We start from the raw sequence: 57,107 nt of genomic DNA, 5'->3' as shown, positions 1-57,107 counted from the left end.
TGGCGGGTGAGTCGGCCGCCGACGGCGGCAGGATGTACTGACAGCTCGCAACGACGATCGCGGCGAATGGCCAGAAGAAGGCAAATGCGAATCCTGTGTAGGCACAGAACTTCAGAACCCGCGGATGGAAGCCGTCGGTGCGCACGTCAGTCTCCTGGTTGTAAGGGCGGTCTCGGCAGGGGCACACCCGGCCCCGGGCAGGTCTTACCATCGGCTCCCGAAGCACACATGTCGTTGACCAGGTAGGACGGATAGCCCTCCGGGAACGGACCCGAGTGCAGGCCGAAGAACTGCTGCGGAATCATGTACAGCAGAACGAAACTCAAGTGGATAGCGCCGTAGATCGCAAAGAACTTCACGAATCGCCGTCCCTTGAAGCTTAGCTTCAGGGTGTTGATCGCGCGCTCGACGAACGTCTGGCCGCGATCGTCGCGAAAGTGGCTCAGACAGGCGATTGCCCCGAGTCCGAAGCCTCCGAAGAGCAGGGTCTCCGACAGCGGTATCTGATAGGTCTCGCCGGCGAACAGGGTGATGGCACGAATCCCACCGGGATAGGCGTAGACCCCGGTCCGTAACACGAGGCCTTCGACGAGTGTGTCGCTGATCGTCAGACCGACCACGATGGCGCCCACGATCCCGGCCACACCCAGCCCCGGCCAGCGAGCCCGGACCTTGCGGATCAGCCAAAGAACAATGATCACTTGGGAATACACCAGCACCGTGTACGCCGGCGGGACGATCAGCAGCGGCTCGGGAAGACGATTCGCGTTCGGGCTGATCCACGTAGGCCAGGCTCCATTGGCCCACGCACCACGATTGATCAGGTGCGAGTTGTAGAACAAGGTCACCGACGTGTAGTTCATGACCATGTCCCAGAAGAACACCGTCGATGCGGCGAGAGCGATCATCGCATCTGTCGTCAGATAGCCGTGCTTATGCCAAGGCCGGATCACCCACAGGTACAGCAGGACCACCGCCCCGATCGGAATGACGATCTGCAGCGCAGTCAGGGTCGCTGATTGCCACGTCGGAATCGGGTCCGGTCCGGGATCCGTGGAGACGAAGTTCGGGCCGAAGATCCAGCTGCCCATGACGTAGACCTGAAATGCCAGCAGGAGCCCACCCACGGTGGCCCACCAGACCACGGGACGCGGGTTGGTTGCCTTCGATTCGACGACGACGCCGTCGACAGGGGCCTGCCCACGTTGGATCGTCGCCACAGTCAGTCCAATCGATCGCAGCCAATGCAAGTGCCGCTTGCATTATGAGCTGCTTCGGCTCACAAATGCAAGTGCCACTTGCGCCGGTGCCGGGTCGGCCGAGTTCAACCCAGGCGAGCTGCCGTAAGATCGGCGCATGCAACAGGGCGCGGGCCATAGCACTTCTCGTAACGGCACCCGGGCCCGGACACTTGCGGCGGCGCGAACACTCTTCACGGCCAACGGATACAAGTCCACGACGACCAAAGAGATCGCGGCAAAGGCCGGGATCGCCGAGCCCACGCTGTTTCGCCAGTTCGGCTCGAAGTCCGATCTGTTCGAGGCGGCCATCATCGAGCCGTTCTCTGAATTCATCGACGGCTGGATTCGGTCGTGGCACGAGTTCAGTACCGACTCCTCGGTCGAGCAGCTGGCCGAAAGCCTGGTCGACGGACTGTTCAAACTCGTGCAGCAGGACCGTCGGCTGTTCCAGGAGCTGATGGAGGCCCGGGCCGATCCCGGCAACACGCTGCACCACTCTGCGCTATCCATCAGCGCGCGCCTTCGCGAAGGCCTCCGCGGAGTGCACGACGCGGGTCTCGAGATCGCCAGCGGCCACCACCTGGACCGCCTCGATCCGCCGGCGACGATCGCGTCGGTGGCCGCCATGGTCATCGGCGCCGTCGTCCTGGAGGACTGGATCGTTCCTGTCGGCTTTCGGTCCCCGAGCCGGACACGGATGGTCAAGGAGATCACGATGATGGTCACCTACGGCATCAGCGGCAGACCCAGCTGACTGCCCGTCAGAGGACGAAGTACACCGTGAGCATTGCGGTGCACACGATCACGCAGTGCATTTCGAACAACGCACGCAGTCGCCGCGGCGCATCGCGTAGTTCCATAAAGTACAGGCCGACGAATCGGACCTTGACGAAGGCCACGATCAAGATCAGGGTCGTCACGACATGATGGTTATGCACGCCATGGTCGGCACCGAGGTACCAGGAGAGCAGCGTCGCGCCGATCAGGCCCAGCCAGACGATGGCGAACGGTCCGCGAAGGAGTTCGCGGAAAGTCACTGCGGTGGAGTCGATCACGGAGTTCTCACCTCACGAAGTACAGCAGCGGGAAGAGCACGATCCACAGCAGATCCACCATGTGCCAGAAACACGCGCCACCTTCGACGTAGGCGAATTCTTTGACACTCAGCGACTGCTTCCGCGACTTGACCATCATGTAGATGAGCAGGCACATGCCGACCAAGAGGTGGAAGAAGTGGAGGCCGGTCAGGATGTAGAAGTACATCCAGAACTCGTTGGTGGTGGGCGTGATCCCGTGGTTGACCTTGTTGGAGTACTCACTGATCTTCAGCACTGAGAAGCCGAGTCCGCACAAGAACGCGCCGGCGAAGCACCTCGGCGCGATTCGCAGCGCTCGTCTCCGAATGGCCCGCAAGCCCGCGACCACCAGCATCGAGCTGGTCAGCAGCAGCAGGGTGTTGATCACGCCGTAGAGCTGCGTCAGCTGAGCTGACGAGGCATTGAACAGCCCGACGTCGCGGGACCGGTACACCAGATAGGTGATGAAGAACCCCGAGAACACGCTCATGTCGCCGAGGATGAAGATCCACGTACCGTCTTCACCGGGGGTGTGCGGAACCGCCGCCCTCCGCGATGTCGCCCGGCTGATCGTGATCACGCCGCGCCGCGCCTACGGTGTGGTGAAGGCCGGCTGGTCGCGCGCGTTGTCTTCCTCAACCCACGCGACCCCGGGCACCCCCGCCTCGGCATCAGCTTGCAGCCTTGCGGCCTGCCGGTTGATGACCTTCAACGACACCGCGATCATCACCACGATCTCGCCGAAGAAGATGACGACCGGGAACCAGAACGCAAGCACGCCGTTGTAGGCGAACGGGCCGTCCTTCCAGAAGACGATCAGGGCCGCCGGAAAGATCAGGAACCCACACCACAGGTTGAAGTAGCCGACCCAGCGGGGATAGATGGTCGGGACATTGTGGTCCTTGAAGATTGCGACGGCGATGACGAAGAACCAGATGGCGAACGGCGGCCACGTGAAGAGCCAGTCGAACCACACCCAGTCGTTGGCGAATTGGATGATCTGGGGGTCCATCTCGTCTGCCCGGTAGGCGCAGACCGCCCAGGTCATCGGGATGAAGAGGAAGAACACGTACCCGCCGCCGACCAGCGCGATCGAGGCATAAGTCAGGAAGGGGTAGCCGCGCTCCATCTTCCGCATGAACGTCGTCACCACGATGCCCCACGTCGCCCAGAAGCTCCACGCGATGATCTGCAGGACGGACCCGATCTGGATCTCGAACCGGCGGTCGATAAAGACCTGCCGCAACTCCTCAGCGCTCAGCGTCGGCCTCGGCGCAGGCAGGAAGTGCATCAGAAAGCCCTGCGCCACAAGCAGTCCGACGATCACCACGACCGCCGACCAGGTGAACGCCTTGGCGACACCCTTGTCCATCTCGACCTGTCTGATCACCGGTCTCCTCCATTCGCACCCGGCGCCGCCTCTTTGTGAGACGTATCACTTCATAAATAGAGTAGGTCGCCGCATTGGCATAAGCAAGTGTCACTTCTCAATATAATGAGCGGTACTCATTCCTGAACCGGGTTCGGCGATCGCATCGAGCATGATTCGCCGCAACCGGTGTCCACACCTCTCTTGACACTCGCGCGCAACACTGCCTTGAATTAAGGTGTGCCGCTCACTAGAGAGGCCCCAGGGCAGCAGCTACGCACGTGATGCATACCCACCTATCGAGGACGCCACCATCACTCGTGTCCCGCCCTGTTCCGGAGTGCCTAGAGCCCAGATCACCTGCAAACCAAGGAGATACATTGACGACCAGACCCACATCCCACGCCGCAGGACCGCACACCGCTAGCGCGCAGATCGAGGGCATACGGTCAGGTATCGCCCACCCGGATTCTCCGATGGAGATGCGGGTCCAACGCGTCCTCATCTGGTCCGGCGTAGCCATGATCGTGCTTTGGCTAGGTGCGTTTCTCTTCATCGCCGGCTTCATCCCGCCTTCTGCACCCAGCAGTACCGCCGACGTCATCGTGAACCTCTACAACAACCGCAGTAACGGCATCAAGCTGGGGATGGTGATTTCGATGCTCGGCTCGGCGCTGTTGGTGCCCTATGCGGTGGCAATCTCCGGTCAGCTCAAGCGAATCGACGGAGCACGGGCACTAGCCGACATCCAGATGGTCTCGTGTGCGCTCCTGTCTCTGGAATTCATCACTCCCATCGGGGTATGGATGGCGGCCAGCTTCCGTGGAAGACCTGAATACATCACCGAGGCACTACACGATCTGGGCTGGATCCTCTTCATGACGGTGATCTGGTCACTATTTGTCCAACTCGTCGCGATCGGGGTGGCAATTCTGATTGATCGGCGCCCAAAGCCAATCCTCCCGCGCTGGCTCGGCTACCTCAACCTGTGGGTTGCACTCTTGATCATCCCCGCCGGTTGTGTCCTCTTCTTCAAGAACGGACCACTGGCCTGGAACGGATTGGTCGGCCTCTACGTCCCACTCACCGCATTCGTCGTGTGGTTCGCCACGATGACGTTCGCGATCCATAGGAATCTCACCCGACAGATCGAAGAGGCAGAATGCCGTCCGGCCCATCACGGGAACCAGTGATACCGCGGTTCGAGTCATCAATCAGACCGTTAGGCTGTTCCGCACAGACCGGCATCAGCGGCCGCCGCGTGAGACAACGGGAGGTGAGTGCCACTGACTAGCCACTCCGGCTCTACTCGAAGGAGTAGCCGTCGAGCCACCGACGAGGTGCGTGGCCTCATCCTCAAGACTGCGCACCACCTGTTCACGACTCAGGGCTACCATTCGACGACGACTCGCCAGATCGCCGACGAAGCCGGCGTCGGCGAGTCGGTGATCTTTCGGCACTTCGCTTCGAAGGCAGGACTTTTCGAAACGACGATCCTCACCCCCTTCAACGAGTTCGTCGATAACTGGGCCAACACATGGGATGCGAAGACAACTGCCGCAACCGACCCGATTGAGATCGTCGAAGCATTCGTCAAGGGCTTCTACGACCTCGCAGACGAACACCAGGCACTCTTGCGTACGTTGATCGCGGCACGCGTCGGCGGTGACCCGGGACTGACAGAGGTCGCCACACGGGTTGGCGGAAAGCTCGCGAACAGTCTCGGAATCGTCCGGCGCGTGCTGGTCGAACATGGGGCCGCGCGTCACTTCCGCGCACTCGATGCGCCCGTCACCGTTGCCGTGTCAGTGGGCTCAGTCCTTTCGCTGGTGCTCCTCGACGACTGGCTGTACTCCCCCGATCAACGGCGTCCTGGCAAGGGTCGACAGATCAAAGAAGCATCGCAGATGTTGCTCTTCGGCGTCATGGGCCGCAGCAACGACTAGAGGACGCCTGACGGAAGTCGCTCCGAGATCCGTGCCGTCACCTGGTCGCGTCGACTGGAGCGCTGGTGGCCCGCTCGGCCGCGAGCAACCGGTCGAGATCTGCTCGCATGCGGTCGATTTCAGGCGGTGCGTCATCGGCCATCGTGTCGACGGCCCTGGACAAGAAGATGGGATTGATGATCATCCAGGTGGCGAAGACCGCCAGCGGCAGGTACCACGCGATGATCCCGTTCCACGCCAGCGGCCCGTTGTGGAAGAACACGTTGAACGTGCCCGGCATGAACATCAGCGCAACCCACAGGTTGTAGTACCCGAGCCAGCGCGGGAAGATCGGCCGTTCTCGCCGATCCAACAGCACCGCGACACCGAAGCAGGCGACCTGGACCACAGCGGTCGACGTCAGGCCGACGAACGGAATCCACGCCATGTCATTGAGCAGCTGGATCAGCTCTGGAGCCCGGTCCACCCGGAAAGTCGCTGTCTGCCAGAAGAACAGCAGATAGATGAACTCCAGAACGAAGAGTGCGCCCAGGCCGAACTGGATCATTGCCAGTGCCGGAAACCGGCCCTCGATCCGGCGCATGTGGGTGGCCATGGACACCGCGTACGTCATCAACAGCGACGAAGCGAACATGCAGACGATCACGCCCCACCGGATTCGAGTCCGGTTGTCGATGATGAATTGCGCTGTTTCCGCTGCGGTTTGGCCTGGTGATCGGGTCGGCACAAAACCGGCGATCGCGACGAAACCGATCACCATGAGCAGCAGGCACAGCGTGCCGCTCCATGCGCAGAACTTGTGGACCGTGCGATTCACCGTGGCCTCCTAGGCAAGCAGATACATTCCGACCAGTAGTCCCAGCAAGACGACGCAGTACCCCTCGAAGATTGCGCGCAGCGCCATCGGTGCTTCCCGCAACTCCATGAAGTACAAGCCCACCAACCGGATCTTGAAGACTGCGACCACGAAGATGACCAGGCTGGCCGGAACGTGTCCGCCACCACCCAGTCCGTGCTGGGTGCCCAGCATCCACGAGATGACGGTCAGCGTCGTCAGGGCCAACCAGGCGGCCGACGCATTGCTCCGTACCAGAGTCCTCATGATCACCGCACCAGGAACAGCAGAGGGAAGATGACGATCCACAGCAGATCGACCATGTGCCAGAAGCACCCGCCGCCCTCGAAGAAGGCGATGTGTGTGCGCGAGGGCTCCGGCTTACGGGCCAGCCGCGACAGCGCCAGGAGCACCGCGAGTCCGATGACCACATGCGCCAGGTGTAGACCGGTCAGCACGAAGTAGTACATGAAGAACTCGTTGGTGCTGGGAGTGATACCCGCGCTGATCTTCTCGTGGTACTCGAAGACCTTGACGATCACGAAGCAGCACCCGACGGCGAACCCCGCCAGAGTCAGCCGCGGCGCGAGCGGGCGCAGCCGCTCGGACCGCAACGCGGCGACAGCGAACACCACCAGCACGGAGCTGGTCAGCAACACCAGGGTGTTGATGGCGCCGAAGTTCCGGTTCAGGGCGTTCTGTGACTCGGCGAAGAGCTCGCGGTTCTCGCCGCGGCGGTGCAGGTAGACCACGAACAGCACGGTGAAGACGAGCATGTCGCCAAACAGCAGCACCCAGATACCCGGTTCGCCGGGGACGTGCTTGCCAGGTGCGGCAGACTCGGTGGCGGCGGCCTCCGGCTGTCCGATCACCTCCGATGCGGACATGCGCCCCGCCTCCTCTTTCTTTGAGATTGCTTGTCTCATATTCTAATTGTGGCCGTTAACACAGTCAATATACGGCGAGTGGTTCTATCACTCCGAAGCGGCCGACGATCCTTGACAGCCGTCTCGGACACGTCCTATTTTTGAGATTAACCATCTGAAATTGGTCTAAGGAGCCGAAGCCATGACCACCAGTCGGAGCCGTTTCTCAGAGCAGAGCCAACGTGCCATCTTGTGGTGGGGCATCGCGCTGGCCGTCATCTACTTCTTGGCACTGCTGTTCCTGCTCCAGCAGGTACCCACCAAGAACCCCGCATGGAGCGCCGAGCAAATCGCGCAGTGGTACGCCGCCAATCAGACCAAGATCAAATGGGGTGCGGTGATCTGCAGCTGGACAGGCGCTTTCATGATGCCGATCCTGGCCGTCATCGCCGTGCAGATGGCGCGGGTCGAGACCGGCGGCTGGAAGATATGGAGCGCGCTCTCCCTGGTCAGCGGCGCGATGATGTCGTTGTTCCTGATGCTTCCGCCGATGTTCTGGGGTGTGGCCGCCTATACCGCGCCCCGCAAGGACCCCGAAGTCACCGCCTTGATGCACGAACTGGCGACCTTGACGCTGACGACGACCGACCAGTACTACATCTTCATGTGGATCGGCGTCACGGTGATCTGCCTGCGCCCGGCCACCCAATTGGTCAAACACAATCCGTTCCCACGCTGGTGGGGCTGGATGTCGTTGTGGATCACCATCATGTTCGAGGCCGGCGCCATCGCCTTCATTCCGCGCAGCGGCCCGTTCGCCTGGAACGGCCTGTTGGTGTTCTGGTCTCCGTTGACCTTGTTCGGTGTGTGGATCACGGTGCAGAGCTTCCTGACCTTCCGCGCCATCCGGCAGCAGTCGGCCGATCCCGAGCCGGCACCGGTCAGCGACTCCCGTGAGGCCGCAACGGTCTTCTAGGGCTCAGGCGGTGAGCTGCTCCCACAGGGCAACCTCATCGACGGCGAGCGCCACCGCCCCGAGTCGCGCGCACCAGCGAAGCTCCGACTGATCCGCATCGCGCTGCGCCCAGAGTGACCGGGTGTAGCGGTGCAGGCCGTACTCGGTGGTGATACCGACCGCGCCGTGCAGTTGATGCGCGATGCGCGCTACCGCCGTCGCGCATTGCGCCGCCGCGATACGCGCACTCGCCACGGCCCCAAGGCGTCGCAGATCCGTCGCGCCGGGGTCACACGTGATCGCCAACGCCCGACGCAATGCCGACTCTGCCGTGCGGATACCGACGACAATGTGCGCCAGATTGGTTGAGACCGAGGAGATCTTGATCAGCGCCGCGCCGAACTGGTGCCGTTCGATCACGTACTGCTTGGTCATGTCATAGGCGCCCCGGCACCCGCCGATCAGCGCCGCCGACCGCGCCAGTGCGAGCCGCTCCATGACAGCGTCCGGAGTGATCGCCGGGTGGGTGCAGGGCGCGTCGGTGAGGCGCACGTGTCCGGCCGGGCGGCCCGCGATATCCACCACCGGGACGATGTCGACGTCGGCGAGTTCGAATACCGCAACATCGGATGCGCCGACGACGACGGCACGGCGGGCTGACGGCGCGAACGTGACGATCCCCAGACCGGAATCGGCACTGACCGTGACGGTGTCGAATAGGCCCTCACCGGCGGGACCGACGACGAATGCCGCGGTCGCCGCTTCGACGATGGGGGTGTCGATTCCGGCGCGGGCGAGCTCACGGACCACCACCAGCAGATCGCTCAGCTCGCCACCGGATCCGCCTGACTCCTCGGCGATTCCAATTCCGGCGAGCCCCAGCTCCCGGACCTTCGGCCAGACGTCGGACAGCTGCCCGTCCACGGCAGGTGCCGCATCCTTGGCGAGATCGCGAACCAGATGGGTCAATTCGTCGGCGAATTCGCTCATGGCGCGGTCTGACTCCTGACTTCACTCTTGGCGATGATGGACAACAACACGTCGGACGAACCGCCGCGGATGCTGAAACCCGGGGCCGCGCACAGGGCCTGAGCAAGTGAATCATCCTGTGCTAGACCGAATCCGGTGCGCCGGGCAAACTCGACAACATCGACCTCGAACTTCGTGCCGAGGTACTTCAGACTGGCGGCCTCGGTGATCGGCGCACGACCGTCATCCAGTGCTTCGGCGATCTCCCAGCACTGACGGCGCAGCACCGAGAGCCGGGCCACCAACTCACCCAGTTCGGCGTCGAACCGGCCGTCACCCGCTTCGCGAAGCTGCTGCATCACTTCGCGCAGCAACGGATAGGTGCTCAAAACCCGCTCGGGGCCGCCGCGTTCGAACGACAACTGCTCGGTGACCTGACGCCAGCCGTTGCCCAGCTGACCGATCAACCGGCCATCCGGCACGAAGACGTCGGTGAACGACACCTCGTTGAAGTGGTGCTCGCCGGACATGTCCCAGATCGCCGACACCTCGACCCCGTCGCTGGCCATGTCGACCACGAACTCCGACAGGCCTTCGTGTTTGCGGCCAGCGGCGTCGGTGCGGGCAAGAAGGTAGGCGTGGGTGGCGTGGTGTGCCTGGCTCGTCCACGTCTTGCGGCCGTTGACCCGCCAACCACCGTCGGTCTTCACGGCCGTGGTGTGAACCGCCGCGAGGTCTGAGCCTGCCTCGGGCTCACTCATTCCGAGGCAGAAAAGGTATTCGGCGGCAACGATTCCCGGTAGCAGCTCATGTTGTAACTCAGGCGTGCCGTACCGCAGAATCGTCGGGCCGATCTGCCGGTCGCCGATCCAGTGCGCGGCCACCGGAGCCCCGGCACGCAGGAGTTCCTCGGTGACGGCCAACCGTGACCTGGCATCGAGCCCGGCCCCGCCGAATTCAGTCGGCCAGGTCAGCCCGATGAGCCCACGCGCAGCCAACTCCCGCGAGAACTCGAGGTCGAAGGAGCGCAGCCAGCAGTCGCTGCGCGGTACATAGCGCCCCGCGGCCAGCCACTCACCGGTGAGGTCGCGAACGGCCTGCCGAAGCTCGGTGACGGTACGGGCGGGATCGAGGACGCTCATCGGGCCGTGAAGATCGGGGCGCGGCGTTCGGTCGACGCACGCACACCTTCGGCGAAGTCCGCGGTGTCGCGCAGCCAGGACTGTTCTGCGCGTTCATGTTCCGTCGCGGCGGCGATGGCGTCCGCCAGGCCCGCACGCAGCGTCGCGCGGATGCTGCGGACCGCCAGCGGGGCGGCCGTGGCGATCTCGCCGGCGAACGCGATTGCGGTATCCCGAATCGCGTCATCGGTATCGACGAGTCGGTCGGCCAGTCCGATCCGGTACGCCTCAACACCGTCTATCCGTCGCCCGGTGATCAATAGATCGGCAGCGTGCTGAGCGCCGACCACACGGGGCAAGGTCACAGTCATGCCGAACCCGTGGTGCAGACCGATACGGGAGAAGTTCGCGGCGAACCGAGACGCCGGGCCCGCGACACGGAAGTCCGCAGCCAGCGCCAACCCGAGCCCGCCACCGACGGCTGCTCCCTGAACGGCCGCCACCATCGGCAGCCCGGCCTCGAAAAGCCGCACCGCCGCCGTGTACAGCCGCCGCGCGCCCTCGTCAGCCGACACTTCGGCCGCACCGCTGACACCTCCGAAATCCGCACCGGCACAGAAGTTCTTACCCTCGGAGGCAAGTACCAGAACGCGGGCCACATCCGACTGCGCCAGTTCGTGTGCCGCCGAGGCGATCGCTTCGATGAGATCGGCGTCGAAGAAGTTGTTCGGCGGCCGACGGATCTCCAGCAGGCCGATTCCGCCGGATAGCAATTCGATACCGAGATCGGTAGTCATGACTGAACCCCAAACTATTTTGAGTTAACTCGTCTCAAATAATAGTCACGGGTGTTGGTGCGGTCAATCCGGTCAATCCCGGTCACACACCGTCCGGCAAGATCAGCGATACGGCCACGCACGCAATGTGTTCGATCTCGATACCGTCTTCGGGCCGATACCAACGCGACACCCACAGGCACATCCCGAGCAACAGCCGGGTGGTCGTCCCGACATCGGCTGTTTCGAGGACGCCCTCGGTCATCGCCTCGTTGACGCAGTCGCGCCACGTCGATTCGTAGTCGCGGCTCCACGCATGCCAGCGCTCGAAGACATCTGCGGGCAAACCTTCGCCACCGAAGAACACCGGCATGTAGCCACGCATCCTGACGGCCGCTTCGACCTGCATCTCGATGAGGTGGATCAGCCTGTCTCGCACCGAGACATCTGATTCCACCACCTCTGACATGACCTCGGTCTGGTGCTTTGTGGCCCGCTCGAACATGATCCCGACCAAGTCTTCCTTGGTCGGAACGAGCCGGTACAGGGTGGCGCGTGACACGTCGAGGCGTTCGGCTGCGCCGACGATCGAAATCGCTTTCTCGCCGCCGTCGATGACGAGGCCGGCCACCGCGTCGGCCACCGCATCGAGGTCGATCACCGTACGAGGGCGCCCCCGTGGGCGCGGAGTGTCCGCAGCCGTGTCGTCAGGGCGCTGCCCGGGCATGCTTCGACTTCCTCCATCTAATCTGAGACTGATGGACTCAGAATAGATGACGATCGGCCGCCCGGATGCTTAAGCGTCTTGCCAGACCGGCGGACGCTTTTCCACGAACGCTCGGGCACCCTCGGCCGCGTCGGCCGAGTCACGCACCGGATCGGTATACCGGCGCTGCAGGGCAAACCCGTCGGAACCATCCCAATGCACCGCGTTGACGGCCACCGCCTTGGCGGCCCGCACCGCCATCGGTGCATTGGCGGCGATCGTCCGGGCGAGCTCGACGGCGCCGGCCAATGCGGTGCCCGCCGGCACGACCCGGTTGACCAGGCCGATCTCATACGCCCGGGCCGCGGAGATCGGCGAACCGGTCATGATCATCTCCAGCGCCACCGCCCTGGGCACCCGGCTGGGCAGCCGCAGCACACCGCCGGCAGTGGCCACCAGCCCGCGGGCGACCTCGGGCAAGCCGAGCTTGGCGTCCTCGGCGACGACGATGACGTCGGCCGACAGGGCGATCTCCAGGCCACCGCCGAGGGCGGCACCTTCGATGGCCGCGACCAGCGGTTTGGCCGGCGGATTCGCCACAATTCCGAACGCACCGCGAGTCGCCGTGATCGGCCGCTGGTTCGTCGCGGTGAACGCCTTGAGGTCCATCCCTGCACTGAAGAAGCCGCCACGCCCGGTGATGACGATCGCCCGGATCTCCGGTCGGGCTTCGACATCATCGAGCGCGGCCGCGATCTCCTCGGCCGTCGGCAGGTCAATCGCATTCCGAACCGCGGGCCGGTTGATCGCGAGGATGCCGACGTTCTGGTCGACCTCGATCTCGATGTTCACCGCGGCGCCATCCGGATCGCGCCGTCCAGCCTGATCGTCTCGCCGTTGAGCATGCCGTTCTCGATGATGGCCAGCGCCAGGTGAGCGAACTCATCGGGATCACCCAGCCGGCTCGGGTGCGGGACGGTCGCGGCAAGGGAATTGCGCACCTGCTCGGACAATCGGGCCAGCAACGGCGTGTCGAAGGTTCCCGGAGCAATGGTGTTCACCCGAATCTGTTTGCCTGCCAGATCGCGCGCCGCGACGATCGTCATCCCCACCACGCCGGCCTTGGACGAGGCGTAGGGAATCTGACCGATCTGGCCTTCGAACGCGGCCACCGATGCCGTCATGATCACCACGCCGCGGTCACCATCGACGGGTTCATTGGTCGCCATCCGCGCGGCTGCCAGCCGAAGCACGTTGAACGACCCGATCAGGTTCGTGGTGACGATCTCGGTGTAGAGCTCCAGCGAGCCCGGTTCACCGTTCTTGTCGACCACCCGGACCGGCCCACCGCGGCCTGCGCAGTGCACCACCGCGCGAACGGGTCCCGCCTCCGCCGCGAGGTCCAGTGCCGCGGTGACTTCGTCCGTGCTGCGGACGTCCGCGGCGGAAAACCGTGCGCGGGGACCGAGTTCGGCGGCCACGGACTCCCCCGCCGATGTCGGCAGGTCGGCGATCACCACGTGAGCTCCGTGGTCGAGAAGTCGTTTGACGGTGGCCAGGCCGAGACCCGATGCGCCGCCGGTGACCACCGCGGATGCGCCGTCAATGTTCATGCTGTGCCTTTCACTGTGGTTGGACGGCCCGCACACGCCGACACGCCGATCCGGCAGTGCTTCTACCGGACCGGCGGAGTTCGTGGCGGAAGTCAGGCCCGGCTGGAGAACCCGGCGTCGACGCGGAACTCGGTGCCGGTGATGTACTGACCGGCATCGGAGACGAGGTGCATGATCGAGTTGGTCACATCCTCGGGCTCCAAGAGCCCGTTGGGCAGTGGGAACGGATTCTGCATGATCGCGGCGACCTCGGGATACTCCTGGACGAACCGCGCGAACGCCTCGTTGGCAACCATGGGCGAATTGACCCCGGTCGGGTGCACCGTGTTGACCCGAATCCCGTCCTTGGCAAGTACATTCGACCACCCTCGCATCAAACCCACCACACCGTGCTTGGCGGCGATGTAGCCCTGGATACCGGGCGAGCCATCGGATAGGCCGCCGGTCAGGCCGGCCGTCGAACTGGTGATGACAATGGACCCACCGCGTCCGCCGGCACGCACATGAGGGATCGCCGCCTCGACGGTGTTGTACACACCGTTGAGCATCACGTCGATACCGACATCCCAGGCGGCACGGCGCAGCCGGTGCTCACCGGTGATCGCCATGACGCCCGCGTTGGCGAGCACGATGTCCAGCCGGCCGAGTTGCGCGACACCGGAGTCGACCACGTTCTTCACGGCGTCGTAGTCGCGGACGTCGGCGACCTCCAGGATCGCCGTCCGCCCGAATTTCTCGATGAGAGCGCGGGTTTCGTCGAGATCGGCCGGGGTGGCCAGTGGATATTCGACGGCATCGTCGTCGGCGCAGATATCGAACCCGATGATGTCGGCACCTTCTTCGGCAAGGCGCACGGCGTGAGAACGTCCCTGCCCACGCGCCACTCCCGAGATGAATGCGACCTTTCCTTCGGCCAGCCCCATATCCCGATCTCCTTGTTCCGGACTCATTTTTAAGTCGTGCTGTCTCATAATTGCCTACCGCGGCGGTCCGTGTCAACGCTCACAGCTCACTTCGTATGGAAACGATCGTTACCGGTCGGACTACGCTGAACCCATGCCCGAACGCTCCGATTACTACGATCCGCGCGAACCCTGGTGGTTACCCGCAGGCGATACCGACGCCGACTGGCTGTCCTGGGTCCACAGGCTGCCATTCTGCGCCGACCTGGGACTGCGGTGCGAGGAGTTCACCCGCGACGTCGCCGTGTTCCGGATGGCGCGACCGGTCCTGACACCCAACCCGAACGGCGCCGTCAACGGCGGCATCGTCGTCGCCGCGGCCGATCAGGTCATGGGCGCGATGGCCATGCGGGTCAGTGATCCCGGCCAGTTGCCCGCCACTGGTTCCTTGCACATCCAATACCACCTCCCAGCGCTCGCACCGTTGCTGTTCCGGGCCACCCCGCTCGGCGGTGGCCGGCGGATGAAGTTCATCGAGGTGGTCGTCGAGGATGCCAATGGCAATCGGTGCGCCACCAGCCACGGAACGATGGTTGCGGGCGGTTCCTCGGCCGTCCGGCTGGACTGAGGCGCATTGCTCTTCGATTACTGAGACGCTAGTGTCCTAAAATCGCATCGCCGAGAACACGAGGTGTCTTCATGCCAGAAGCAGCGGCCAACCCACGCCAGCTCGTCACCGATTTCTACACCGCGCTTGCCGCCGCCGATACCGAAACGATCGTGCGCACCGTCGAGAGCCGGTTCGCCGAAAACGCGGCCATCGAATGGCCCCCGTCGTTACCGCACGGCGGCCGGGTTGAGGGTGCCCGGCGGTTGCGTGCGGTGTTCGTCGCATCGGCTAATCCCGATTCCCCTGCCGGTGCCAAGAATCTCCGACTGGTCAGCGCGATCGGCGAGGGCGACGAGGTGGTCGCCTGGATCACGTTCGACTGGCTGCAACCGGGAAGTGCTGCCCCCGTGGCCAACCAAGCTCTGGAACTCTGGCGGTTCTCCGACGGGATGGTGCAGGAGATCCGGGCGTTCTACTGGGATTCCGACGCGATCTCCGCACCGCAGCCCGCCTGACCTCCTACACCGACTCGACTAGAGGAGAACCATGACACGACAAGCCGTCATCATCGACGCGGTCCGCTCCCCGATGGCAAAAGGCAAGGCGCCCAAGGACGGTAAGCCCGGCGGCGCGCTGTCCGGCGTCCATCCCGTCGAGTTGCTCGGCCAGGTCATCGCGGCGCTGATCGAGCGGACCGGGATCGATCCGGCAACCGTCGATGACGTGATCGCCGGGTGCGTCAGTCAGGTCGGCGAACAGTCCGGCCCGGTCGGCAGGTGGGCCTGGCTGGCCGCCGGCCTACCCGAGACGGTGCCATCGGTGGCAGTTCACCGGGCCTGCGGCTCGAGCCAGCAGGCAGCCGACTTCGCCGCCCAGTCGGTCATCGCCGGCGCATGCGACATCGTCGTCGCGGCCGGGGTGGAGTCGATGAGCCGAATCCCGATGTTCACCGCCCGGATCGGCCAAGACCCCTACGGCCCGTCGGTCGCCGAGCGCTACGCCCCCGGCCTTATCCCGCAGGGTGTTTCGGCGGAGCTGATCGCCGCCCGGTGGAAGCTCGACCGGGAAGCGCTCGACGAATTCTCGGCCCGCTCGCACCGCAACGCCGCGGCGGCCGACTTCAGCGCCGAGATCGTCGGAATCACGACGCCCGACGGCGTGGTGAGCAGCGACGAGACCGTCAGGCCGGCCACCACCGTCGACGGCCTGGGCGCCTTGAAGCCGTCGTTCTATTCCGACGAGATGGCGGCACGATTCCCCGAAATCACCGACTGGTCGATCACGGCGGGCAATTCATCGCAGCTGGCCGACGGCGCGGCCGCGGTGCTCATCATGTCCGACGACACCGCCGAGCGCCTCGGGCTCACCCCACGGGCACGGTTCCACGGCTTCGGCTTGGCCGGCGATGATCCCCTGACCATGCTGACCGGCCCGCTGCCCGCGACCGAGAAGGTGCTGCGGCGAACCGGTTTGACGATCGACGAGATCGATCACTACGAGATCAACGAGGCGTTCGCTCCGGTGCCGATGGCGTGGGCGCAGCATTTCGGCGCCGATCCCGACAAGCTCAATCCCCGCGGCGGAGCGATCGCGCTGGGCCATCCGCTCGGCGCATCCGGCGCCCGGCTGTTGACGACGATGCTCAATTCGCTGGAAAGCACCGGCGGGCGCTACGGGCTGCAGTCGATGTGCGAAGCCGGCGGGATGGCCAATGCCACGGTGATCGAACGGCTGTGACTGCGCTGGCACGGCGGCCGGATCCGACGTCCGACCACGCAGCCTTCCGGGAGAGCGCGCGACGGTTCGTCGCCGGCGATGTCACACCGCACCTGGATGCCTGGCGGCACGGCGGCACCGTCTCGCGCGAGGTATTCACCACCGCCGGGTCGCACGGCTTCCTCGGTACCTGCGCACCTGAACAGTTCGGCGGCGGTGAGGCGGGCGACTATGCGTTCCTCGCCGCACTGATCGAGGAGACCGTCGACGCCGGATCGATCGGCTTGGCGCTGTTGTGGGCGCTGCACGCCGGTGTGGTGATCCCTGCACTACTCGACCATGGCAGCCCGGAAATCCAGCGACGGCTGCTGCCCGCGCTGATATCCGGCGAGTCCATCGCTGTCGCGGCGGGCGACGTCGACGGGCATGCGGTGATCGGGGCTCGACTGGCGGATCTCGTCCTGATGACCGGCGGCGACCAGACGAGCCTGCTGTTCGCCACGGCCGCGGGCGTCACGACGATCCCGTCGCCGGCCGGCCTGGCAGCGCCCGAAACCGGCTGCGCCGACATCGTGGTCGCGTCGGCCGGCCCGGACACACTGGCCCCGCTGCGCGACTGCGGTGTCAGTGCCCGCAGAGATATCGACCTGTGGATCGCCGTGGTGGCCCTGGCCGCCGCCCGCCGGTCGACGGAGTTGGCGATCGACTACGCCGAGAGCCGGCGGGTGTTCGGAAGGCCCCTCGCCGAGTTCGAGAACACGCAAATGCGCCTGGCCGAGATTGCGGCCGAAATACGCTCGGCCACACACTATGTCGACCACTGCCTGACGGCTCGCTCGGCTTCCACCCTGGGCCCCGTGGACGCCGCCGCCGTCCGCGAGGTTGCTGTCCAGTTGGCCGGCCGGGCCGCCGATCAGAGCCTGCAGCTCCACGGCGGATACGGATACATGCGGGAATACCCGATCGCCCAGGCGTTCGCCGACACCCGGTTTCTGTCCACCGCGGCACGGGGATTCTCCGACTCGCGCCGGGTGGTGGCGGCCGGACTGTTCAGCGGCCGGTGAACTCCGGGGCCCGGCCCTCCTGGAACGCGGCGATCCCCTCGAGAAGATCGCTACTGGTGAGGGTCTGATCCTCCAGCTCGAAGGCCAGCTCGACAACCTCTGCGGCGCGCTGCTTCGCGAGATGGTTGAGCGCTTTCTTGGTGCCCTGCACAGCCATCGGCGGCAATGCCGCGATGCGCGCAGCGATCTGCCGGGCGCAGGGCAGCGCCTGATCCGGCTCATCCACCAGGTCGGTGACGAGTCCGATCTGGTAGGCGGTCTCGGCGTCGAGCGGGTCGCCGGTCAGTAAGTGGCGCTTGGCGCGAAGCAGGCCGGCGGCATGCGGCCACACCAGGCAACCACCGTCGCCGGCGACCAACCCGATCTGGACGTGGGTGTCGGCGAGCTTCGCGCGTTTGGCGGCGACGACCACGTCGCACATCAACGCGACCGTGGCACCAAGCCCGATCGCCGCTCCCTGGACTGCAGCGACGACGGGCTGGCGCAGATCGAGAAAGGCGGCCAACAGATCCCGGCCCGCCGCCACCGTGTCGCTGCGTACCACGGCGTCATCATGGGCCGCGCGCATCAGCGCGAAATCACCGCCCGCGGAGAATGCCGGGCCGGTCGAGCCAAGGACGATCGCGCGGACGCCGTCGTCATCGCCCAGGCGGCGCAATGCGGTGGCGAGCTCGATCTGAAGCAGGTTGTCGAATCGGTTGCGCAACTCGGGGCGGGTGAGCGTGATCTCCCATACCCCGGCACCGCGGTCGGTCAGCTCCAGGCCGTGGAAGTCCGGATTCATCGGCACCTCTTCCGTATTATTAAGACGAACTGTATCATTATTTCGAATGGAGGTGGCACGGCGTATGCCCATGATCGACGTGGAAGACAAAGTGCGCGTTCATGTTCAGGATCTCGGCACGGGCCCCGCTGTGGTCTTCATCTCCGGCTTCGGACTTGACCACGAACTCTGGGACCGCCAGGTGCGGGTGCTGACCGCAGCCGGATATCGCACCATCTGCATCACACAACGCGGTCACAGCCACTCCGACCACCCCCTCGACGGCTACGACATCGACCGGCTCAGCGGTGACGTCGTGGCCGTCCTCACCGCGTTGGGGGTCGATTCGACGGTGATCGTCGGCCATTCGTTCGGCGGGCAGGTCGCCTTCCACACCGCTGCCCTGGCACCCGAATTGGTGAGCCGGCTGGTGCTCGTCGGCTCCAATGCGGTGCGGGCGAGCCGAAGTGCGGACTTTCCCTTCGGTGCGCCGCCCGACGATGTCGTCGCGCAGATGGTCAAGGCCGAGGAGACCGACCGGGTGGCGGCCCGATACCAGCTGATCCAGACGAACTTCGCATCGGAACCCGATCCCCGAGTGGTCAATTGGTTGATGGGGACCTGGATGCGGATGCCGACCTGGTCGGCGATCGCCTGCTACCACACGCTCTTACGAACGGATCTGATCGCCGAGATCGCGACCGTTCGCCAGCCGGTGCTTCAGATCAACGGCACCGCCGACCGGGTGCACTCGACCAAGGGATCGCACTGGCTGAAGGCACAGCTGGCGGACTCGACGATGGTCGAACTCGACTGCGGCCACTTCCCGATGCTCGAGTCCCCCGACGAATTCGACAAGGTTCTCATGGCGTTCCTCACGGAATAGCCCACGCGTCGAACGTGCGGGTTGTTGTCGAAGATCATTCGCACAGTCGCCGGCAGGGCACACGCTCGGCGTATCACTCGGACGCTAACCACCGTCCAATGCCTGCAGGGCAGTCAGGCCGAGCTTCACCAGCAGTTCTTGTGCATACGGAGCGCCACGCCCGCTCGGTGGCCGAAAGGCCTCTGACAGCAACAGCAACTGGACGCCGCGGGTCGCGGTGACGAGTTCGTCGGTCGAAGCTCCGGGATAGCAGCGGCGCAAACAGCTCACCCACCGTTCGGTCACCCGCTTCTGCCTGCGGTCATGCTGGTCGCGGTATCGCTGTGCCAGCGAACGCTGTTCGCGCATCCAGATAGCGACCAGTCGCTCGTGACTGGCGACCAGGCCGGCGAACGCGCGCAGCAATCGGTCCAGATCGACGGACGGATCGTCGGCCGGTTCGCCGATCCGTAGCAGCAGGGTGTCGAGCACCTCGTCGAACAGTGCGGCCAGGATGGCGTCCTTGTTCGGGAAGTATCGGTAGATCGCGGACCCGCTGGTGCCGGCCGTCCGGCCGATCTCGTCGACACCGACACCGTCAAAGCTGCGTTCGAAGAACAACTGCTCAGCGGCCGCGAGGATCTGTGCTTCGCGTGTGGCAGTGGTCTTGGGGGCCAACCGTGCGGAGCCCATGGCTCACAGGCCCAGATCCTGGCCGATGATGACCTTCATGATTTCGCTTGAGCCACCATAGATTCGGCTGACCCGGCCGTCGAGGAAGGCGTTGCCCATCGGCGAGTCGCTGTCCCACACGCTCCCGGGATCCCACAGGCCCAGGCAACGGTCGACGACCCGGCCCTGCATCTCGGTGCAGTACAGCTTCGCCACCGCGGCGTCCCGGCTCGTCAGCCGGTCAGCAATATGATCCGCCAGCGACTGATCGATGAGCGCCTGCCCCGCTGCGACCTCCGACGAGCTCTGCGCCAGCGTGAACTTCGCCTCTTGGCCGAGGTCGCCACGAGATCGGCGCTCCCGCAGCATCTCTGCCGTCCAGGCGACTGCCGCGGACGCGGCAGCTTGAGAGTTGATCGCGATGGACAACCGCTCCTGGGCGAGGTTGGACGTCAGGTAGGCGAACCCTTCGTTCTCCCTGCCCAGCAGGTTCTGCACGGGCACCGCCATGTCGGTGAACGACATCTCGGCGAGGTCCTGGGCTTTCAGGCCGAGCTTGTCGAGCTTACGACCGCGTTCGAAACCCGCCGTATTGGTGTCGACCAGGAGCAGGCTGATTCCATTGCGGCCCGCCTGCGGATCGGTCTTCACCGCGAGGATCACCAGATCGGCTGCCGCACCGTTGGAGATGAACGTCTTGGCGCCGTTCACCACGTAATGGTCACCGTCGAGCTCTGCGCGCGTTGCCATGGCCTTCAGGTCCGAACCCGCCCCGGGCTCGGAAAGACCGAGCGCGACGATCGCCTGCCCGGAGGCCAGCTTCGGCAACCATGCCTGCTGCTGCGCCGGCGAACCGTGATGCAACAGATAGGGCACACAGATATCGGTCTGAACCCGCAGTCCGCCGATCGCCATCCCGAGCGCCTGGATCTCTTCGGTGACGACGGCGCTGTGCCGGTAGTCGGACCCGGGCAGGCCGCCGTATTGCTCCGGGATCCCGATGCCGAGGATGCCCAGCGCGGCAGCGCCCGCCCAGAACCGGCGAGACGGCTTCCCCTCGTTCACCCAGTCGGGATAGTCCGGAAGCACCTCACGGGTGAGGAACTCACGAACCGCAACGCGAAACCGCTGCTGGTCCGCGGTGAAGATCGGGCGCTCGGCCTCGATGGTCATCTCAGCGGCTCCTTCTGTGGGTCCAGAACACAATAACGATCGTTTACGGGGTACGGAGCAGTTGAAGCCTGCCCGTCCCCGTCGACGCCGATTGACCGTGTCCCGCCTGAAGACTTACTATTTGAGACAATCTAGCTCATAAATTGCGCTCCGTGATGAATCGTTCTCGGGAGGTACCTGTGGAAGCGTTGTCGCTCACCGAAGAGCAGCGCGAGTTCGCCGCGGCGATACGCGAATTCGGCCGGCGCGAGTGCGGAACGCGGGAGCAGCGCGACGCCCTGACCGATCACGGTGCCGAGCAACACCACGCCGGCGTCTACCAGAAGCTCGCAGACCTGGGCTATCTGGGCGTATCGATCCCGGAGGAATACGGGGGCAGCGGCGGCGGCCTCACCGAGCAGGTGATCCTGTTCGAAGAGCTGTGGCGCGCCCTGGTCCCGGTGCACGGCGCAGGCACCTCGCACACGGTGGCCGGGATCTACAAACGCTTTGCCAGCGAGGAGCAGAAAACGTCCGCCCTCGGATCGATCTGCGCCGGCAATGTCTGGTCGATCAGCATCTCGGAGCCCGGAGCGGGTTCGGATGCCGCCGCGGTCAGCTGCCGAGCCGACAAGGTCGAGGGCGGATGGCGGGTGAACGGGCAGAAGACCTGGTGCTCGGACGCGCAGTTCGCCACCGCGATCCTGGTCGTGGTGCGCACCTCGCGGGGCACTCGACCCCATGACGGACTGACCCTGCTGGAAGTCCCGACCGACACCGAGGGTCTGCGGATCAGCCCCATCTCGACGATGGGCGGCAGTGAGGTCAACGACCTGTACTTCACCGATGTGTTCGTTCCCGAATCAGCACTCGTCGGCGTCGAGGGCGGCGGCTGGAAGCACGTCATGGCGGGCCTCAACGGCGAGCGGTTGGTCTGCGCCGCACAGGGTCTCGGGATGGCACAGCGGGCATTCGACGACCTGCTGGCGTATGTGACGCAGCGGCAGCAGTTCGGCGCCCCGATCGGCTCGTTCCAGGCGCTGCGCCATCGGATCGCCGATCTCGCCATCGAGATCGAGGCCGCCCGGGCTCTGACCTATGCCACCGTCCACCACATCGAGAACGCCATCGGCACGCCCGAGGACTGGGTCCGTGCGACCTCGATGTCGAAGGTGAAGGTGACCGAGACGGCCAAGAAGGTGGCGCTCGAGGGCGTGCAGATGATGGGCGGCTACGGCTACTCCTCCGAATTCGACATGGAACGCCACCTGCGCATGAGCATCGCGCCGACCATCTATGCCGGTACCAACGAGATCCAGCGCGACATCATCTCCTCGACCTTCGGGCTGCGCCCGTCGACTCGCTGAAAGCGGCTCTTGCGATCCTGTGATGCTTGACACTGGACAGAGCATTCTTCAATAATTGAGATTGATTGCCTCATATTTACGCCTTGGGAAAGTACCCAGGTCAGCGCCACCTTTGGTGAGGAGCAGGAAATGACTGTCACACAGCCCGAACTACGGGTACTCGACGCCGAGACCTACGCGAACGGCGACCCGACCACGTTCGGTCTGCCGCTCGACCAGTACGCCTGGCTACGGGATAACGAACCCTGCTATCTGCAGGAGTTCGACGACCCGATGCTCATCGACCGCGCCTGGGTGATCAGCCGCAACGCCGACATCTGGAGCGTCGACCGCAACCCCGAGCTCTACACCACGGCCCGCGGCGGCGTGAACATCTGGCGGGTCACGCCGCTGGACGCCGAAGCGGGCGGCAAGCCGGCCATGCTGACGATGGACGGTGCCAAGCATCGCGAACAGCGCGGGGTGATGAGCAAGGCGTTCACGCCGCGATTCGTCCGCGGTCTCGAGGAGAAGTTCCGCGGGTACGCCGTCAACATCGTGGATGAGGCGCTGGAGAAGGGCACCTTCAACTTCGTCGACGATATCGGCAACGCCATGCCCATGGAGGCGCTCGGCGACGTGCTCGGTGTGCCCGCGGGCGACCGGGCGAAATTCTTCGAGTGGGTCGACAAGTTCGCAGCACCGTTCGATACCCGGATCACCCCGTCCTTCGAGGTGGTGTTCATGTCGATCATGAACCTGTTCAACTACGCGGTCGAGCTCGGCGACCTCAAGCGCCAAGAGCCGGGCGACGACGTGATCACCCAGCTGGTGCAGGCCGGTGCCGACGTGATCTCCCAGGACGAGCTGATGGGCAACGTCGCGCTGCTGGCCAGCGGTGCCGCGGAGAGCACCCGGACCGCGCTGTCACACGGCATGCACGAGCTGATGCGCAATCCCGAGCAGATGGCGTGGTTGCGCGAGCGTGCCGACGACATCCCCGACAGCGCGATCCAGGAGATCGTGCGGATCGCTTCGCCGTTCACCCACCTGGTTCGCACCGCGACCGCCGATCACGAGTTCCATGGCAAGGAAATCAAGGAGAACGACAAGGTGCTGATGCACTTTGCCGCAGGCAATTTCGACGAACGGGCCTTCGGCGACCCGAACTCCTTCGACCTCTCGCGGGAGAAGAACCCGCATGTGAGCTTCGGCCGCGGCCCGCACCAGTGCCTCGGCAAGCACGTCGCGTCGCTGGAGATGAAGATCCTGCTCGAAGAACTGCTGCGGCGGACCAAAACCATCGAGCCGGCCGGCGACATCGTCTACGTCCGGGACGCGTATTCCCGTGGCGTATACCAGCTTCCGGTGACGATCACAGGAGCGTGACAATCCATGCGGGTCATCGTTGACAGCGACCGCTGCGAGCTGCACGGCGAGTGCATGGTCGCCGCCCCCGACGTGTTCGACATCGGAGATGACGACGAGGTCGTCACCGTGCTCAACGCCGAGCCCGGCGAGCATCTGCGCGCGGCCGTGGAACAGGCCGTCTTGATGTGTCCGCTCGGCGCGATCAGAATAGAGGGTTGAAAACGTGACCGCCATCAAGGATCCCGCCGAGACCGGGACAGTCGTCGAGGTGCGCAATCCCGCCGACGGCTCGGTGGTCGGGGTGGTACCCGATATGACCCCCGACGCAGTCGGCGCACTGGCCGACCGACTCCGTGCCGCGCAACCGGCCTGGGCTGCGATGTCACCGCAGGCACGCGCCGGGCACCTGCGTCGCTGGCTGGATTGGATCGTCGACAATCAGGACCGCATCCTGGGGCTGGTGCACCGCGAGGCCGGCAAGTCCTGGGGTGACGCCCAGATCGAGCTGCTGGTGTGCATGGAGGTCATCAACTACTACGCCAAGCACGGCGCCGAGTTCCTCGCCGACGAGACCCGCCGGCCACACGGTCCGGCATCGTTGACCAAGAACCTCCGAATCCGTTATTCGCCTTATCAACTCGTCGGCGTCATCACGCCGTGGAACTATCCGCTCGGGATGCCGATGATGGACATCCCCGGCGCCCTGATGGCCGGTGCCGCGGTGCTGAGCAAGCCGTCGGAAGAGACGCCGCTGGCGTGGGCCGAAGTGGTCCGGGGATGGAACGAGGAGATCGGCGCCCCGCCGGTACTGGGCTGCGCGACCGGGCTCGGCGGTACCGGAGCCGCCGTCGTGGACGCCGTCGACATGGTGCAGTTCACCGGATCGACGGCGACGGGACGGCGCATCGGCATGCGCTGCGCCGAACGCCTCGTCCCGGTGAGCCTTGAACTCGGCGGCAAGGACGCGATGATCGTGCTCTCCGACGCGCCGCTGCACCGCGCCATCCGCGGCGCGATCTGGGGCGGCTTGTTCAATGCCGGGCAGTCGTGCATCGCCGTCGAACGCATCTATGTCGAAGCGCCGATCTACGAGGAGTTCGTCGGCGGTTTGGTGGATCAGGTCAACGCCCTGCGCCAGGGACACGACTCGCAGGGCGACTTCACCGCCGAGTTCGGCGCGATGGCCACCGAGAATCAGATGCAGATCGTCGAGCGCCACGTCGCCGATGCGGTGGCCAAGGGCGCCCGGGTGCTGACGGGCGGTCAGCGCGCGACAAGTGGGTTGTTCTATCCGCCAACGGTTCTGGTCGACGTCGACCACACCATGCTCTGCATGCGCGAGGAGACCTTCGGCCCGTTGTTGCCGATCATGAAGGTCCGTGACGAAGACGAAGCCGTGCGTCTGGCGAACGACAGCCCGTACGGCTTGGCCAGCAGCGTCTGGACGTCATCGCCGCGGCGCGCCGAACGAGTCGGCACTCGCATCGAGGCCGGCGGGGTGAACATCAACAACGCGATGATCAATGTCTTCCAGTTTCCGCTGCCCATGGGCGGCTGGAAGCAATCCGGTCTCGGCCACCGGTTCGGTGGCCCGAACGGTGTGCGCAAGTTCTGCCGTCAGCAAGCCTTCGTCAGCGAGAAGGTACACCTCGAAACCGAAACCCATTGGTATCCCTACTCACGCCGGAAAGCACGGGTGACGGCTGCGGTGCTGCGACTGGTGGAGATGAACGATTGGCGCCGGCGTCTCGGGTTGCGCCCGCGGTGACACACGGAGGGCCTCTCACCGGGGTCAAGGTCATCGAGTTGGCCGGTATCGGCCCCGGGCCCTACGCGGCGATGCTGTTGGCTGATCTGGGCGCCGAGGTGATCCGCGTGGAGCGTCCAGGGCCGGCAGCCAGTGAGGTACCGCCGGAACTCGATGTGCTGCGGCGTAATCGGCGCTCCATCGTGGTCGACCTGCGCCATCCGGAGGGCAGGCAGACCGTCCTGGCGCTGGTGGCCAAGGCCGACATCCTGATCGAGGGGTTCCGGCCCGGTGTCACCGAACGGCTCGGACTGGGCCCCGACGATTGCCTGGCGGTCAACCCGCGCATCGTGTACGGCCGGATGACCGGGTGGGGCCAGACCGGGCCGCTGGCACCGGCCGCCGGACACGACATCAACTACATCGCGATCACCGGAGCGCTCGGCGCGATCGGCCGCTCCGGCGATGCGCCAGTCCCGCCGGTGAACCTGGTGGGCGACTTCGGCGGCGGTTCGACCTTCCTGGTGATCGGCGTTCTCGCAGCACTTTTCGAGGCAACGAACTCCGGGCACGGACAGGTGGTGGACGCGGCCATCGTCGACGGCGCGAGTTCCCTGACCGCCCTGCTGCACGGGCTGCTCGCCGCGGACCGATGGATCGACCGACGCGGCGAGAACTTCCTCGACACCGGCGTCCCCTGGTACGACAACTACCGGACCTCGGACGGCGAATGGATGTCGGTCGGCGCGCTCGAGCCGAAGTTCTACGCGGAATTCACGACACTGCTCGGCCTAGACCCCGAGACCGCCGCACTACGTGCCGACCCTTCGGGATGGCCACGGCTGCGGGCGGCGATCACCGATGCGTTCGCGGCGCGCACCCGGCAGCAGTGGGCGGACGTGTTCGAGGGCACCGACGCCTGCGTCGCCCCGGTGCTGTCGCTCTCCGAGGCCGCGAAACACCCTCATCTGGCCGCGCGCGAGACGTTCATCGATGTCGGTGGGGTATCCCAGCCGGCGCCGGCGCCCCGGTTCAGCAGGTCAGTCCCCGGCCACCCGTCGCCACCGCCCGCCGTGGGCGCCGATGGCCGGCAGGTGTTGTCCGACTGGGGAATCCACGACGCCGATCGGCTGATCGAAGCCGGCGTCATCGTCTGCGACTGACGCCCGCCCTTCCCGGGTCAGCCGGTCAACTCGCCGGCGTCGACCATCACCTCGTGGTAGTCCGCGCGGTCGAACGGCAACAACAACCGCCAGTAGTCGATGTACTTCCACGGGCCGGTGACCACAATGCGGCCGAACTCGTTGCGGTAATAGGTCGTCATGCCGGGGTGCGACCAAATGCAATGCGACAGAGCCTCGTCCAGCTTCGCGTTGTAATCCTCGAAGCGATCCCTATCCACCTCGATGACCCCGGACGGCGTCTGCAGCAACGCGCTGATCGCCTCCATGACATAGCGCACCTGGAACTCGGTGGCGTGAATGGCGCTGCCTCCATGTCCGGCATTGGTGTTCGGGCCGTTGAGAATGAAGAAGTTCGGGAAATCGGGCACGGTCACACCGAGATAGGCGCGCGCGTCGTGCACTCCCCATTGCTCACGCAGCGTTATGCCCGAGCGGCCGATGATGTCCATCGGCCAGAGAAACTGCAGGATGTTGAACCCGGTGGCCAGCGCGATCACATCGGCATCGCAACCATCGCCCGACACCGCGACGACGCGGTTGCCGTCGATCTTTGCGACCGCCTCGTCTACCAACGTGACGTCATCGCGCGTCATCGTGCGATACCAGTTGTTGTCGATCAGGGGCCGCTTGCCGTACGGCGGATAGTCAGGCAAGCAAGCGTCGATCAGATCGGTCCGGTCGCCGAGTTGCTCCTTGATGTACTTGGTCAGGAACACCCGGTGCCGCTCGTTGGTCGCGTTGACCGAGCGTTCCGGATGCTCCCAGTCCGGATCGATCTGCAGCGACGAATGCAGCCGGTCGCTGAAGTTCCAGAATGCCCGCAGCCGATACCACTGCAGGTAGAACGGGACCTCTCGCATGAGGAACTGGACGCTCGACGGGACGTCTCGATGGTAGTTGGGGTGCGGCACCGCCCATTGTTTGGATCGCTGGAACACCGTCACGTGTGCCGCATCGTCGGCGATCGACGGCACCAGTTGCATCGCGCTGGCGGCACTGCCGATCACCGCCACCCGCTTGCCGGTCAGGTCGACTGCGGGATCCCATGCGGCGGTGTGCAGTACGGGACCGGGAAAGTCCTCCAGCCCAGGCAGTTCCGGGATCGACGGGCGATTGACCATGCCCACAGCGCTGACGACCACATTGGCGCGAATGGTCTCGCCACTCCCCTTCGCACGGGTGTCGATGCTCCAGCGGCCGTCTTCCGACTCGTAGCGGACGGTGTCCACTTCTGTCCCGAATCGGATGTGCCGCCGCAGGTCGAACCGGTCAGCGAGGTGCTGTAGGTATGCCTGGACCTCGGCGCGCGGGGCGAAGTAGCGGGTGATGTCCGGATTAGGCGCGAACGAGAACGTGTAGAGATGCCCAGGGGTGTCGACACCGCAACCGGGATAGACGTTCTCCAGCCAGGTGCCGCCGAGGTCGTCGTCCTTTTCCAGGATCGTGAAATTGACTCCGGCAGAGGCGAGTTGGATGCCCATGGCGAGGCCTGACAGTCCGGCTCCGATGATCACCACCTGGAAGCGGGAATCACGTGCCTCGTCGGGCAGCGTCACGTTGCGGGAGATGAAACCCATCTCCTCTGAGAGGAGTTCGCCATATTCGGCGGGCACGTCCTCGACCATCGCGCAGGCCAGCATCTCGGCGACCGCCTCAGGTGCGGGTTGCACCGGGGTGAGCCGGCCTTCCCGATAGGCGATCACCGCATCGAGGACCGCCTCGCGCACCTCCTGCTGAATCTCGGCCGGCAGTTCACCAGAGTCGTTGTCGTCCAGTGGTTTACCACGGGACGGTCGATATGGATCCGCGGTCCACTTCGGATCGCCGGTGAGATGGCGAAGCACCATCAACAACGTCGGGACATTACCGTCGGGCAGAGCCTCGCGGATCGCATCAACCCATTCCCGAGGTGCCGCCGAGGGCACCTGATACGACGTCTGCATGACCCCAACCTTCGTGCTGCAGTGGGCCTGACCAGGCCACCATGTTTTTGAACTTATGCGTCTCAATATAGCGGGGGGTCTGAGAACGCGCAATCCTGCTGCGAGATCCCTTGCACTGTCCGGCGATCGCACCCGCGCACGCGGGCACCACGCACCCATCAGTGCAAGTACTGGTCTCAAATGGCCGCCATTGTCAGCGACACCCGGTGGGCTGGAGTCAGGCCTTCGGGAGCTTCAGCCGCAGCAGGGTGATCGCCGAATCCGCGATCTGCTCAGCCGTGATCTTCTCGCTCGGCCGGTACCACCGCGACACCCAGATGATCATGCCGAGGATCAGCCGGGTGGCCACGACGGGATCCGTCTTGTCCAGGCAGCCCTCGTCCATACACGCCGCGACTACGCTCGACCAGCGCTTTTCGAATTGCCGACTCCATTTGCGCCACCGCATGAAGACATCCGGTGGCAGGCCGCCGCCACCGAAGAACACCGGCATGTAGCTACGCATCTGGATGGCCGCGTCGGCCTGCAGCCTGATGAGTTCGACGAGTTGCTCGTCGGGTTTCGAGACCGAGGCCAGCACGGCATCGGTGCGCTCGGTGAGTTCGCGAGTGCTCCGTTCGAACAGAATGCCCAGCAGCTCTTCCTTGGTGGGCACGGTGCGGTACAGCGTCGCCCGCGAGACCGACAGCTTTTCGGCGGTGTCGGCGATCGACACCGCTTCGATACCGCCTTCGGCGAACAGCTCGGCAACCGCGTCAGCGACAGCGTCCCGGTCGATCTCCAGCCGCGGGCGGCCTCTGGATCGAGACGCGCGACCGCCGTTCACATCGGTTGACATCGGCACCTCATCAGATGGGGGAACGCACCGGCCCAGAGACCGGCGCTGTCATGGCGTCGATTTTAGAGGCAGGCTGCCCCGAAATCCCGGATGGGCCCAGCGTCGTCGCGCCGCTGCGCAGCCGAGCGACGAGGATCGTCACGCAGACGAGCATCACGAACGCCGTGACCCCCACCGTCAGGTACTGCCAGGTGGCGAAGAACGGCCCATAGAACGTCACGGTGACGCCCCACCACAGCACCACCATCGCGGCGAAACACCCGTACATGAGGGCATGTTGGGCAACCGCCGACCGGCGCCGGAGGATCAGCGCCGTCGTCGCGACAGGCAGCGCGAACAGGGTGATCGCGGGAGCCGCCTGGTAGAGCGGGTCACCCCACAGTGCTTTGAGGTACTCCCACAAGACGACCATCGCCACCGCGCCGGCGATGACGAGGCCGGCCCAGGTCCCGGTTCGGCCGTCGGGCAGGTACTCGCGGCGGCCGACGGCGATCGCCTGGTAGAGGAACACCAGCTCGAGCAGCAATGCCGTCAGCAGCCCGATCCAGAACAGCTTCAGGAACCAGTTGTCGTAGGTGTTGAACCAGGTGTCGAACCGGGCCACCACGCCCAGATCGTGGGCGAACCACAGGTAGGTGCACGGCAGCGGAATCGATATCCAGCCTTCGCGCCGGGTCATCACGACCGCGGTCACCATGGCGATGTTCTGCAGCACCATCGCCAACCCGAATCCGATCAGAATCGGGATCTTGTGCTGATCTATCGCGGCGAGAATGATCTGCGGGTCGTACATGACCCTGATTATGATACGAATCGTCTCGATATAGGAAGGGCTGCTGAGCCACCGCTACCCCGTGGGTGCGCTGACCCCGGCAGGCAGGAAGGCCGGCAGCACGAATGACCGCAGCAGGATGCGGTGGCCCGGGTCGTCGGCGCGCGAGAAGTCGAGGCGACCGACCAGAATGAGCTGAACCAAGGCCAACCACTCGGCGACGTCACCGATCGCCAGATCGTCGCGGATCTCGCCACGTTCGGCGGCTGCCTGCAGGATCGGCTCCCACATTTCGGCGGTCAGCGCAGCGGCCAGACCGGCCCCGCCGACCAGCGTGGTGGCCATCTCCATACGTTCGGGACTGACCAGGATGCGCACGATCGGATCCCTGCGGCCATGATCGACGAGATAGATCAGACCCTCGACGAGCTGCTCGGCAAAAGTCTCGTGACTGGCGATGAAGGCGCGGGCGCGTTCGAACAACATTCGCGACCGCCGCTCGATGAGCGCGCCCAACAGTGCATCGCGGTCCGCGAAGTAGCGATAGACCGTCGGCCGGGAAACGCCAACCTCCTTGGCGATGTCATCCATCGTGGTCTTGTCGACACCGAAACGCAGAATGACCTGCTCAGCGGCACTCAGGATCTGCTGGCGCGCTTCATCGGTGTCGACACTGAGCCCTGTGCCGCCCCGTCGGCGAGCCATAATGTCTCCTGTCGATCTGCCACTGGGCCAAGTCCGCAGCCCGCGATCTCACAGAATTTTACAATCATCTTTTCTTGTCAGTTGTCACATCGGGCAAGAGCGTCGATATCGGAGCCACAACTGCCGGATACCCCACTTCCCGCAGTAGACCTCGACTCGAGCGCCTGAACATTAGCAGCACTTATCAGACCCAAGAATCTTTAGTTGGACTGTCTCACGTCCAGTCCATACCGTCATCTCCATGGCCTCGCCCCTCCTCATCGGCTTTCTGACGTCTTTCACATTGATCGCGGCGATCGGCGCCCAGAACGCGTTCGTGCTGCGTCAGGGCATCCGCGGCGAGCACGTGCTCGCCGTGGTCAGCGTGTGCGCGATCTCCGACCTGCTGTTGATCACCGCCGGGATTGCCGGCATCGGCGCGCTCATCACCGCTCATCCCCAAACCGTCAGCGTGGCCAAGATCGGCGGCGCCGGGTTCCTGTTCGTCTACGGTGCGCTGGCCGCCCGCCGTGCACTGCGTCCGTCGAGCATGGCTCCCACCCAAAAGGGCTCAACGCGCCTGATTTCCGTCCTGCTGACCTGCCTGGCCATGACGTTCCTGAACCCCCACGTCTATCTCGACACCGTCGTGCTGCTCGGGACGCTGGCCAACCAGCACGCCGACAGCAGGTGGTTGTTCGGCATCGGCGCAGTGACCGCGAGTGTGGTCTGGTTCGTCAGCCTGGGGTTCGGCGCACGCCGGTTGGCCGGCCTGTTCGCCACCCCGCTGACGTGGCGGATTCTCGACGGCCTGATCGCGGCCACCATGATTGGACTCGGCATCTGGATGGCCGTGAGCTAATCTCGCGCCGTGAGGGCGCAGTGGACGAGACGCGGGTTTCTGGGGGCCGCCGGCGCGGCGGGCGCACTGTTCGCCGCCGCGTGCTCGTCGGAGGGCTCGAGCGAGGACGCCACCCCCAAATCAGTGACCATCAAACATCTCTTCGGCGAAACGACGATCTCGGCGCCGCCCAAGCGCGTCGTCAGTGCGGGCTTCACCGAGCAGGACGACCTTCTCGCGGTCGGCGTGGTACCGATCGCGGTGACCAATTGGTTCGGTGACCAACCCTTCGGGGTGTGGCCGTGGGCGCTGCCCAAACTCGGTGCCGCTCAACCCGTTGTGCTCAACCTGGACAACGGAATTCAGGTGGACCAGATCGCCGCGCTCAAACCCGATCTGATCGTGGCCGTCAACGCGGGCCTCGACGAGGACACCTACAAGAAACTCTCGGCGATCGCGCCGACCATCGCCCAGTCCGGCAATGCCTTCTTCGAACCGTGGAAGGACCAGGCCACCGCGGTGGGAACCGCGGTGTTCGAGGGCAAGCAGATGAAACAGTTGATCGCGGGCGTCGACAACAAGTTCGCCGACATCGCGAAGAACAATGCCGCCTTCAAAGACAAGAAGGCGGTGCTGCTGGCGGGCAATTTCGTCGGCGGCACCCTCGCCGCGACGCTGCCCGGGTGGCGCACCGACTTCTTGACGACCATGGGCTTTCAGGTCATTGACAGCATCCAGGCATTCGCCGTCGACGACCACCGCGCGGCCATCCCGCTCGACAAGCTCGCCGACACGCTGGATTCCGCCGACGTGTTGATCTGGTCCACCGAGAGCGACGCCGAACAAGCTGCGCTGCTGGCGGATCCGGCCGTCGCCGCGCTGGCCGATCGGAATATCTTCACCGGCAAGGACCTCGCCGGTGCGATCGCCTTCGCATCCCCGCTGTCCTACCCCGTGGTCGCCGATCAATTGCCGCCGCTGCTCTCGCGCGCACTGAGCTGACCGGTCGTGCTTGGATAGCACCGTGACCAGCAGCCAGACCACCGCGCGCGATGCCATAACCCCCGGGTTCGCACAGGTCGGGTCTCGCTATTATCCGGTCTTCGTCTCGGTCTTCACCGCCCTGGTGATCATCTCCAACGTCACCGCCACCAAGGGTGTCGCGTTCGGACCCGTCATCGGCAACTGGTCGATCATCACCGACGGCGGCTTCATCGTCTTCCCGCTCACCTACGTCATCGGCGACGTGCTCTCCGAGGTGTACGGGTTCAAGGCCGCAGGCCGGGCGATCGTCCTCGGCTTCGCGATGAACATCCTGGCCGCGCTGGCATTCTGGGTGACCATCTACCTGCCGTCGGCCGACTTCTACACCAACCAGGAACATTTCGAGAACATCGTCCACGCCTACACCCAGTTGATCGTGGCCGGCCTGGCCGGCTTCATCGTCGGCCAGACCATCAACGCCTTGACCGTCGTCAAGATCAAGGAACGCACGAAGGAGAAGCACCTGTGGGCGCGGCTGGTCGGATCGACCTTCGCCGGCCAGCTCGGCGACACCCTGGTGTTCTGCAGCATCGCCGCCAGCGCTATCGGCATCAACACCTTTGGCGATTTCGTCACCTACACCGCGCTCGGGTGGGTCTACAAGACCGCCGTCGAGGTGGTGATGCTGCCGGTGACCTACCGGGTGATCGCGTACATCAAGCGTCACGAGCCGACCTATACCCAGATGGTCTGACGCGCACGATAAATGTGGCACCTCTGGCAGTGCTCGAAATCCGCAGACCCAGTCCCTCGGCGGATCTACCGTCGATGAATGAGTGTGGCGACGGACCTGATGGTGTCCAACACAATCCGTGACTACGGCGAAGCGGCGCTGCTACTCGAATGCGAGTCGACCGAGCGCGTGCTGGCCTTTGCCGGCGCGCTGCGCCGGGCGCATCTGCCCGGGATTCTCGACATCGTCCCGGCCGCGCGTACCGTCCTGATCACACTGTCCGACCCGGGGTATCAGGCACCCACCCGGCAGCGGCTCAAACAACTGCCGATCGACACCGCGGGGCCGCGGCAGCATCGGGCCGATGACGTCGACGTGGTGATCGAGGTGGTGTACGACGGCGCCGATCTCGACGATGTCGCCACGCACACCGGGATGGACGTCGCCGCGGTGATCGAGGCCCATACCGCCGCGCCATGGCGGGTCGGATTCTCCGGATTCGCACCGGGTTTCGCTTACCTCGTCGGCGGTGACCCCCGCCTGGCGGTGCCGAGGCGCAGCGATCCGCGCACCTCGGTACCGGCCGGATCGGTCGGACTTGCCGGCGAGTTCAGCGGCATCTACCCGCGCCAGTCTCCCGGTGGCTGGCAGCTGATCGGCCGCACCGACGCGGTGCTGTGGGATATCGGCCGGCCGAAACCCGCGCTGTTGGAGCCGGGCATGTGGGTGCAGTTCCGGGCGATCGCCGCGGACCCGCGATGATCACCCTCGAGGTGTTACGAACCGGTCCGCTGGCGCTGCTCGAAGACCTCGGCAGGCCGGGACTGGCGCACGTCGGCGTCACCCGCTCCGGGGCGGCCGACCGTCGCGCGCACCGGTTGGCCAATCGCCTGTTGGCCAACCCCGACGACCACGCCACCGTCGAGATCACCCTGGGCGGATTCGCCGCACGGGTGCGCGGCGGCGATGTGGATGTCGCCGTGACAGGTGCCGACGCCGATCCGGCTGTCAGCGGAGTTCCTTTCGGCACCAACAGTATTCACCACGTTCGCGAAGGCGAGGTGATATCTCTCGGCGCCCCGCAGACCGGGCTGCGCAGCTATCTCGCAGTCCGCGGCGGGATCGCCGTCGATCCGGTGTTGGGTTCGCGCAGTTACGACATGATGTCGGCGATCGGACCCCGCCCACTGCGGGTCGGTGACGTGCTGCCGGTGGGCGCGCACGCCGACAGGTACCCCGAACTCGACCAGGCGCCGGTGGCTGCGATCACGCAGGATCACCTCGAACTGCGCGTGGTGCCCGGTCCGCGCGACGACTGGTTCACCGACCCCGACGCCCTCGTCCACACCGACTGGGTGACCACCGACCGCAGCGACCGGGTCGGCATGCGGCTGTCCGGGCGCCCGCTCGTCTACCGCTGGCCCGACCGTCAGTTACCCAGCGAGGGCGCCACCCGCGGCGCGATCCAGGTGCCGCCGAACGGCCACCCGGTGATCCTCGGTCCCGACCACCCGGTCACCGGGGGCTTTCCCGTGATCGGCGTGCTCACCGATGCCGACACCGACAAGGCCGCCCAGATCCGGCCGGGGCAAACGGTGCGGCTGCACTGGACCAGGCCTCGTATCGCAGCGGGGAGCGCCCCGGCCTGGTAGAGCTGAGGGTGTGCACGCGCAGGTCCACACCGCCCGGCTGATTCACACCAGCGATCTGGACACCGACACCCGCCAGCACGCCCGGCAGATGGTGACCGAGGCGTTCGGTGAGTGGACCGAGTTCACCGATTCGGACTGGGAGCACACCCTCGGCGGCATGCACGCCGTCATCGCCCATCGCGGTGCGCTGGTCGCTCACGCGGCCGTGGTGCAGCGCCGACTGCTCTACAACGGCCGGGCATTGCGCTGCGGCTACGTCGAAGGCGTCGCCGTCCACGAGGACTGGCGCGGACAAGGCCTGGCGCACGCCGTGATGGATGCGATCGAGCAGGTGATTCGCGGGGCCTACGAGATCGGGGCACTGAGCTCGAGCCCGATCGGCGAGAAGCTCTACCGTCCGCGCGGGTGGCTGCACTGGCGGGGACCGACCTCGGTGCTCGCGCCAGCCGGGCCGACCCGCACCCCCGACAACGACGGCTCGATCTTCGTCCTGCCGGTCGACATCGAGGTCGACCTTGCCGCGGACCTGACATGCGACTGGCGTGACGGCGACGTCTGGTAGCCCGGCAGCAACGTCAATAGATAGCAGACGGAATACAACTGCCCGCAACCGTTGTTGATAATCGGCTTCCCAGTGGAACCGGCTTCGACACTGGACTGGCTGCACCGCAACAACTCTGAGCCTTCCCGGGCTCGCCGTGGCCGGCGAACAGCAAACCTGGGAAGTCACTGTGCGGCGGGCCCGAGCCGGATAGTTATTGCTGCTACATAGTCCGCGTGATATAGATACCGGGTGGGAAATCAGCCGGCCGAGCAAGACCTCGGCGAGTGCGTCGGCGATGCCCTTGACCAGGCAATGGACCTGACAATCCGATTCCTCGCCGACCGTGCCGACCTGAGCGCGTCCGCGGCGTTCACGATGAACCGGGTGGCTCGTGAAGGCCCTATCCGGCTGACCACGCTGGCCGCGAAGGAAGGGGTCAGCCAGCCCTCGATGACCCAGTTGGTCCAGCGGCTCGAACGTGCCGGGCTGGTGACCCGGCTCGCCGACCCCGACGACGGCCGGGCCTGCCTGGTCGCCATCACCGACGAGGGCCAGGACGTCCTCGACGAGCGCAAACGCACACGCCGAGAACGTCTGTCCGCCTTGATGACAACGCTGACGGACGAGGAACAGATGCAGCTGTGGTTGGCCGCGCGGGTTGCGCTTCCGCTCATCTGTCGACTCGCCGCCAATGCCGACTGCGCCACGGACACGGCCGCACCGCGGCCGGGCCATTGACGGAAGGTGTTCGGGTGAAAGCTGTTCCGGTGGGTCGCGTGCTGAAACGCATCTGGATCCCGTTGGTCTTGATCGTGGTGCTGGCCGTCTCCGGCCTGGTCGTATCGCGTCTGCACAAGAAATTCGCGTCGCAGGACCTGAACGCCGGTGCCGGCGCCGGTATCGAGATCGTCCAGTTCAACCCCAAGGTCATGGTCTACGACGTCTATGGCGCACCGGGGACCACCGCCCAGATCAGTTACTTCGACCCGGAAGCCAAGGTGCACACCGTCGACGTGCCGCTGCCCTGGTCGATCACCCTGTCGACGACGTTGCCTGCCGTCAGCGCCAGCCTCATGGCGCGGACCGACGGCGATGAGATTGGATGCCGCGTCACTGTGAACGGAACCGTCCGCGAGGAGCAATCGGCCAATGGCGTCAACGCCCAGACCTACTGCCTGGTGAAGTCCGCATGACCCATACCGTCACCACACCCGAATCCGCAAGCAAGCAAAGCCGGCCCGTCATGCCGCACCTGATCCGCATCCTCGCCTGGCCGATCATCCTGTTCTGGCTCGCGGTCGCCGTTGTGGTGAACGTCGTCGCGCCACAGCTCGAGGTCGTCGGTGAGATGCACTCGGCGCCAATGGCACCCGAGGACGCGCCGTCGATGAAGGCGATGAAGTTGATGGGCGCCAACTTCCAGGAATTCAACTCCAACAGCACGATCATGATCGTCGTGGAGGGCCAGAAGCCGCTGGGCCCGGACGCACACCAATACTACGACGAGATCATCCGCAAGCTGGAGCAGGATCCCGAACACATCCAGCACATCCAGGACTTCTGGGGCGACACATTGACGGCGGCTGGCGCCCAGAGCGCCGACGGCAAAGCCTCCTACGTGATGCTCAACCTGGCCGGCGAACAGGGCCAGACCCTGGCCAACGAAGGCGTGGATGCCGTCCGCAAGGTCATCAAGGAAACCCCCGCTCCGCCAGGCGTGCAGGCGTACGTCGCGGGCCCGGCCGCGCTCACCGACGACATGCACGTCATCGGCAACGCCAGCCTGGTGCAGATCACGTTGATCACGCTCATCGCGATCGCGGGAATGCTGCTGGTGGTCTATCGCTCGATCCGGACCACTCTGATCCAGTTGTTCCTGACGTTCCTCGGACTGCTGACCGCGCGCGGTGTGGTCTCGATTCTGGCCCTGCACGGCGCTTTCGGCCTGACGACGTTCGCCGGAAACATCCTCACGATGCTGGCGATCGCCGCGGCCACCGACTACGGCATCTTCATCTTCGGCCGCTATCGCGAAGACCGTGGCATGGGGTTGGACCGAGACGACTCGTACTACGCCACCTTCAAGTCCGTCGCACCCGTCATCGTGGGTTCCGGACTCACGATCGCAGGCGCGACCTACTGCCTGAGTTTTGCGCGACTGCCCTACTTCACCACCATGGGCGCACCCGTCGCGATCGGCATGCTGGTGATCGTCGCGATCGCGGTCACGCTCGGCCCGGCCGTGCTTTTCCTTGGCAGCCGCGTTGGGCTGTACGAGTCCAAGCGGCCCCCGCAGAGCAGATTCTGGCGGCGCGTCGGCACAGCCGTCGTACGTTGGCCCGCACCGATTTTCGTGGCCAGCCTGTTCGTCGTTTTGATCGGCATCATTGCCATCCCCGGATACAAGCCGGCCTACAACGACCGCTACTACCTGCCGACGGACGCCCCGGTCAACCAGGGCTTCGCCGCCGCCGACCGGCACTTCACCCAGGCCCGGATGAACCCCGACATCCTGATGGTCGAAGCCGACCATGACATGCGCAATCCCGCCGACATGCTGGTGCTGAACAAGATCGCAAGCAATGTCATGCACACCGAGGGCATCGCGATGGTGCAGAGCATCACCCGGCCGCTGGGTATCCCGATCCAGCACAGCTCGATTCCATTCCAGACTTCGGTGGCGGGTCAGACCACCAACATGAACCTGCCGTTCCAGCGGGACCAATTGAACAACCAGCTGAAAACAGTTGATTCGATGAACGTTTCGATCGACATCTTGGAGAAGCAGTACCAACTCTCGCTCAAGCAGACCCAGCTCACCCAGGATTCGGCGGCCCGTTCACAGGACCTCCTGCAAACCACCGAGCAGTTGCGCGACAACATCGCGAACTTCGACGACCAGTTCCGGCCGATGCGCAATTACTTCTACTGGGAGCCGCACTGCTTTGACATCCCGCTGTGCGCCGCGGCAAGGTCCCTGTTCGACTCCTTGGACGGAATCGACGCAGTGACCGACAAAACGGCAGGGGTGCAAGGCAATACCGACCAGCTGGCGGCGATCGCACCGCAGCTGACGGCGCTGCTTCCCCAGACGATCGCGTCGATGAAGGTCAGCCGGGACCTCGCGCTGGCCTCCTACAACTCGCAGAAGGCCCTGCTCGACCAGATGCAGGCGACCAACGACACGGCGCTGGCGATGGGTGAGAGCTTCGACCAGGCCAAGAACGACGACCTGTTCTTCCTGCCGCCGGAAGCCTTCCAGAATCCGGATTTTCAACGCGGCCTGAAGATGTTCCTCTCACCCGACGGCAAGTCCACCCGCATGTTCATCACCCACGAGGGTGACCCGGCGACGGTGGACGGCATCGCGCGCGTCGATTCGGAACGCAAGGCGGCACAAGAGGCCCTGAAGATGTCGTCGCTGTCGAACGCCAAGATTCATCTGGGCGGCGTCGCAGCGACCTACAAGGACATGTCCGATGGCGCGCGCTACGACCTGATGATCGCCGTGGTGTCGTCGCTGACGCTGATCTTCATGATCATGCTCATTCTGACCCGCAGCGCGGTCGCGGCTCTGGTGATCGTCGGTACGGCGGCCAGTTCGATCGCCGCATCCTTCGGTATCTCGGTTCTGCTGTGGCAGGACCTGTTCGGGATACAGGTGCAGTGGCTGGTCATGTTGATGTCCGTCATCATCCTGTTGGCGGTCGGCTCGGACTACAACCTCTTGCTCGTCTCGAGGTTCAAAGACGAGATCCACGCGGGCCTGAAGACCGGCATCATCCGCTCGATGGCAGGCACGGGTGGCGTGGTGACGTCGGCCGGTCTGGTGTTCGCCGCCACCATGGCGGGCATGATGGGCAGCAAGCTGATCGTGCTGGCCCAGATGGGCTCGACGATCGCGATCGGCCTGCTGATCGACACCTTCATCGTTCGATCGCTGTTGATGCCGTCGATCGCGACGATGCTGGGCCGGTGGTTCTGGTGGCCGCTGGTGGTCTATCCCCGCGGGGACAACCACTTCCTGCCGCCCACGCCGCGCAGGCGCCCTGCGAGCGACGATGCGGACACCGCAGCGCTACCCGCGCAGGCCTAGCGGCCACCGCAGCCGGCACACCCACTACCGCCAGCGGTCGAGGATCTCGTTGGCCCGCACCGACAGCGCGCGCTGCCAGAACGGCCCGAAGCTGATCCGCCCCACGCCCAGTGGCCCGAACGACGCCGGGTCGTCGGACTCCGGTATCGCGATCGCGTTGATCGGCAGCGGAAGTTCAGTGGCCAAGCGGCGCAACGTGTCCGGCTCGTGCCGACCCACCGGGTACAGCGCGTCGGCCCCCGCGGCGGCGGCCTCACTCAGCCGCGCGATGGCCCGGTCGACACGGTCGGCGTCGTCACCGTCGTTGCGCAGGAACAGGTCGGTGCGGGCATTCACGACCACATGGACCCCGGCGCGGTCGGCGGCGGCGCGCAGCGCCCCCACGAGTTCGGCGTGCTCGGTGGACGACCGCAGCCGCTTGCCCTCGCTGTGCACGGTGTCCTCGATGTTCAGGCCGACCGCCCCGGCACCGAGCAGTCCGTCGATCAGGCGCTCGGCAGGCTGTGTGTACCCCGATTCGATGTCAACCGACACCGGGACGTCCACGGCCGCGGCGATCTGGGCGACCCGGGCGAGCACATCGTCGAAACTCATGCCTTCGCCGTCGGGCTTACCGACGGAGTCGGCCATCGGATGGCTCCCGACGGTCAGCGCCGCGAACCCGGCGTCCACTGCCAGATTGGCCGACCAGGCGTCCCACACCGTCGGGAGCACCACGGGGTTGCCCGGCTGATGCAACGCCAACAACGCTTCCGCACGTTCGGCAAGACTGCTCTGAATCACCATCGGAGGCTCCTCACTCCCGTTTTCTTCGTCGTACGGACCCTGGGGCGTTCAACACGGCTGCCGCAACACCATTCCCGACGTGACCTGTCTCACGTTGTGTTCCAAATGTGGCTAGCATCGGTTGTCGTACTGTGATCCATAACACCTTCAGCCCAGGGAGGTCCCGTTGTCTACCACTACAGAATTGGCCGAACTTCACCATCTGATCGGCGGATTGCGGCGGTGCGTGACCTCTTTGCAGGCGCGCTATGCCGACACTCCGGCAATGCGCCGGATCGTCAACGACGCCGAACGCATCCTCAATGACGTGGAACTTCTCGATATCGACGCCAATGAGCTTGCCCTAACCCAGCAAACCGCGGTGGTCTCCGGCGAGAAGATCGGAATTCCGGATACGCCATACGACAGCACCTTCTGGCGTGACGTCGACGACGAAGGAGTTGGCGGCCACAGCCGCCGCTGACCCCGATTTAGCGGGGTGCCGTGATCTAGGTACCCTCCGATGAGTTAATGCGAAGGGGATCACAGTAGATGAGCGCACCTGCGGGTAACCGCCCTGCGACCGGCGTCTTCTCACCCGGCCGTGCCCAGATACCGCAACGCACGCTGCGGACCGACAACTGGCTCAAGGCACCGATCTGGACGGACCTCGGGTTCGCGGCATTCGTCATCTACGCGACGGTGCGCGCGTTCCAGCGGGACCACTTTTTCGTCCCGCAGTACCACTACCTGACGCCGTTCTACTCGCCGTGCCTGAGCAAGGCATGCGGTGAGGCAAGCGACTTCTGGCCGCAGATACTGCCCGCGACCGGGCCGCTCTCGCTGCTGCCGTACGCGTTCCTGTCGCTGCCGTTCCTGCTGCTCTTCCGGCTGACGTGCTACTACTACCGCGGCGCCTACTACCGCTCGGTGTGGCAGTCGCCGACCGCCTGCGCAGTGGCTGAGCCGCATGCGAAATACACTGGCGAGACGCGCTTTCCGCTGATCATCCAGAACACCCACCGGTACTTCTTCTACATCGCCGGCATCATCTCGATCATCAACACCTACGACGCGATCGTCGCCTTCCACTCGGAGACCGGGCCCGGCGGCTTCGGATTCGGCCTGGGCAACATCATTCTGGTCGGCAACGTCGTGATGCTGTGGGTCTACACGATCTCCTGCCACTCGTGCCGCCACGTCACCGGCGGCCGCCTGAAGCACTTCTCCAAGCATCCGGTCCGCTACTGGATCTGGACGCAGGTCAGCAAGCTGAACACCCGGCACAAGCTGTACGCCTGGATCACCCTCGGCACCCTGATGCTGACGGACTTCTACGTCATGCTGGTGGCCAGTGGCACCATCTCCGACTTGAGATTCGTTGGCTGACAAGCCAATTCAACCTGAACTAGCGAGGAAGATTCATGGCTGAACTCGAACGGCACTCCTACGACGTCGTCGTTATCGGTGCCGGCGGGGCTGGGTTGCGTGCGGTCATCGAGGCGCGCGAGCGGGGTCTGCGCGTCGCGGTGGTGACCAAGTCGCTGTTCGGCAAGGCCCACACCGTCATGGCCGAAGGTGGTTGCGCCGCCGCGATGCGCAACGTCAACACCAAGGACAGCTGGCAGGTGCACTTCGGTGACACCATGCGCGGCGGCAAGTTCCTCAACAACTGGCGGATGGCCGAGCTGCACGCGCAGGAAGCCCCCGACCGGGTGTGGGAGCTGGAGACCTACGGCGCGCTGTTCGACCGCACCAAAGACGGCAAGATCAGCCAGCGCAACTTCGGCGGCCACACCTACCCTCGGCTTGCGCACGTCGGTGACCGCACCGGGCTGGAGATCATCCGCACCCTGCAGCAGAAGATCGTCTCGCTGCAGCAGGACGACAAGAAGGAACTCGGCGACTACGAGGCCCGCATCAAGGTCTTCCACGAGTGTTCGATCACCGACCTGATCAAAGACGGTGACGCGATCGCTGGAGCCTTCGGCTACTGGCGCGAGACCGGCAAGTTCATCCTGTTCGAGGCGCCGGCCGTGGTGCTGGCCACCGGTGGTATCGGCAAGTCGTTCAAGGTGTCGTCGAACTCCTGGGAGTACACCGGCGACGGGCACGCGCTCGCGCTGCGCGCAGGTTCCGGCCTGATCAACATGGAGTTCATCCAGTTCCACCCGACCGGCATGGTCTGGCCGCTGTCGGTGAAGGGCATCCTGGTCACCGAGGGTGTCCGCGGTGACGGCGGAGTTCTGAAGAACTCCGAGGGCAAGCGCTTCATGTTCGACTACATCCCCGAGGTGTTCAAGGGGCAGTACGCCGAATCCGAGGAAGAAGCCGACCAGTGGCTCAAGGACAACGACTCCGCGCGCCGCACCCCTGACCTGCTTCCTCGCGACGAGGTCGCCCGCGCCATCAACGACGAGGTCAAAGCCGGTCGCGGGACCCCGCACGGCGGCGTCTATCTCGACATCGCCTCCCGTATGCCTGCCGAAGAGATCAAGCGCCGCCTGCCGTCGATGTACCACCAGTTCATTGAGCTGGCCGAGGTCGACATCACCAAGGACATGATGGAAGTCGGTCCGACCTGCCATTACGTGATGGGCGGTATCGAGGTCGATCCCGACACCGGCGCAGGCGCGACTCCCGGCCTGTTCGCCGCGGGTGAGTGCTCGGGCGGCATGCACGGCTCCAACCGGCTCGGCGGCAACTCGCTGTCCGATCTGCTGGTGTTCGGCCGGCGCGCCGGACTCGGCGCGTCGGACTACGTGCGGGCGCTCTCGCAGCGTCCCGCGGTGTCCGACACGGCGGTCGAAGAGGCCACCAAGCTGGCGCTGGCGCCGTTCGAGCCGAAGGCCAACCCCGAGAACCCCTACACCCTGCACGCCGAGCTGCAGCAGTCGATGAACGACTTGGCCGGCATCATCCGCAAGGAAGGCGAACTGCAGGAAGCCCTGGTCAAGATCGACGAACTGAAGAAGCGCTACGCCAACGTCGTCGTCGAGGGCGGACGCATCTTCAACCCGGGCTGGCACCTGGCGATCGACATGCGCAACATGCTGCTGGTCAGCGAATGTGTGGCCAAGGCCGCACTGCTGCGCACCGAAAGCCGCGGCGGCCACACCCGCGACGACCATCCGAAGATGGATGCCGCCTGGCGCAACAAGCTGCTGGTCTGCCGGGTGGCAGCCGGCGAGTCTGACGTCGTGGTGCCCGATGTCGATGTGACGCCCGAGCAGCAGCCGGTGATGCGGCCCGATCTGCTGGCCACCTTCGAGCTGTCCGAACTCGAGAAGTACTACACCGACGATCAACTGACCGAGCACCCGGACCGGAAGGGCTGAGAATGGCTGCCTACAACGCGAAACTGCGGGTCTGGCGCGGCGACGAAGACGGCGGCGACCTGCAGGACTACACCGTCGAGGTCAACGACGGCGAGGTGGTGCTCGACATCGTCCACCGCCTGCAAGCCACCCAGGCCGGTGACCTCGCTGTGCGGTGGAACTGCAAGGCCGGCAAGTGTGGATCGTGCTCAGCGGAGATCAACGGCCGCCCCCGGCTGATGTGCATGACCCGCATGTCGACGTTCGGCGAGGACGAGGTCGTGACGATCACCCCGCTGCGGACCTTCCCCGTGATGCGCGACCTGGTCACCGATGTCTCCTTCAACTATGAGAAGGCGCGGGAGATCCCGTCGTTCACTCCCCCGAAGGATCTGCAGCCCGGCGACTACCGGATGCAGCAGGAGGACGTGAACCGCAGCCAGGAGTTCCGCAAGTGCATCGAGTGTTTCCTGTGCCAGAACGTGTGCCACGTCAACCGTGACCACGAGGAGAACAAGAAGTCCTTCGCCGGCCCGCGTTATCTGATGCGGCAGGCCGAGCTGTCGATGCACCCGCTGGACACCATCGACCGGCGCGACATGGCGCAGGACGAGAACGGTCTCGGCTTCTGCAACATCACCAAGTGCTGCACCGAGGTGTGCCCCGAGCACATCAAGATCACCGACAACGCACTGATCCCGATGAAGGAACGCGTCGCCGACAAGAAGTACGACCCGGTGGTGTGGCTGGGCAACAAGTTGTTCCGGCGAACGTAGTGAGCGGAACCATCAAACGCAGCAGGCGCGACAAGTAAGTCAAGGCTCAAGGTGGCGGGCCGCGAGATATTTCTCGCGGCCCGTTGTCATCGGCGCTGACGTGGGTAGCCTCGAACCATGGGTAGCGTCCATAGCGTCAACGACATCCGCAAGGCGATCCGCGAGCTGTCCGCCCGCGCCGAACTGGCCAACAAAGAGGGCCGGTCCGACGACGCGGCCGAGCTGGAGAAGCGCATCGCCGGCTATCGCGAAGAACTCGGCGAGAAGCCCTGACCCGCGCGGCAGGAGCAGGCTGGGCTAGGCGCCCAGTCTGCGGAAAGTACTGCGGTGGAACACGATTGGCGGCACGTCGTGCACAGTGATGGCCTTGACCTCCAAGACCACGATGGTGTGGTCACCGGCCGGCACCAGCTGAGTGATCGAGCTCTGCAGCCACACGCTGGTGCCGTGGACGAATACCGCACCGCTGGAGTGTGAATGAGTCTCCAGCCCGGCGAAGCGGTCCCCGGTCTTGGCGGCCAGCGTGCGCGCGGCCACGTCGTGTGACTCACCGAGCAGGCTGATGCCCAGCGACGGCAGGTCTTTGAGCTTCGGCCAGGTCTCCGAATTGTTCTGCACGCAGAACGAGACCAGCGGCGGATCCAGCGACACCGGCACGAAGGTGCTGGCGGCCAAACCGACCCGAACACCCTCGACCTCAGCGGCGATCGCGATGACGCCGGACGGGAAATGACCGAACGCCTCACGCAGCGAGGCGGGGCTCAGCTCTGTGTCACTCATAACAGCGATATCTTCCCATGTGACGGTGCGCCGCGGCCACAGCAGGGTGAGGCCTGATTCAAATACCCGTTGAGTAGCCTGGGGCCGTGCCGAACGTCTCCATCCTGTCCGTGCTGCGCGAGCGCGCTGGTGCGACGCCAGACGACGTCGCGTTCACGTTCACCGATTACGACCGGGACTGGAACGGGACCGCCGAGAGTTTGACCTGGTCGCAGCTGTACCGCCGCACGCTCAACGTCGCGCACGAGATCAGCCGGCACGGTGCGCCCGGCGACCGGGCCCTGATCATCGCGCCGCAGGGCCTGGCCTATGTCGTCGCGTTTCTGGGGGCCATGCAGGCCGGTTTCATCGCGGTCCCGCTCTCGGTTCCGGTGCCGGGGTCCCACGACGAGCGGGTCAGCGCCGTGGTGACCGATACCTCGCCGACGGTGGTGCTGACCACCTCCGAGGTGTTCGAGGTCGCCGCACAGTATGTGGACGACGGCGCCGCCGTCATCGCCACGATCGCGGTGGACACCCTCGATCTCGATGCGGCCAAAGACGTCGACACCGAGGTACCCGAGGGACCGGATATCGCGTATCTGCAGTACACCTCGGGCTCGACGCGGCTACCGGCCGGCGTGATGATCTCGCACCGCAACGTGGTCGCGAATTTCGATCAGTTGATGGCCGCATACGTGCCCCACCACGGTGGCACGTTCCCGCCGGGGACCAGCCTGGTGTCGTGGCTGCCCTTCTTCCACGACATGGGTCTGATACTCGGGATCGCCGCACCGATCCTCGGCGGATATCCCGCCGACCTGATGAGCCCCGTCGCGTTTCTGTCTCGCCCGGCGCGATGGCTGCAGGCCATGGCCCGCCACCCGAGAGCGTGGTCCGGCGCGCCGAACTTCGCGTTCGACCTCACCGCACGGCGTGCCAGCGACGACGAATTGGCGTCCCTCGACCTCAGCGGCGTCGTCGGCATCATCAACGGAGCCGAGCGCATCCATCCGGAGACGTTGGTCAGATTCAACGAACGCCTCGCGCCCAACGGCTTCCGCCCGGAGATGATCGCACCCTCCTATGGCCTGGCCGAGGCAACGGTCTATGTCACCAGTAGTGCTGCGAACCGGGTGCCGGAGGTTGCCGAGTTCGACCCGGTCGAACTGTCCCTCGGCACGGCTGTCCCCAAGGCCGGCGGATCACCGCTGTTGCGGTACCGGCTGCTGGTGTCGCCGCTGGTGCGGATCGTCGATGCCGAGACCTGCCGATCGTGCCCCGACGGCACCGTCGGCGAGATCTGGACGCACGGTGAGAACGTCTCCGCCGGGTACTGGCGCAAACCGGAGCAGACCGGGTCCGCGTTCGGCGCGACGTTGCTCGACCCGCCCGCGGGCACCCCGGAGAGCGGTTGGCTGCGGACCGGCGATCAGGGCTTCATCTCCGAGGGCGACCTGTTCATCGTGGGCCGCATCAAGGACATGCTGATCGTGCGCGGCCGCAACCACTACTCCGACGACATCGAATCGACGGTGCAGAAGATCACCCGGGGTCGGGTGGCGGCCATCGCGGTGTCCGACGAGCAGACCGAGACGTTGGTGACCATCGTCGAGCTCAAGAAGCGCGATGATTCCGACGAGTACGGACAAGTGAAAAATGATGTGATCGCGGCGATTTCGCGTGCGCACGGCTTACAGGTGGCCGACATCGTGCTGGTGGAGCCAGGGTCGATCCCGACCACCACCAGCGGCAAGGTCCGCCGGGCAGCGAGCATCGAGCAGTACCGCCAAGGACAGTTCGTGCGGTTGGATGCGTAGCTGATCTCCCCGATGTGGTTCACCCTTCTGGTGATGGCTGCCGCGGTCAGTCTGGAGCCGTTCCGAATCGGGATGTCGGTCCTGATGCTCAACCGTCCCCGCCCCCATCTACAGCTGGCCGCCTTCCTGGGCGGGGGCTTCGCGATGGGCCTGACCGTCGGCGTTGTGGTGTTGTTCGCACTCGAATCCCGGATCCCGGCGTCGGCGCACTTCACCCTGCCCAGGGTGCAGGTCGCCATCGGTGCACTGGCGCTACTGGCCGCGGCGCTGCTGGCGGTCACCAGGGGCCGCGACCGCACCCCGCCGGCCTGGCTGAACCGGCTGCTGGACGGCCAATCACTGCGGGTGGCAGGCGTCGCCGGGCTGGGAATCGCACTGCCCTCGATCGACTACCTGGCCGCGCTGGCCGTGATCGCCGCCGGTGCGGGCGCCCCCGAGGTCCGGTTCGCGGCGTTGGTGACATTCAACGTCGTGGCCTTCGCGCTGGTGGAGATTCCGCTGGTGGCCTATCTGGTGGCCCCTCAGCGCACGCATGCTGCGATGACCGCCCTGCACGGCTGGGTTCGCGCCCGGCGCAGGCGTGAGGTGGCGGTGCTGCTGGCCGTCGTCGGTGTCGTGCTGCTGACTGCGGGTCTACTCGGCGTCTAGTGCGCGCTCGGGCCGTGGTCCAAGACGTACTGGAAGCCCGCCATCAACTGCGAAATCGGGTCGGTGCCACCGCCGAACGCCGCCTGGGTGGCCGGCGCCGTGACGGCCGCGGGGTCGTAGCCGTTCACCGGATCGACCTCGATCGGCGCGGTCAGCGGATCGTCGTTACGCGAATATCCGGAATCCACCATCGGCTTCAGGACGCCGTCCAACTGATTCAGCGTGCCTTCATCGACACCGAGGTACTTGAACGGCATCACCAACGGCAGATGCTGTTCGGGGATCAGGTACGTCGTGGTCTTCGCCCCCCGGGAATTGACTGTCGTCCGGATGTTCTGCGGCGGAACCATACTGGGGTTGGTGAAGGCCACAGCGGTGTGACCGGTGGCCAGGCCCACGACGGCATTGAGCATCGCCATCCAATTGTCCTGCCGGTCCGGCCAGTCGGCGATGCTGTCGTAGGCCGAGACGAAACGGTAGGAATCGTACTGGCTGTCGATCTGGGGCGGGATCCGGTAGTCCAGCGCGGGAACGACGCTGCCGACCGGGAAGTTCTGGGTCAGGAAGCCTTCGCCGAAGGCGTGCGGCGCAATCGGATCGCCAAATGTGGCGAAGGACAACTGATCTGGTGGTGGCGCGTTCGGATCGGTAGCCAGGCGGTTCTGCACGGCGTTGAGCACCATCGCGCCTTCGGAAAGCCCGATCGCCGTGCCCTGACCGCCGGCCTGGATCGCTCGCATGACGTTGCCTTCGCCTTCATCGACCGATTCGCCGATGCTCGGGCCGTCGATACCGAGGCCGGGGAAGTTGTCGTCGAGCCTGCCGATGCCAGGGAACAGGCGTTCGAGGGTGTGGCCCTGGACCTGTCCCGCGGGGTAGTCGACGATCTGCCGGTTGAGGCCCGGGAACCAGTCGGCGCCGGTGCGGCGGATGTACTCGTCATAGGGGATGCCGAGAACGTGGGCGCCACCCAGCGCATATCCGCGACCTGGTGTGCCGATCGGCGTCGGTCCGTTGTCGTTCGGCTTGTTCGGCGATGGCTGATCTGCGGTCGCGATTCCGCCGGTCGCGGTCAAGGTGACCGCGGTGGCCACCGCAGCGAGGAGCTTCTTCATGCGTTACCGCTTCCCTGCGATTCGATCCGTGATGGCCACCAGTTCGCCTTTCCGACCAGAGTAGCCATGGCGGGCACCGTGACGGTCCGGACCAGGAATGTGTCCAGCAGGATTCCGACCCCGATGACGAAACCGCCCTGCACCACGGTACCGATGCTGGAGAACAGCAGACCCCACATCGATGCCGCAAAGATCAGACCGGCCGCGGTGATGACGCCGCCGGTCGAGGACAGTGTCCGGATGACGCCGTAGCGCGTGCCACCGAACGATTCGTCCCGCAACCGCGACGCGAACAGCAGGTTGTAGTCGGCGCCGACCGCGACCAGCACTACGAACGCGAGCGGCGGGACGGTCCAGTGCAACTGTTGACCAAACAGATACTGGAACGTCAAGACACCGATACCCAACGCGGCGAAATACGAAAGCACCACGGAGCCAACCAGATAAAGCGGTGCAATGATCGCGCGCAGCAACAGCATCAAGGTCAGCAGCACCACGATCAACGTGATCGCGATGATGAACCGGATGTCCTTCTGGTAGTAGTCGCGGGTGTCCCGCAACGCGGCCGGATACCCGCCCATCGAGACCGTGGCATCGGAAAGGGTGGTGTTCGGCTGCGCGCTGCGGGCAGCGTCACTGATCGCATTGACCTGGTCCATCGCCGCGGAGCTGAACGGATCGAGCTTGGTGAGCACCAGATAGCGCACCGAATGCCCGTCGGGCGAGATGAACATCTTGGACGCCATCTTGAAGTCGGGCAGATTGAGGACTTCGGGCGGAATGTTGAATCCGGCCATCGCGGGACTCGCAGCGTCGTGTTTCATCGACAGCAGGAAGGCCGCGGCCTGATCCAGCCCGGTCCGCATGAGTTGGATCTGATCGACGACCTGGTCCACGCCCTTGGCGACGTCGCGACTGCCACTGGCAGCGCGGTCGGCGCCTTGGCGAAGTCTGTTGGTGGTCGATTGCGCCCCACCGGGTGAGTCCAACCCCATGGTGCGCATGACCTTGTTCAGCCGGCCGAAGGCATCGCCGAGCTGATCGAGCGACGCATTGAGGGACTGCTTGTCTTGCATCGACTGAAGCTGCGCGGCGAGCGAGTTGATCTCGTCGAGAGTCCCGTCATTACGGGCATCGACCAATTGCTGGAAATGGCCCCGGGTTTCGGCGCAGGACGGGTCGAGATCGCAGACGGCGTTACCGTGCAGGGCCATCAGCACCGGCCCCACCCAGGCGAACAGGTCCTTGGCCGCCTGGACGTTGATCCCCATCGAGTTGCCGAGCCGGTTCACCGCGTTGACGAGCTTGGCCGCGACTTCGACGTTCTTGACCAGCTTGTCGCCACCGTACTGGCCCTTGATCATCGTGAACGCGTCGACCATGCCCTGAATGCTGGTGGCGATGCCGTTGACCTGTACCCGAACATCGCCGAGGTTGCTCGCGAGCGTATTGGCGCCGCCGGCAAGACGATTCAGGTCGTTCATGTTGGAGGCGATCATCGACGCGCCATTGCCCAGCTGGGTACCGACCAGTCCCGCCTGGAACGTGGCCCTGAACTCTTCTGGTACCGATCCTGTCGGCCGGGTGATACCGCTGACCATTGCGATGTTGGGCACCTGGCTGATGCGTTGTGCCATCTGCTCCAGATCCGCCAGGGCCTGCGGGCTGCGCAGATCTCGCGGGGAGCGGACCAGAACGTAGGACGGGATGGACTGGTTGAGGTCGAAATGGCGCTCCAGCGCGGCGTAACCGACCGAGCTCGGGTCCGACGCGGCCACGGCTTTGCGGTCGTCGTAGTTGTATTTCGCCAACCCCACACAGCTGGCGAGCAGGATCAGGATCAGCAGGCTGGCGACCAGGTGGAGCTGCGGCCTGCGCACGATGCGAATCCCCGACCGTCGCCACCACCGCGCGGTCAGCTCACGGCGGGGCGTGATCCAGCCGCGCGGCCCGGCGAGGACAATGATGGCCGGCAGCAGTGTGAGTGCGGCCAGGAATGCCACCCCGATCCCGACGGCCGAGGACACCCCGACGGTGGAGAACACACCCATTTTGGCGAAGCTGATGCCGAGGAAGGTGATTCCGATGGTGGCCGCCGACGCGGTGATCACCTTGCCCACCGAGCCCAAAGCCTGGCGAACCGCGTCGTCGGAGGTTTCGCCGAGCCGCACGTAATCGTGGTAGCGGCTGATCAGAAACACCGCGTAATCCGTTCCGGCACCGGCGATTATCGCGCTCAGCAGAATGATGGCCTGATTCGAGACCCCCAGCCCGGTCACATTGGACAGCCCGGCGACCACGGACTGCGCGATCACCAGCGATATCCCGATTCCGATCAGCGGCAGCAGCATGGTGATCGGGTTGCGATACACGAGCAGAAGCACGAGCAGCACCATGACGCCGATCGCGAGTTCGATTGGGAGGCGATCCCGTTCGCCGGCGACCGTGAGGTCGGCGACGGTGGCCGCCGGCCCGGTGAGGTGCACTTCCAGCGGGCTGCCCGCGGTGTTCTGTTTGACGATGTTAGCCACCCGCTGGTAGGCGGCGTAGGACTCCGGGGTGCCCAATGCGCCCGTCAGCCCCACCGGAACGACCCAGGACTTATTGTCCTTGCTCGTCAAAAACGAACGCAGCGCCGGTGTTTCGACAAAGTCCTGCAGCATCACAACGTCGTGCTGATCTTCGCGCAGCGCGGTGACCAGCTTGCGGTAGGTCGCTTCGTGCGCGGGGCTCAGTCCACGCTCGTCGGTCAGGACCACCAACAGCAGGTCGTCTCCGCCGGGTTCGGAGAACGCTTCGGTCATCTGCCGGGCCGCCACGCTGGACGGAGCGTCACCGGGCAACATGGCCAGCGGGTGCTTCTGAGCCATCTCGTTCAAGCTCGGGAACGTCAGCGGTAGCGCCACCGCCAGTGCGACCCAGAGCCCGATCACTGCCCAGGGCCATCGCACTACGAAATCGGCTAGCCGTCGCACAACATCCTCACCGCGCGCCAGACCGTCAGGCCTCGCGCTCCTTCACTGCATCGAACTTCATTGAATCCAACAAGAACGTCACCATTGCCCGCTGCCGGCGATCCGTTCGCACACGGACTTCATCGCCTCGATGTAGCGGGCGACCGATTTCTGAGCGATCGGATTGTCCGGAAACATCACCGCCATGGCAGTGCCGGCCTCGTACCGAAATATATAGATCGTCAGCTGGTAGCTGAACCGTCCGTCGGAGTAGATGCCGATGTTGTTCGAATAGCCCATGTCAGCGGCCGCGAGCACGGCGTTCAGTGGTGCGGCGCCGCCATGAAGAAAGTTCGAGACCGGGAAATTCGGGTGCGGCTTCTCCAACCACGGGGCCAGTTCCAGCACGCGGTAGTACGGCACCCGCGCCAGACTCAGTCCCGAATCGAAGGATGTCTGCGCCGCCCATGCGGCTTCGGCGAACGTCGTCGCGGCGATCGGAACGGTGATCGGGACCAGGCCGGTAAACCAGCCCTGCGTGGTGAAGTTATCCGACGTCCTGCGGGTGTCTCTCGGCGTCAGTCCGTAATACGTTGTCGCGCCTGTCAATTCATGTTCAGCCATGGCGGTGCAGGCATACAAACCGCCGACGAAGCGAACGCCGGCCGCCACGCACGCCGACTCGAACCGAGCCGTCTGGTCGGCATCCAAGATCATCTCCCCGACCATGTCGGCCACGGTCGGTTCGCGCGGATTCCCCAGCGGCAGCGGGAACTCGGGCATCGTGTTGTTGTTGTTCTCGGCAAACTCGATCCAGGCCCGGACCTCCGGGGAATCCACGGTCAAATCAGCCGTGGACTGGTGCTCCTGGCGGCAGAAATCGTCGAAGCTTCCGGCCTCCGGCAGCGCCATCGGCTGGCCCGTCATCGTCAATGACGTGTACATGCCGTGGGCTTCGAGCATGGTGATCCCGATCAGCGCCGCGTCCCCGTGGACGTGGTCGATGCTGGCGTAGAAATCGAAGTGATCTTCACCCTGTACCACGCCGAAAGAAAAGCAGCCCCATTCCAGCGGAGTGGGGATGTCAACAATGTGCTTACGCGCATCCTCAGCGGCCATTACGCCGTTGTCGATGGGCTCGAATTCAATATCGGCGGCATCGAGTATCGTCCGCCGGACAATATCGCCGGATCCGGCGTATTCGAACCAACTCCGATAGGTGTCATGCCGGCGCAGATACGCGTTGAGCGCGTGATTCATGGCCTCGATATCGCACTGACCAGGAACTTCACAGGTGGCGATGATCTGCCGCGAATAATCGAGACCGGCGGCGTCCTGTTCGTATACACCACGAATGTGCTGCCCCTGCATATAGCTGACGGGCACCGAACTCACCGGCGCTTGTCGCGCTTTCTCCATTGCCGCTTTTGTCGGGTGCCAGGAGATCACCACACCGGGGCTCGGCGACCAATCATCGATTGTGCCGATTGTAATCTTCCCGATATGCAAAATTCCCCTCCCGGATCTGGGCGGCAGTGGCCTCGAGACCGGCAACGCCGGTGGCCAGACCAAGATAGCGCCTGTCACTGTGACGGTCGGCCGTCGACCCGGAAAGCCCCTGGTCAGAAGTAGTGTTCAAAGGCGCCGATCGAGGGGGTAACGCCTGGCCACGTACGCGTCGACAACAAGGTGAAACCCGTTGCTTCAGCAACGTACATGCAATACTGGCCGGCGGGAGATGAGCCGGCCGTCGCAGTCGGGAGATGACCGGGCAGTGGCCGATCGGAACCTAATCTTGGCCCTGACGTGGTCTCCCGCAGTGGATCGACCCAAATCGATCCCAACGACGCAGTACCGGCCCGACGCGGAGAGCACAACCTGATGGCATTAACCGAACATCCGACGCAGCAGGCACCCCGCTTCGCGATCGTCGGCTACGCGGCCCGTTTTCCCGGCGCCGCAGATGCGGACCAGTACTGGGACCTCCTGCACGATGGTCGGGACGCGGTCACCGAGGTGCCCCAGGACCGCTGGGATGTCGACGAGTTCTTCGACCCGGACCCAGATGCCCCGGGCAAGATTGTCACCCGGCGCGCCGGGTTCATCGACGACGCGACCGGGTTCGACGCACCGTTCTTCGGAGTCTCGGCGCGCGAAGCCAAGGTGATGGACCCGCAGCATCGCCTGCTGCTGGAGACCGCATGGCAGGCTGTCGAGCATTCCGGCACCGCGCCAACGTCTTTGGCGAACACCCGCACGGGGGTGTTCATCGGACTGGCCACCCATGACTTCCTCGGGATGGCTTCCGACGCACTGACCTACCCCGAGATCGAGGCATACCTGGCAATCGGTACGTCCAGTGCCGCCGCGGCCGGCCGGATCAGCTACCGGCTGGGGCTGCAAGGTCCCGCGGTCACCGTCGACACCGCGTGCAGCTCGTCGCTGGTGGCGATTCATCAGGCCTGCCAGGCACTGCGCCTCGGCGAATGCGACCTCGCGCTGGCCGGCGGCGTCAACGTCATCCTCAGCCCGGCCACCATGATCACGTTCTCGCACTCCCGGATGCTGGCACCGGACGGCCGCTGCAAGACCTTCGACGCAGCCGCCGACGGCTACGTGCGCGGCGAGGGCTGCGGTTTCGTCACCATCAAGCGCCTGGAAGACGCGCTGCGCGACGGTGACCACATCCGGGCCGTCATTCGCGGCAGCGCAGTCAACTCCGACGGCGCGTCGGGCGGCCTGACGGTGCCGAACGGTGTGGCCCAGCAGCGGGTCATCGGCGAGGCGCTGGAGTGTGCGGGGCTGGCACCCAGCGATATCGGCTATCTGGAGGCGCACGGGACCGGGACATCGCTGGGCGATCCGATCGAGGTCCAGGCGGCTGCCGCAGCGTTGGGCAGGGGCCGCGATGCGGACCAGCCGCTGCTGATCGGCTCTGCCAAGACGAACATCGGGCATCTGGAAGCCGCCGCGGGCATCGCCGGGGTCCTCAAGGTCGTCCTGGCGCTCGAGCACCAGGAGCTACCGAAGCACCTCAACTTTCGCAATCCGTCGCCGCACATCCCGTGGGATCGGATCCCGGTGAAGGTCGTGGACCAGCCGGTGGCCTGGGAACGTTCGCAGCGGCCCCGGATCGCCGGCGTCAGCTCTTTCGGCTTCAGCGGCACCAACGCACACGTCATCCTCGAAGAGGCACCGCAAGCGACACCCGCCGAGCCGGCTGAACCGGCCGATGACCGCCGGTTCATGGTGCTTCCGCTGTCGGCCCGCACTCCGGCCGCTCTGGTGCAGACCGCAGAGCGGTACCGCAGCTGGCTCGGTGCGCATCCGGAGGCGACGCTGGCTGACGTGTGCCTGACGGCAGGCGCCGGTCGCGCACACTTCGAGCACCGGGCCGCCCTGGTGGTCAACTCCCTGGAGTCCGCACGCGAGCTGCTCGGTGCGCTCGCCGACGACCTGCCCGCCCCCGGCCTGGTGCGCGGCGACTCCGTCGACGCGCCGAAGACCGCGTGGCTGTTCCCCGGACAGGGCAGCCAGTACGCGGGCATGGCCCGGGAATTGTTCGAAACCGAGCCGGTGTTCGCCGAGACCATGACTCGATGCGCCCAGGCTGTTGCCGAGGTACTCGAAAGACCGTTGCTGGACATCATCTTTGACGACGATGGTGCGGAAACTCTGAAGCAGACCCGCAACGCTCAGCCCGCGATCTTCGCGGTGGAGATGGGCCTGGCTCGGCTCTGGCAATCGCGGGGCTTCGAACCGGATGTGGTGCTCGGACACAGCGTCGGCCAGTACGCAGCGGCCTGCGTGGCCGGCGTGTTCAGCCTCGAGGACGGTGTCCGGCTACTGGCCGAGCGCGGCCGCCTGTTCGGTGATCTGCCCGCGGGCGGGCGGATGTGCGCGATCTTCGCCGACCCGGACCGCGTAGAGCGTGTCACCGACGAGTTCCCGAGCCTCTCGGTAGCCGCCTACAACGGCGCCAACACGGTTTTGTCCGGGCCCGCAGCAGATTTGGAGCGTGCGGTCACCGAGCTCACCGACGACGGTGCCCGCTGCGACTGGCTGGACACCAGCCACGCGTTCCACTCGGCGCTACTGGACCCCGCTCTCGACGCGTTCGAGGCATATGCGAGCGGGTTTGAATTTGCCGCGCCGCAACGGATCCTAGTCTGTAACCGGACCGGCGCCACCCTGGGGCGAAACGCCAAGCTCGACGGCTCGTATTGGCGCCGCCATGCCCGGCAGCCGGTTCAGTTCGCCAAAAGCGTTGCCACACTGGCCGAGCTCGGCTGCGCACTTCTGCTCGAGGTCGGTCCGCAGCCGGTTCTCACGGCCGCAGCACTGCGCGCTTGGCCCGACCCCGCGACCGCACCCAAGGCGGTTCCGTCCCTGCGCCGCAACGGTGCCGACCACCGGCAGGTCACCGAAGCCCTTGCCAATGTCTACGTCGCCGGACACCTGCCCGACTTCACCGCACTGATCCCGCACCCGGCTCACAAGCTCGACCTGCCTACCTACCCGTTCCAGCATCGTCAGTACTGGTTCAACAGCCAGCAGGTCCAGACGGCCGCGAACCAGGGCGCCGCCACGGAGGCCGTCCGCCTGCTCGAGGATGGCCGGATCGAAGAGCTCGCCGCACTGCTCGACGGCCCGAGCGGCGGTAGTCAGTCGACCGCCGAAGTACTGAGTAAGCTTGCCGCACAACACAATCTGCAGCGAAGCGCCCAGTCCATCGCGGACATCCGCTACGAGATCCGCTGGGAGAGGTCCAAGAACTCCTCACCCGCCGAGCTCGGTGAAGGCACCGCGTGGCTGCTGATCGGCGATGACAACGCCGTCATGCGGCCCGTGATCGACGTGTTGACCACCAACGGGCATCGGCACCGCATCCTCGGGCTACCCGTGTCTGACGCCGACGAGGAACGGCTGGTCGAAGAATTGCGATCCGCGGCCCACGACGAGCCCGGGCTGCGCATCCTCCATATCGCGGCGCTGGACTCC

General features: G+C 65.1%; 58 protein-coding genes (2 of these 58 cut by a window edge). 31 read left to right on the top strand and 27 right to left on the bottom strand.

All coding sequences use genetic code 11. The features are described 5' to 3' along the window. Both HPC46_RS04125 and HPC46_RS04120 read right to left on the bottom strand, forming a co-directional pair. Positions 1-145, bottom strand: partial view of a hypothetical protein gene (locus tag HPC46_RS04125; RefSeq protein ID WP_179467081.1) — the beginning only. 614 nt of this gene lie to the left of the window's left edge; only the first 145 of its 759 coding nucleotides appear in the window; it begins with the start codon at positions 143-145; the stop codon falls past the left edge of the window. A gap of 1 nt (position 146) precedes the next feature. Continuing rightward, on the bottom strand, positions 147-1,220 hold the full coding sequence (locus tag HPC46_RS04120) for a spirocyclase AveC family protein (RefSeq protein WP_179467079.1): 1,074 nt from the start codon (positions 1,218-1,220) through the stop codon (positions 147-149). Between the two features lie 136 nt (positions 1,221-1,356). On the opposite strand from HPC46_RS04120, the gene HPC46_RS04115 reads away from it, so the two are divergent. Beyond that, entirely contained in the window at positions 1,357-1,995 is a 639-nt protein-coding gene (locus tag HPC46_RS04115; protein WP_179467077.1) for a TetR/AcrR family transcriptional regulator, read from the top strand. Between the two features lie 7 nt (positions 1,996-2,002). Here HPC46_RS04115 and HPC46_RS04110 read toward each other — a convergent pair whose 3' ends face one another. From HPC46_RS04110 to HPC46_RS04100, 3 genes are read right to left on the bottom strand one after another with little or no spacing between them, the layout of a single operon-like run. After that, the gene (locus HPC46_RS04110) at positions 2,003-2,296 is read right to left on the bottom strand and encodes a cytochrome C oxidase subunit IV family protein (protein WP_179467075.1); all 294 of its coding nucleotides are present in this window, start codon (positions 2,294-2,296) and stop codon (positions 2,003-2,005) included. 7 nt (positions 2,297-2,303) lie between these two features. Then, positions 2,304-2,897 carry a cytochrome c oxidase subunit 3 gene (locus HPC46_RS04105; RefSeq protein ID WP_179467073.1) on the bottom strand — a complete coding sequence of 198 codons (594 nt, stop codon included), beginning with the start codon at positions 2,895-2,897 and terminating at the stop codon, positions 2,304-2,306. Positions 2,898-2,909: 12 nt separating this feature from the next. Beyond that, positions 2,910-3,707: a hypothetical protein gene (locus tag HPC46_RS04100; RefSeq protein ID WP_179467071.1), complete on the bottom strand. Its 798-nt coding sequence runs from the start codon at positions 3,705-3,707 to the stop codon at positions 2,910-2,912. 359 nt (positions 3,708-4,066) lie between these two features. On the opposite strand from HPC46_RS04100, the gene HPC46_RS04095 reads away from it, so the two are divergent. Continuing rightward, the gene (locus HPC46_RS04095) at positions 4,067-4,879 is read left to right on the top strand and encodes a hypothetical protein (protein WP_233716202.1); all 813 of its coding nucleotides are present in this window, start codon (positions 4,067-4,069) and stop codon (positions 4,877-4,879) included. Positions 4,880-5,026: 147 nt separating this feature from the next. After that, positions 5,027-5,632, top strand: coding sequence for a TetR/AcrR family transcriptional regulator (locus tag HPC46_RS35475; RefSeq protein WP_325096562.1), 606 nt, complete (start codon positions 5,027-5,029; stop codon positions 5,630-5,632). A gap of 37 nt (positions 5,633-5,669) precedes the next feature. Here the strand turns inward: HPC46_RS35475 and HPC46_RS04085 are convergent, their stop codons facing one another. Genes HPC46_RS04085 through HPC46_RS04075 form a run of 3 tightly spaced genes read right to left on the bottom strand, consistent with a single transcriptional unit; the run spans position 5,670 to position 7,354 of the window. Next, positions 5,670-6,449: a hypothetical protein gene (locus tag HPC46_RS04085; RefSeq protein ID WP_179467067.1), complete on the bottom strand. Its 780-nt coding sequence runs from the start codon at positions 6,447-6,449 to the stop codon at positions 5,670-5,672. A gap of 9 nt (positions 6,450-6,458) precedes the next feature. After that, the gene (locus HPC46_RS04080; RefSeq protein ID WP_179467065.1) at positions 6,459-6,734 is read right to left on the bottom strand and encodes a cytochrome C oxidase subunit IV family protein; all 276 of its coding nucleotides are present in this window, start codon (positions 6,732-6,734) and stop codon (positions 6,459-6,461) included. A gap of 2 nt (positions 6,735-6,736) precedes the next feature. Further along, positions 6,737-7,354 (bottom strand): cytochrome c oxidase subunit 3 family protein, encoded by a 618-nt coding sequence (locus HPC46_RS04075; RefSeq protein WP_179467063.1) that lies wholly within the window; start codon positions 7,352-7,354, stop codon positions 6,737-6,739. Positions 7,355-7,535: 181 nt separating this feature from the next. On the opposite strand from HPC46_RS04075, the gene HPC46_RS04070 reads away from it, so the two are divergent. Beyond that, a complete protein-coding gene (locus tag HPC46_RS04070; RefSeq protein WP_179467061.1) occupies positions 7,536-8,309 on the top strand; it encodes a hypothetical protein in 774 nt (257 codons plus the stop codon). Between the two features lie 3 nt (positions 8,310-8,312). Here HPC46_RS04070 and HPC46_RS04065 read toward each other — a convergent pair whose 3' ends face one another. From HPC46_RS04065 to HPC46_RS04035, 7 genes are all read right to left on the bottom strand, one after another. Continuing rightward, the gene (locus tag HPC46_RS04065; RefSeq protein WP_179467059.1) at positions 8,313-9,278 is read right to left on the bottom strand and encodes an acyl-CoA dehydrogenase family protein; all 966 of its coding nucleotides are present in this window, start codon (positions 9,276-9,278) and stop codon (positions 8,313-8,315) included. After that, positions 9,275-10,399 (bottom strand): acyl-CoA dehydrogenase family protein, encoded by a 1,125-nt coding sequence (locus tag HPC46_RS04060; protein WP_179467058.1) that lies wholly within the window; start codon positions 10,397-10,399, stop codon positions 9,275-9,277. Before HPC46_RS04060 ends, HPC46_RS04065 begins: the two co-directional genes overlap by 4 nt. Further along, positions 10,396-11,175, bottom strand: coding sequence for an enoyl-CoA hydratase/isomerase family protein (locus tag HPC46_RS04055; RefSeq protein WP_179467056.1), 780 nt, complete (start codon positions 11,173-11,175; stop codon positions 10,396-10,398). The genes HPC46_RS04060 and HPC46_RS04055 overlap by 4 nt, the downstream gene beginning before the upstream one ends. 82 nt (positions 11,176-11,257) lie before the next feature. Then, entirely contained in the window at positions 11,258-11,815 is a 558-nt protein-coding gene (locus HPC46_RS04050) for a TetR-type transcription factor C-terminal domain-containing protein (RefSeq protein WP_325096561.1), read from the bottom strand. A 135-nt stretch (positions 11,816-11,950) separates the two neighbouring features. Continuing rightward, positions 11,951-12,712, bottom strand: a complete 762-nt coding sequence (locus tag HPC46_RS04045; protein ID WP_179467052.1) for a crotonase/enoyl-CoA hydratase family protein — start codon at positions 12,710-12,712, stop codon at positions 11,951-11,953. Then, positions 12,709-13,473, bottom strand: coding sequence for an SDR family NAD(P)-dependent oxidoreductase (locus HPC46_RS04040; RefSeq protein ID WP_179467050.1), 765 nt, complete (start codon positions 13,471-13,473; stop codon positions 12,709-12,711). Before HPC46_RS04040 ends, HPC46_RS04045 begins: the two co-directional genes overlap by 4 nt. Positions 13,474-13,565: 92 nt before the next feature. Continuing rightward, complete coding sequence (locus tag HPC46_RS04035) at positions 13,566-14,396, bottom strand: mycofactocin-coupled SDR family oxidoreductase (RefSeq protein ID WP_179467048.1); 831 nt, start codon at positions 14,394-14,396, stop codon at positions 13,566-13,568. Between the two features lie 133 nt (positions 14,397-14,529). On the opposite strand from HPC46_RS04035, the gene HPC46_RS04030 reads away from it, so the two are divergent. From HPC46_RS04030 to HPC46_RS04015, 4 genes are all read left to right on the top strand, one after another. Continuing rightward, complete coding sequence (locus HPC46_RS04030) at positions 14,530-15,003, top strand: PaaI family thioesterase (protein WP_179467046.1); 474 nt, start codon at positions 14,530-14,532, stop codon at positions 15,001-15,003. Between the two features lie 71 nt (positions 15,004-15,074). Then, a complete protein-coding gene (locus HPC46_RS04025) occupies positions 15,075-15,500 on the top strand; it encodes a nuclear transport factor 2 family protein (RefSeq protein WP_179467044.1) in 426 nt (141 codons plus the stop codon). A gap of 31 nt (positions 15,501-15,531) precedes the next feature. Then, positions 15,532-16,722, top strand: coding sequence for a thiolase family protein (locus tag HPC46_RS04020; protein ID WP_179467042.1), 1,191 nt, complete (start codon positions 15,532-15,534; stop codon positions 16,720-16,722). Further along, complete coding sequence (locus tag HPC46_RS04015) at positions 16,719-17,765, top strand: acyl-CoA dehydrogenase family protein (protein ID WP_179467040.1); 1,047 nt, start codon at positions 16,719-16,721, stop codon at positions 17,763-17,765. The genes HPC46_RS04020 and HPC46_RS04015 overlap by 4 nt, the downstream gene beginning before the upstream one ends. On the opposite strand, the gene HPC46_RS04010 is transcribed toward HPC46_RS04015, so the two are convergent. After that, complete coding sequence (locus HPC46_RS04010) at positions 17,752-18,549, bottom strand: enoyl-CoA hydratase/isomerase family protein (protein WP_179467038.1); 798 nt, start codon at positions 18,547-18,549, stop codon at positions 17,752-17,754. The genes HPC46_RS04015 and HPC46_RS04010 overlap by 14 nt on opposite strands. 64 nt (positions 18,550-18,613) lie before the next feature. Here HPC46_RS04010 and HPC46_RS04005 point away from each other — a divergent pair, with 64 nt between their 5' ends. Then, positions 18,614-19,414 carry an alpha/beta fold hydrolase gene (locus HPC46_RS04005; protein ID WP_179467036.1) on the top strand — a complete coding sequence of 267 codons (801 nt, stop codon included), beginning with the start codon at positions 18,614-18,616 and terminating at the stop codon, positions 19,412-19,414. A gap of 84 nt (positions 19,415-19,498) precedes the next feature. On the opposite strand, the gene HPC46_RS04000 is transcribed toward HPC46_RS04005, so the two are convergent. Both HPC46_RS04000 and HPC46_RS03995 read right to left on the bottom strand, forming a co-directional pair. Continuing rightward, positions 19,499-20,086, bottom strand: a complete 588-nt coding sequence (locus tag HPC46_RS04000; protein ID WP_179467034.1) for a TetR/AcrR family transcriptional regulator — start codon at positions 20,084-20,086, stop codon at positions 19,499-19,501. Between the two features lie 3 nt (positions 20,087-20,089). Continuing rightward, complete coding sequence (locus HPC46_RS03995) at positions 20,090-21,238, bottom strand: acyl-CoA dehydrogenase family protein (protein ID WP_179467032.1); 1,149 nt, start codon at positions 21,236-21,238, stop codon at positions 20,090-20,092. A 155-nt stretch (positions 21,239-21,393) separates the two neighbouring features. On the opposite strand from HPC46_RS03995, the gene HPC46_RS03990 reads away from it, so the two are divergent. From HPC46_RS03990 to HPC46_RS03970, 5 genes are all read left to right on the top strand, one after another. Then, positions 21,394-22,584 carry an acyl-CoA dehydrogenase family protein gene (locus HPC46_RS03990; RefSeq protein ID WP_179467353.1) on the top strand — a complete coding sequence of 397 codons (1,191 nt, stop codon included), beginning with the start codon at positions 21,394-21,396 and terminating at the stop codon, positions 22,582-22,584. Between the two features lie 129 nt (positions 22,585-22,713). Further along, complete coding sequence (locus HPC46_RS03985) at positions 22,714-23,952, top strand: cytochrome P450 (protein ID WP_179467030.1); 1,239 nt, start codon at positions 22,714-22,716, stop codon at positions 23,950-23,952. Positions 23,953-23,958: 6 nt separating this feature from the next. Next, positions 23,959-24,153, top strand: a complete 195-nt coding sequence (locus tag HPC46_RS03980) for a ferredoxin (RefSeq protein ID WP_179467028.1) — start codon at positions 23,959-23,961, stop codon at positions 24,151-24,153. A gap of 4 nt (positions 24,154-24,157) precedes the next feature. After that, positions 24,158-25,702: an aldehyde dehydrogenase family protein gene (locus HPC46_RS03975; RefSeq protein WP_179467026.1), complete on the top strand. Its 1,545-nt coding sequence runs from the start codon at positions 24,158-24,160 to the stop codon at positions 25,700-25,702. Then, positions 25,699-26,844 (top strand): CaiB/BaiF CoA transferase family protein, encoded by a 1,146-nt coding sequence (locus tag HPC46_RS03970; RefSeq protein WP_179467024.1) that lies wholly within the window; start codon positions 25,699-25,701, stop codon positions 26,842-26,844. The genes HPC46_RS03975 and HPC46_RS03970 overlap by 4 nt, the downstream gene beginning before the upstream one ends. A 17-nt stretch (positions 26,845-26,861) precedes the next feature. Here HPC46_RS03970 and HPC46_RS03965 read toward each other — a convergent pair whose 3' ends face one another. The 4 genes from HPC46_RS03965 to HPC46_RS03950 form a co-directional block, all read right to left on the bottom strand. Then, entirely contained in the window at positions 26,862-28,808 is a 1,947-nt protein-coding gene (locus HPC46_RS03965; protein WP_179467021.1) for a flavin-containing monooxygenase, read from the bottom strand. Positions 28,809-29,025: 217 nt separating this feature from the next. Next, on the bottom strand, positions 29,026-29,646 hold the full coding sequence (locus HPC46_RS03960; RefSeq protein WP_179467019.1) for a TetR/AcrR family transcriptional regulator: 621 nt from the start codon (positions 29,644-29,646) through the stop codon (positions 29,026-29,028). A 10-nt stretch (positions 29,647-29,656) separates the two neighbouring features. Next, positions 29,657-30,439, bottom strand: coding sequence for a hypothetical protein (locus tag HPC46_RS03955; protein ID WP_179467017.1), 783 nt, complete (start codon positions 30,437-30,439; stop codon positions 29,657-29,659). 54 nt (positions 30,440-30,493) lie between these two features. Further along, on the bottom strand, positions 30,494-31,123 hold the full coding sequence (locus HPC46_RS03950) for a TetR/AcrR family transcriptional regulator (RefSeq protein WP_179467015.1): 630 nt from the start codon (positions 31,121-31,123) through the stop codon (positions 30,494-30,496). Positions 31,124-31,364: 241 nt separating this feature from the next. Here HPC46_RS03950 and HPC46_RS03945 point away from each other — a divergent pair, with 241 nt between their 5' ends. The 9 genes from HPC46_RS03945 (at position 31,365) to HPC46_RS03905 (ending at position 39,952) form a co-directional block, all read left to right on the top strand. After that, positions 31,365-31,964, top strand: a complete 600-nt coding sequence (locus HPC46_RS03945) for a LysE/ArgO family amino acid transporter (protein WP_179467013.1) — start codon at positions 31,365-31,367, stop codon at positions 31,962-31,964. Between the two features lie 9 nt (positions 31,965-31,973). Further along, on the top strand, positions 31,974-32,945 hold the full coding sequence (locus HPC46_RS03940) for an ABC transporter substrate-binding protein (RefSeq protein ID WP_179467011.1): 972 nt from the start codon (positions 31,974-31,976) through the stop codon (positions 32,943-32,945). Positions 32,946-32,967: 22 nt separating this feature from the next. Further along, the gene (locus HPC46_RS03935; protein ID WP_179467009.1) at positions 32,968-33,681 is read left to right on the top strand and encodes a queuosine precursor transporter; all 714 of its coding nucleotides are present in this window, start codon (positions 32,968-32,970) and stop codon (positions 33,679-33,681) included. A 78-nt stretch (positions 33,682-33,759) separates the two neighbouring features. Beyond that, the gene (locus HPC46_RS03930) at positions 33,760-34,422 is read left to right on the top strand and encodes a 5-oxoprolinase subunit B family protein (protein WP_179467007.1); all 663 of its coding nucleotides are present in this window, start codon (positions 33,760-33,762) and stop codon (positions 34,420-34,422) included. Beyond that, complete coding sequence (locus HPC46_RS03925) at positions 34,419-35,312, top strand: 5-oxoprolinase/urea amidolyase family protein (RefSeq protein ID WP_179467005.1); 894 nt, start codon at positions 34,419-34,421, stop codon at positions 35,310-35,312. The genes HPC46_RS03930 and HPC46_RS03925 overlap by 4 nt, the downstream gene beginning before the upstream one ends. A 10-nt stretch (positions 35,313-35,322) precedes the next feature. Further along, a complete protein-coding gene (locus HPC46_RS03920; RefSeq protein ID WP_179467003.1) occupies positions 35,323-35,874 on the top strand; it encodes a GNAT family N-acetyltransferase in 552 nt (183 codons plus the stop codon). A 231-nt stretch (positions 35,875-36,105) separates the two neighbouring features. After that, positions 36,106-36,594, top strand: coding sequence for a MarR family winged helix-turn-helix transcriptional regulator (locus HPC46_RS03915; RefSeq protein WP_325096560.1), 489 nt, complete (start codon positions 36,106-36,108; stop codon positions 36,592-36,594). A gap of 14 nt (positions 36,595-36,608) precedes the next feature. Further along, positions 36,609-37,049 carry an MmpS family transport accessory protein gene (locus HPC46_RS03910; protein WP_179467001.1) on the top strand — a complete coding sequence of 147 codons (441 nt, stop codon included), beginning with the start codon at positions 36,609-36,611 and terminating at the stop codon, positions 37,047-37,049. After that, entirely contained in the window at positions 37,046-39,952 is a 2,907-nt protein-coding gene (locus HPC46_RS03905; RefSeq protein ID WP_179466999.1) for an MMPL/RND family transporter, read from the top strand. The genes HPC46_RS03910 and HPC46_RS03905 overlap by 4 nt, the downstream gene beginning before the upstream one ends. Positions 39,953-39,976: 24 nt before the next feature. On the opposite strand, the gene HPC46_RS03900 is transcribed toward HPC46_RS03905, so the two are convergent. Beyond that, positions 39,977-40,738, bottom strand: coding sequence for an isocitrate lyase/PEP mutase family protein (locus tag HPC46_RS03900; protein ID WP_179466997.1), 762 nt, complete (start codon positions 40,736-40,738; stop codon positions 39,977-39,979). Between the two features lie 166 nt (positions 40,739-40,904). Here HPC46_RS03900 and HPC46_RS03895 point away from each other — a divergent pair, with 166 nt between their 5' ends. The 5 genes from HPC46_RS03895 (at position 40,905) to HPC46_RS03875 (ending at position 45,083) form a co-directional block, all read left to right on the top strand. Then, the gene (locus HPC46_RS03895; protein ID WP_005142720.1) at positions 40,905-41,201 is read left to right on the top strand and encodes an Rv0250c family protein; all 297 of its coding nucleotides are present in this window, start codon (positions 40,905-40,907) and stop codon (positions 41,199-41,201) included. 68 nt (positions 41,202-41,269) lie between these two features. Beyond that, positions 41,270-42,106 (top strand): succinate dehydrogenase subunit SdhC, encoded by an 837-nt coding sequence (locus tag HPC46_RS03890; RefSeq protein ID WP_005142717.1) that lies wholly within the window; start codon positions 41,270-41,272, stop codon positions 42,104-42,106. A 35-nt stretch (positions 42,107-42,141) separates the two neighbouring features. Continuing rightward, a complete protein-coding gene (locus tag HPC46_RS03885; protein ID WP_179466995.1) occupies positions 42,142-44,055 on the top strand; it encodes a fumarate reductase/succinate dehydrogenase flavoprotein subunit in 1,914 nt (637 codons plus the stop codon). Between the two features lie 2 nt (positions 44,056-44,057). Continuing rightward, positions 44,058-44,810 (top strand): succinate dehydrogenase/fumarate reductase iron-sulfur subunit, encoded by a 753-nt coding sequence (locus HPC46_RS03880; RefSeq protein WP_179466993.1) that lies wholly within the window; start codon positions 44,058-44,060, stop codon positions 44,808-44,810. Positions 44,811-44,927: 117 nt separating this feature from the next. Further along, positions 44,928-45,083, top strand: coding sequence for a hypothetical protein (locus HPC46_RS03875; RefSeq protein WP_179466991.1), 156 nt, complete (start codon positions 44,928-44,930; stop codon positions 45,081-45,083). Positions 45,084-45,107: 24 nt separating this feature from the next. Here HPC46_RS03875 and HPC46_RS03870 read toward each other — a convergent pair whose 3' ends face one another. Beyond that, positions 45,108-45,590 carry a flavin reductase family protein gene (locus HPC46_RS03870; protein ID WP_179466989.1) on the bottom strand — a complete coding sequence of 161 codons (483 nt, stop codon included), beginning with the start codon at positions 45,588-45,590 and terminating at the stop codon, positions 45,108-45,110. A gap of 86 nt (positions 45,591-45,676) precedes the next feature. On the opposite strand from HPC46_RS03870, the gene HPC46_RS03865 reads away from it, so the two are divergent. Further along, the gene (locus HPC46_RS03865; protein WP_179466987.1) at positions 45,677-47,389 is read left to right on the top strand and encodes an AMP-binding protein; all 1,713 of its coding nucleotides are present in this window, start codon (positions 45,677-45,679) and stop codon (positions 47,387-47,389) included. A 12-nt stretch (positions 47,390-47,401) separates the two neighbouring features. Further along, positions 47,402-48,037: a GAP family protein gene (locus HPC46_RS03860; RefSeq protein WP_179466985.1), complete on the top strand. Its 636-nt coding sequence runs from the start codon at positions 47,402-47,404 to the stop codon at positions 48,035-48,037. Here the strand turns inward: HPC46_RS03860 and pe are convergent. The 3 genes from pe to HPC46_RS03845 all read right to left on the bottom strand — a co-directional run bounded on the left by pe (position 48,034) and on the right by HPC46_RS03845 (position 53,615). Next, positions 48,034-49,152: an acyltransferase PE gene (gene pe, locus HPC46_RS03855; protein ID WP_179466983.1), complete on the bottom strand. Its 1,119-nt coding sequence runs from the start codon at positions 49,150-49,152 to the stop codon at positions 48,034-48,036. The genes HPC46_RS03860 and pe overlap by 4 nt on opposite strands. Further along, complete coding sequence (locus HPC46_RS03850; RefSeq protein ID WP_179466981.1) at positions 49,149-52,127, bottom strand: MMPL/RND family transporter; 2,979 nt, start codon at positions 52,125-52,127, stop codon at positions 49,149-49,151. The genes pe and HPC46_RS03850 overlap by 4 nt, the downstream gene beginning before the upstream one ends. 78 nt (positions 52,128-52,205) lie before the next feature. Then, complete coding sequence (locus tag HPC46_RS03845; protein ID WP_218893698.1) at positions 52,206-53,615, bottom strand: condensation domain-containing protein; 1,410 nt, start codon at positions 53,613-53,615, stop codon at positions 52,206-52,208. Between the two features lie 372 nt (positions 53,616-53,987). Between HPC46_RS03845 and HPC46_RS03840 the strand changes: the two genes are divergently transcribed. Further along, positions 53,988-57,107, top strand: the 5' portion of a protein-coding gene (locus HPC46_RS03840) for a type I polyketide synthase (protein WP_179466979.1). The gene runs 7,887 nt beyond the window's last position; only the first 3,120 of its 11,007 coding nucleotides appear in the window; it begins with the start codon at positions 53,988-53,990; its stop codon lies beyond the right edge, outside the window.

It is taken from the genome of Mycolicibacterium vinylchloridicum, from assembly GCF_013404075.1.
In the GTDB taxonomy this organism is placed as follows: domain Bacteria; phylum Actinomycetota; class Actinomycetes; order Mycobacteriales; family Mycobacteriaceae; genus Mycobacterium; species Mycobacterium vinylchloridicum.
The sequence above is the reverse complement of the archived record's forward strand: the minus strand, read 5'-3'. Positions and strand labels throughout refer to the sequence as shown.

Coding starts and splice junctions, on each gene's coding strand:
- HPC46_RS04115 (WP_179467077.1), top strand. CDS start 1,357: ATGCAACAGGGCGCGGGCCATAGCACTTCTCGTAACGGCACCCGGGCC.
- HPC46_RS04080 (WP_179467065.1), bottom strand. CDS start 6,734: ATGAGGACTCTGGTACGGAGCAATGCGTCGGCCGCCTGGTTGGCCCTG.
- HPC46_RS04075 (WP_179467063.1), bottom strand. CDS start 7,354: ATGTCCGCATCGGAGGTGATCGGACAGCCGGAGGCCGCCGCCACCGAG.
- HPC46_RS04070 (WP_179467061.1), top strand. CDS start 7,536: ATGACCACCAGTCGGAGCCGTTTCTCAGAGCAGAGCCAACGTGCCATC.
- HPC46_RS04065 (WP_179467059.1), bottom strand. CDS start 9,278: ATGAGCGAATTCGCCGACGAATTGACCCATCTGGTTCGCGATCTCGCC.
- HPC46_RS04060 (WP_179467058.1), bottom strand. CDS start 10,399: ATGAGCGTCCTCGATCCCGCCCGTACCGTCACCGAGCTTCGGCAGGCC.
- HPC46_RS04055 (WP_179467056.1), bottom strand. CDS start 11,175: ATGACTACCGATCTCGGTATCGAATTGCTATCCGGCGGAATCGGCCTG.
- HPC46_RS04040 (WP_179467050.1), bottom strand. CDS start 13,473: ATGAACATTGACGGCGCATCCGCGGTGGTCACCGGCGGCGCATCGGGT.
- HPC46_RS04035 (WP_179467048.1), bottom strand. CDS start 14,396: ATGGGGCTGGCCGAAGGAAAGGTCGCATTCATCTCGGGAGTGGCGCGT.
- HPC46_RS04030 (WP_179467046.1), top strand. CDS start 14,530: ATGCCCGAACGCTCCGATTACTACGATCCGCGCGAACCCTGGTGGTTA.
- HPC46_RS04025 (WP_179467044.1), top strand. CDS start 15,075: ATGCCAGAAGCAGCGGCCAACCCACGCCAGCTCGTCACCGATTTCTAC.
- HPC46_RS04020 (WP_179467042.1), top strand. CDS start 15,532: ATGACACGACAAGCCGTCATCATCGACGCGGTCCGCTCCCCGATGGCA.
- HPC46_RS04010 (WP_179467038.1), bottom strand. CDS start 18,549: ATGAATCCGGACTTCCACGGCCTGGAGCTGACCGACCGCGGTGCCGGG.
- HPC46_RS04005 (WP_179467036.1), top strand. CDS start 18,614: ATGCCCATGATCGACGTGGAAGACAAAGTGCGCGTTCATGTTCAGGAT.
- HPC46_RS04000 (WP_179467034.1), bottom strand. CDS start 20,086: ATGGGCTCCGCACGGTTGGCCCCCAAGACCACTGCCACACGCGAAGCA.
- HPC46_RS03995 (WP_179467032.1), bottom strand. CDS start 21,238: ATGACCATCGAGGCCGAGCGCCCGATCTTCACCGCGGACCAGCAGCGG.
- HPC46_RS03990 (WP_179467353.1), top strand. CDS start 21,394: ATGAATCGTTCTCGGGAGGTACCTGTGGAAGCGTTGTCGCTCACCGAA.
- HPC46_RS03985 (WP_179467030.1), top strand. CDS start 22,714: ATGACTGTCACACAGCCCGAACTACGGGTACTCGACGCCGAGACCTAC.
- HPC46_RS03980 (WP_179467028.1), top strand. CDS start 23,959: ATGCGGGTCATCGTTGACAGCGACCGCTGCGAGCTGCACGGCGAGTGC.
- HPC46_RS03965 (WP_179467021.1), bottom strand. CDS start 28,808: ATGCAGACGTCGTATCAGGTGCCCTCGGCGGCACCTCGGGAATGGGTT.
- HPC46_RS03960 (WP_179467019.1), bottom strand. CDS start 29,646: ATGTCAACCGATGTGAACGGCGGTCGCGCGTCTCGATCCAGAGGCCGC.
- HPC46_RS03955 (WP_179467017.1), bottom strand. CDS start 30,439: ATGTACGACCCGCAGATCATTCTCGCCGCGATAGATCAGCACAAGATC.
- HPC46_RS03950 (WP_179467015.1), bottom strand. CDS start 31,123: ATGGCTCGCCGACGGGGCGGCACAGGGCTCAGTGTCGACACCGATGAA.
- HPC46_RS03945 (WP_179467013.1), top strand. CDS start 31,365: ATGGCCTCGCCCCTCCTCATCGGCTTTCTGACGTCTTTCACATTGATC.
- HPC46_RS03930 (WP_179467007.1), top strand. CDS start 33,760: ATGAGTGTGGCGACGGACCTGATGGTGTCCAACACAATCCGTGACTAC.
- HPC46_RS03925 (WP_179467005.1), top strand. CDS start 34,419: ATGATCACCCTCGAGGTGTTACGAACCGGTCCGCTGGCGCTGCTCGAA.
- HPC46_RS03905 (WP_179466999.1), top strand. CDS start 37,046: ATGACCCATACCGTCACCACACCCGAATCCGCAAGCAAGCAAAGCCGG.
- HPC46_RS03900 (WP_179466997.1), bottom strand. CDS start 40,738: ATGGTGATTCAGAGCAGTCTTGCCGAACGTGCGGAAGCGTTGTTGGCG.
- HPC46_RS03890 (WP_005142717.1), top strand. CDS start 41,270: ATGAGCGCACCTGCGGGTAACCGCCCTGCGACCGGCGTCTTCTCACCC.
- HPC46_RS03885 (WP_179466995.1), top strand. CDS start 42,142: ATGGCTGAACTCGAACGGCACTCCTACGACGTCGTCGTTATCGGTGCC.
- HPC46_RS03880 (WP_179466993.1), top strand. CDS start 44,058: ATGGCTGCCTACAACGCGAAACTGCGGGTCTGGCGCGGCGACGAAGAC.
- HPC46_RS03875 (WP_179466991.1), top strand. CDS start 44,928: ATGGGTAGCGTCCATAGCGTCAACGACATCCGCAAGGCGATCCGCGAG.
- HPC46_RS03870 (WP_179466989.1), bottom strand. CDS start 45,590: ATGAGTGACACAGAGCTGAGCCCCGCCTCGCTGCGTGAGGCGTTCGGT.
- HPC46_RS03860 (WP_179466985.1), top strand. CDS start 47,402: ATGTGGTTCACCCTTCTGGTGATGGCTGCCGCGGTCAGTCTGGAGCCG.
- pe (WP_179466983.1), bottom strand. CDS start 49,152: ATGAAGAAGCTCCTCGCTGCGGTGGCCACCGCGGTCACCTTGACCGCG.